Source organism: Streptomyces sp. NPDC015532 (genome assembly GCF_043078065.1).
Taxonomy (GTDB): domain Bacteria; phylum Actinomycetota; class Actinomycetes; order Streptomycetales; family Streptomycetaceae; genus Streptomyces.
In genome coordinates this window covers 342,665-398,648 of sequence record NZ_JBIBSY010000005.1, presented here as the reverse complement: position 1 = coordinate 398,648, position 55,984 = coordinate 342,665, and the positions used below count along the sequence as shown (strand labels likewise).

The 55,984-nt window shown below is 72.4% G+C and carries 50 protein-coding genes and 2 pseudogenes (1 of these 52 only partly in view); 27 read left to right on the top strand and 25 right to left on the bottom strand.

Features of this window, described 5'->3' with window-relative positions; all coding sequences use genetic code 11:
* Window positions 1–32: 32 nt before the first annotated feature.
* From ACF07B_RS19285 to ACF07B_RS19260, 6 genes are all read right to left on the bottom strand, one after another.
* Window positions 33–965, bottom strand: coding sequence for a hypothetical protein (locus ACF07B_RS19285; RefSeq protein ID WP_392179747.1), 933 nt, complete (start codon window positions 963–965; stop codon window positions 33–35).
* A gap of 426 nt (window positions 966–1,391) precedes the next feature.
* Entirely contained in the window at window positions 1,392–3,383 is a 1,992-nt protein-coding gene (locus ACF07B_RS19280; RefSeq protein ID WP_392179746.1) for a hypothetical protein, read from the bottom strand.
* Window positions 3,384–3,719: 336 nt separating this feature from the next.
* On the bottom strand, window positions 3,720–4,139 hold the full coding sequence (locus ACF07B_RS19275; protein WP_392179745.1) for a hypothetical protein: 420 nt from the start codon (window positions 4,137–4,139) through the stop codon (window positions 3,720–3,722).
* A gap of 133 nt (window positions 4,140–4,272) precedes the next feature.
* The gene (locus tag ACF07B_RS19270; RefSeq protein WP_392179887.1) at window positions 4,273–5,478 is read right to left on the bottom strand and encodes an acyltransferase; all 1,206 of its coding nucleotides are present in this window, start codon (window positions 5,476–5,478) and stop codon (window positions 4,273–4,275) included.
* A gap of 62 nt (window positions 5,479–5,540) precedes the next feature.
* A complete protein-coding gene (locus tag ACF07B_RS19265; protein ID WP_392179744.1) occupies window positions 5,541–7,715 on the bottom strand; it encodes a glycosyltransferase in 2,175 nt (724 codons plus the stop codon).
* A gap of 24 nt (window positions 7,716–7,739) precedes the next feature.
* Window positions 7,740–8,231 carry a hypothetical protein gene (locus ACF07B_RS19260; protein ID WP_392179743.1) on the bottom strand — a complete coding sequence of 164 codons (492 nt, stop codon included), beginning with the start codon at window positions 8,229–8,231 and terminating at the stop codon, window positions 7,740–7,742.
* A gap of 228 nt (window positions 8,232–8,459) precedes the next feature.
* On the opposite strand from ACF07B_RS19260, the gene ACF07B_RS19255 reads away from it, so the two are divergent.
* Window positions 8,460–9,473 (top strand): glycoside hydrolase family 26 protein, encoded by a 1,014-nt coding sequence (locus tag ACF07B_RS19255; protein WP_392179742.1) that lies wholly within the window; start codon window positions 8,460–8,462, stop codon window positions 9,471–9,473.
* A 109-nt stretch (window positions 9,474–9,582) separates the two neighbouring features.
* A complete protein-coding gene (locus ACF07B_RS19250; protein WP_392179741.1) occupies window positions 9,583–11,262 on the top strand; it encodes a PQQ-binding-like beta-propeller repeat protein in 1,680 nt (559 codons plus the stop codon).
* A gap of 67 nt (window positions 11,263–11,329) precedes the next feature.
* Here the strand turns inward: ACF07B_RS19250 and ACF07B_RS19245 are convergent, their stop codons facing one another.
* Entirely contained in the window at window positions 11,330–11,584 is a 255-nt protein-coding gene (locus tag ACF07B_RS19245) for a hypothetical protein (protein ID WP_392179740.1), read from the bottom strand.
* A 393-nt stretch (window positions 11,585–11,977) separates the two neighbouring features.
* On the opposite strand from ACF07B_RS19245, the gene ACF07B_RS19240 reads away from it, so the two are divergent.
* The gene (locus ACF07B_RS19240; RefSeq protein ID WP_392179739.1) at window positions 11,978–15,028 is read left to right on the top strand and encodes an FG-GAP-like repeat-containing protein; all 3,051 of its coding nucleotides are present in this window, start codon (window positions 11,978–11,980) and stop codon (window positions 15,026–15,028) included.
* Between the two features lie 347 nt (window positions 15,029–15,375).
* Entirely contained in the window at window positions 15,376–16,041 is a 666-nt protein-coding gene (locus ACF07B_RS19235; RefSeq protein WP_392179738.1) for a DUF4142 domain-containing protein, read from the top strand.
* 70 nt (window positions 16,042–16,111) lie between these two features.
* On the opposite strand, the gene ACF07B_RS19230 is transcribed toward ACF07B_RS19235, so the two are convergent.
* Window positions 16,112–16,747: a hypothetical protein gene (locus tag ACF07B_RS19230; RefSeq protein WP_392179737.1), complete on the bottom strand. Its 636-nt coding sequence runs from the start codon at window positions 16,745–16,747 to the stop codon at window positions 16,112–16,114.
* A 636-nt stretch (window positions 16,748–17,383) separates the two neighbouring features.
* Here ACF07B_RS19230 and ACF07B_RS19225 point away from each other — a divergent pair.
* The 3 genes from ACF07B_RS19225 (at window position 17,384) to ACF07B_RS19215 (ending at window position 19,265) form a co-directional block, all read left to right on the top strand.
* Window positions 17,384–17,728: a MerR family transcriptional regulator gene (locus tag ACF07B_RS19225; RefSeq protein WP_392179736.1), complete on the top strand. Its 345-nt coding sequence runs from the start codon at window positions 17,384–17,386 to the stop codon at window positions 17,726–17,728.
* Window positions 17,729–17,829: 101 nt separating this feature from the next.
* A complete protein-coding gene (locus ACF07B_RS19220; RefSeq protein WP_369486030.1) occupies window positions 17,830–18,177 on the top strand; it encodes a hypothetical protein in 348 nt (115 codons plus the stop codon).
* Between the two features lie 92 nt (window positions 18,178–18,269).
* Window positions 18,270–19,265 carry an NAD-dependent epimerase/dehydratase family protein gene (locus ACF07B_RS19215; protein WP_392179735.1) on the top strand — a complete coding sequence of 332 codons (996 nt, stop codon included), beginning with the start codon at window positions 18,270–18,272 and terminating at the stop codon, window positions 19,263–19,265.
* 44 nt (window positions 19,266–19,309) lie between these two features.
* Here the strand turns inward: ACF07B_RS19215 and ACF07B_RS19210 are convergent, their stop codons facing one another.
* Complete coding sequence (locus tag ACF07B_RS19210; RefSeq protein ID WP_384233618.1) at window positions 19,310–20,404, bottom strand: sensor histidine kinase; 1,095 nt, start codon at window positions 20,402–20,404, stop codon at window positions 19,310–19,312.
* Between the two features lie 14 nt (window positions 20,405–20,418).
* Window positions 20,419–21,168: a response regulator transcription factor gene (locus ACF07B_RS19205; protein WP_392179734.1), complete on the bottom strand. Its 750-nt coding sequence runs from the start codon at window positions 21,166–21,168 to the stop codon at window positions 20,419–20,421.
* A gap of 328 nt (window positions 21,169–21,496) precedes the next feature.
* Between ACF07B_RS19205 and ACF07B_RS19200 the strand changes: the two are divergent.
* The 3 genes and pseudogenes from ACF07B_RS19200 to ACF07B_RS19190 all read left to right on the top strand — a co-directional run.
* Window positions 21,497–22,222, top strand: a pseudogene (locus tag ACF07B_RS19200) (glycosyltransferase family 2 protein); the annotation flags it as partial.
* Between the two features lie 365 nt (window positions 22,223–22,587).
* Window positions 22,588–23,196 (top strand): annotated as a pseudogene (locus ACF07B_RS19195) (DUF2064 domain-containing protein); the annotation flags it as partial.
* 293 nt (window positions 23,197–23,489) lie between these two features.
* Window positions 23,490–24,437 (top strand): class I SAM-dependent methyltransferase, encoded by a 948-nt coding sequence (locus tag ACF07B_RS19190; RefSeq protein WP_392179733.1) that lies wholly within the window; start codon window positions 23,490–23,492, stop codon window positions 24,435–24,437.
* 550 nt (window positions 24,438–24,987) lie between these two features.
* Here the strand turns inward: ACF07B_RS19190 and ACF07B_RS19185 are convergent.
* Window positions 24,988–26,271 (bottom strand): molybdopterin-dependent oxidoreductase, encoded by a 1,284-nt coding sequence (locus ACF07B_RS19185; protein WP_392179732.1) that lies wholly within the window; start codon window positions 26,269–26,271, stop codon window positions 24,988–24,990.
* A gap of 293 nt (window positions 26,272–26,564) precedes the next feature.
* On the opposite strand from ACF07B_RS19185, the gene ACF07B_RS19180 reads away from it, so the two are divergent.
* On the top strand, window positions 26,565–28,094 hold the full coding sequence (locus ACF07B_RS19180; RefSeq protein ID WP_392179886.1) for a hypothetical protein: 1,530 nt from the start codon (window positions 26,565–26,567) through the stop codon (window positions 28,092–28,094).
* Here ACF07B_RS19180 and ACF07B_RS19175 read toward each other — a convergent pair.
* Complete coding sequence (locus ACF07B_RS19175; RefSeq protein WP_392179731.1) at window positions 28,066–29,319, bottom strand: threonine/serine exporter family protein; 1,254 nt, start codon at window positions 29,317–29,319, stop codon at window positions 28,066–28,068. The two genes, ACF07B_RS19180 and ACF07B_RS19175, sit on opposite strands and share 29 nt — an antisense overlap.
* Before the next feature lie 346 nt (window positions 29,320–29,665).
* Here ACF07B_RS19175 and ACF07B_RS19170 point away from each other — a divergent pair, with 346 nt between their 5' ends.
* From ACF07B_RS19170 to ACF07B_RS19160, 3 genes are read left to right on the top strand one after another with little or no spacing between them, the layout of a single operon-like run.
* Window positions 29,666–31,132 carry an APC family permease gene (locus ACF07B_RS19170; protein WP_392179730.1) on the top strand — a complete coding sequence of 489 codons (1,467 nt, stop codon included), beginning with the start codon at window positions 29,666–29,668 and terminating at the stop codon, window positions 31,130–31,132.
* A complete protein-coding gene (locus ACF07B_RS19165; RefSeq protein ID WP_369483574.1) occupies window positions 31,129–31,566 on the top strand; it encodes a hypothetical protein in 438 nt (145 codons plus the stop codon). Before ACF07B_RS19170 ends, ACF07B_RS19165 begins: the two co-directional genes overlap by 4 nt.
* Entirely contained in the window at window positions 31,563–32,927 is a 1,365-nt protein-coding gene (locus ACF07B_RS19160; RefSeq protein ID WP_392179729.1) for a dipeptidase, read from the top strand. The genes ACF07B_RS19165 and ACF07B_RS19160 overlap by 4 nt, the downstream gene beginning before the upstream one ends.
* A gap of 124 nt (window positions 32,928–33,051) precedes the next feature.
* Here ACF07B_RS19160 and ACF07B_RS19155 read toward each other — a convergent pair whose 3' ends face one another.
* Window positions 33,052–33,525, bottom strand: a complete 474-nt coding sequence (locus ACF07B_RS19155; protein ID WP_369483572.1) for a (2Fe-2S)-binding protein — start codon at window positions 33,523–33,525, stop codon at window positions 33,052–33,054.
* Between the two features lie 84 nt (window positions 33,526–33,609).
* A complete protein-coding gene (locus ACF07B_RS19150) occupies window positions 33,610–35,694 on the bottom strand; it encodes a molybdopterin cofactor-binding domain-containing protein (RefSeq protein ID WP_392179885.1) in 2,085 nt (694 codons plus the stop codon).
* 402 nt (window positions 35,695–36,096) lie between these two features.
* Between ACF07B_RS19150 and ACF07B_RS19145 the strand changes: the two genes are divergently transcribed.
* Complete coding sequence (locus tag ACF07B_RS19145) at window positions 36,097–36,492, top strand: helix-turn-helix transcriptional regulator (protein ID WP_362393523.1); 396 nt, start codon at window positions 36,097–36,099, stop codon at window positions 36,490–36,492.
* 126 nt (window positions 36,493–36,618) lie between these two features.
* On the opposite strand, the gene ACF07B_RS19140 is transcribed toward ACF07B_RS19145, so the two are convergent.
* On the bottom strand, window positions 36,619–37,116 hold the full coding sequence (locus ACF07B_RS19140; protein ID WP_392179728.1) for a molybdopterin-dependent oxidoreductase: 498 nt from the start codon (window positions 37,114–37,116) through the stop codon (window positions 36,619–36,621).
* 217 nt (window positions 37,117–37,333) lie between these two features.
* Here ACF07B_RS19140 and modA point away from each other — a divergent pair, with 217 nt between their 5' ends.
* The 3 genes from modA to ACF07B_RS19125 all read left to right on the top strand — a co-directional run bounded on the left by modA (window position 37,334) and on the right by ACF07B_RS19125 (window position 40,430).
* On the top strand, window positions 37,334–38,164 hold the full coding sequence (modA, locus tag ACF07B_RS19135) for a molybdate ABC transporter substrate-binding protein (RefSeq protein WP_392179727.1): 831 nt from the start codon (window positions 37,334–37,336) through the stop codon (window positions 38,162–38,164).
* Window positions 38,165–38,326: 162 nt separating this feature from the next.
* Window positions 38,327–39,208: an ABC transporter permease gene (locus ACF07B_RS19130; protein WP_392179726.1), complete on the top strand. Its 882-nt coding sequence runs from the start codon at window positions 38,327–38,329 to the stop codon at window positions 39,206–39,208.
* 139 nt (window positions 39,209–39,347) lie between these two features.
* The gene (locus ACF07B_RS19125; protein ID WP_392179725.1) at window positions 39,348–40,430 is read left to right on the top strand and encodes an ABC transporter ATP-binding protein; all 1,083 of its coding nucleotides are present in this window, start codon (window positions 39,348–39,350) and stop codon (window positions 40,428–40,430) included.
* Between the two features lie 9 nt (window positions 40,431–40,439).
* On the opposite strand, the gene ACF07B_RS19120 is transcribed toward ACF07B_RS19125, so the two are convergent.
* Window positions 40,440–41,372: an FkbM family methyltransferase gene (locus tag ACF07B_RS19120; protein WP_392179724.1), complete on the bottom strand. Its 933-nt coding sequence runs from the start codon at window positions 41,370–41,372 to the stop codon at window positions 40,440–40,442.
* 318 nt (window positions 41,373–41,690) lie between these two features.
* Here ACF07B_RS19120 and ACF07B_RS19115 point away from each other — a divergent pair, with 318 nt between their 5' ends.
* On the top strand, window positions 41,691–42,113 hold the full coding sequence (locus tag ACF07B_RS19115) for an ATP-binding protein (protein ID WP_369483566.1): 423 nt from the start codon (window positions 41,691–41,693) through the stop codon (window positions 42,111–42,113).
* 171 nt (window positions 42,114–42,284) lie between these two features.
* On the opposite strand, the gene ACF07B_RS19110 is transcribed toward ACF07B_RS19115, so the two are convergent.
* The gene (locus ACF07B_RS19110) at window positions 42,285–42,488 is read right to left on the bottom strand and encodes a cold-shock protein (protein ID WP_020871138.1); all 204 of its coding nucleotides are present in this window, start codon (window positions 42,486–42,488) and stop codon (window positions 42,285–42,287) included.
* 282 nt (window positions 42,489–42,770) lie between these two features.
* Window positions 42,771–43,085, bottom strand: a complete 315-nt coding sequence (locus tag ACF07B_RS19105) for a MerR family transcriptional regulator (protein ID WP_392179723.1) — start codon at window positions 43,083–43,085, stop codon at window positions 42,771–42,773.
* A gap of 199 nt (window positions 43,086–43,284) precedes the next feature.
* Here ACF07B_RS19105 and ACF07B_RS19100 point away from each other — a divergent pair, with 199 nt between their 5' ends.
* On the top strand, window positions 43,285–44,133 hold the full coding sequence (locus ACF07B_RS19100) for a hypothetical protein (RefSeq protein ID WP_392179722.1): 849 nt from the start codon (window positions 43,285–43,287) through the stop codon (window positions 44,131–44,133).
* 83 nt (window positions 44,134–44,216) lie between these two features.
* Here the strand turns inward: ACF07B_RS19100 and ACF07B_RS19095 are convergent, their stop codons facing one another.
* A complete protein-coding gene (locus ACF07B_RS19095; RefSeq protein WP_037614735.1) occupies window positions 44,217–44,438 on the bottom strand; it encodes a hypothetical protein in 222 nt (73 codons plus the stop codon).
* 387 nt (window positions 44,439–44,825) lie between these two features.
* Entirely contained in the window at window positions 44,826–44,966 is a 141-nt protein-coding gene (locus ACF07B_RS19090; RefSeq protein WP_392179721.1) for a hypothetical protein, read from the bottom strand.
* Window positions 44,967–45,159: 193 nt separating this feature from the next.
* On the opposite strand from ACF07B_RS19090, the gene ACF07B_RS19085 reads away from it, so the two are divergent.
* A complete protein-coding gene (locus ACF07B_RS19085) occupies window positions 45,160–45,720 on the top strand; it encodes a SigE family RNA polymerase sigma factor (RefSeq protein WP_392179720.1) in 561 nt (186 codons plus the stop codon).
* Window positions 45,710–46,321, top strand: coding sequence for a L,D-transpeptidase (locus ACF07B_RS19080; RefSeq protein WP_392179719.1), 612 nt, complete (start codon window positions 45,710–45,712; stop codon window positions 46,319–46,321). The genes ACF07B_RS19085 and ACF07B_RS19080 overlap by 11 nt, the downstream gene beginning before the upstream one ends.
* Window positions 46,322–46,377: 56 nt before the next feature.
* Here the strand turns inward: ACF07B_RS19080 and ACF07B_RS19075 are convergent, their stop codons facing one another.
* A complete protein-coding gene (locus ACF07B_RS19075) occupies window positions 46,378–47,721 on the bottom strand; it encodes a helix-turn-helix domain-containing protein (RefSeq protein WP_392179718.1) in 1,344 nt (447 codons plus the stop codon).
* Window positions 47,722–47,871: 150 nt separating this feature from the next.
* On the opposite strand from ACF07B_RS19075, the gene ACF07B_RS19070 reads away from it, so the two are divergent.
* Window positions 47,872–48,027, top strand: a complete 156-nt coding sequence (locus ACF07B_RS19070) for a hypothetical protein (protein WP_369483559.1) — start codon at window positions 47,872–47,874, stop codon at window positions 48,025–48,027.
* 89 nt (window positions 48,028–48,116) lie between these two features.
* Window positions 48,117–49,364: an amidohydrolase gene (locus ACF07B_RS19065; protein ID WP_392179717.1), complete on the top strand. Its 1,248-nt coding sequence runs from the start codon at window positions 48,117–48,119 to the stop codon at window positions 49,362–49,364.
* A 27-nt stretch (window positions 49,365–49,391) separates the two neighbouring features.
* Here ACF07B_RS19065 and ACF07B_RS19060 read toward each other — a convergent pair whose 3' ends face one another.
* The 3 genes from ACF07B_RS19060 to ACF07B_RS19050 form a co-directional block, all read right to left on the bottom strand.
* Window positions 49,392–50,657 carry a hypothetical protein gene (locus tag ACF07B_RS19060; protein ID WP_392179716.1) on the bottom strand — a complete coding sequence of 422 codons (1,266 nt, stop codon included), beginning with the start codon at window positions 50,655–50,657 and terminating at the stop codon, window positions 49,392–49,394.
* Window positions 50,658–50,778: 121 nt separating this feature from the next.
* Entirely contained in the window at window positions 50,779–51,912 is a 1,134-nt protein-coding gene (locus ACF07B_RS19055; protein WP_392179884.1) for a PP2C family protein-serine/threonine phosphatase, read from the bottom strand.
* Between the two features lie 89 nt (window positions 51,913–52,001).
* Complete coding sequence (locus tag ACF07B_RS19050) at window positions 52,002–52,640, bottom strand: NAD(P)H-binding protein (RefSeq protein WP_362393569.1); 639 nt, start codon at window positions 52,638–52,640, stop codon at window positions 52,002–52,004.
* Window positions 52,641–52,808: 168 nt separating this feature from the next.
* Here ACF07B_RS19050 and ACF07B_RS19045 point away from each other — a divergent pair, with 168 nt between their 5' ends.
* Window positions 52,809–53,243: a hypothetical protein gene (locus ACF07B_RS19045; protein WP_392179715.1), complete on the top strand. Its 435-nt coding sequence runs from the start codon at window positions 52,809–52,811 to the stop codon at window positions 53,241–53,243.
* An 85-nt stretch (window positions 53,244–53,328) separates the two neighbouring features.
* On the opposite strand, the gene ACF07B_RS19040 is transcribed toward ACF07B_RS19045, so the two are convergent.
* Entirely contained in the window at window positions 53,329–53,880 is a 552-nt protein-coding gene (locus tag ACF07B_RS19040) for an SH3 domain-containing protein (RefSeq protein WP_392179714.1), read from the bottom strand.
* Between the two features lie 307 nt (window positions 53,881–54,187).
* Between ACF07B_RS19040 and ACF07B_RS19035 the strand changes: the two genes are divergently transcribed.
* The gene (locus ACF07B_RS19035) at window positions 54,188–55,087 is read left to right on the top strand and encodes a hypothetical protein (RefSeq protein ID WP_369483553.1); all 900 of its coding nucleotides are present in this window, start codon (window positions 54,188–54,190) and stop codon (window positions 55,085–55,087) included.
* A gap of 59 nt (window positions 55,088–55,146) precedes the next feature.
* On the top strand, window positions 55,147–55,984 hold the beginning of the coding sequence (locus ACF07B_RS19030; RefSeq protein ID WP_392179713.1) for an FUSC family protein. Its footprint extends 1,097 nt past the window's final position; only the first 838 of its 1,935 coding nucleotides appear in the window; its start codon is at window positions 55,147–55,149; its stop codon lies beyond the right edge, outside the window.

Below are 55,984 nucleotides of genomic sequence, written 5' to 3'. Positions count from 1 at the left end.
CGGGGGCGGGACCGGGTGGAGCGGATGTGGCGTCAGCGGGTGGTCGTGGTGCGGATGTCGGTGACGTCGCCGAACACCGGCTCCAGTTCCACGACGAGGCTGGTCGTCACCGTCGGCGACTCCCCGCCGCCGAAGGTGTGGGTGACGGCGATCTCACCGCTGTCGCCGCCCTCGCTCACCGTCCACCGCACCGGGACGTTCTGGGCCCGCAGGACACCGTCCACGTTGTTCTTCTTCTCCCAGGCCGACAGCCGCTTGGCGAACGCGGGCGCCAGGTAGTGCGCCCGCAGCGCCTTGGCCAGTGCGCTGTCCGGGCCCGCGGCGTCGTCCTTCGCGTCGATGTACGCGCCGTAGAAGTCGGCGACCTGGGTCACCGAGTCACCGGTGCTGCCACTGACCGACCGCACCGCGGCGGACGTCCTCGCGGACGTCTTCACGGGGGCGATGTTCGTGGTGCGGATGTCGGAGATGCCGCCGACCGGCTCCTGCTTCACGACGAGCCTGGTCGTCGTCGTGGGCGACTCCCCGCCGCCGAAGGTCAGGGTGACGACGACCTCGAGGCCGTTGCCGCCCTCGCTCACCGTCCACCGCACCGGGACGTTCTGGGCCCGCAGGACACCGTCCACGTTGTTCTTCTTCTCCCAGGCCGACAGCCGCTTGGCGAACGCGGGCGTCAGGTAGTGCGCCCGCAGCGCCTTGGCCAGTGCGCTGTCCGGGCCCGCGGCGTCGTCCTTCGCGTCGATGTACGCGCCGTAGAAGTCGGCGACCTGGGTCACCACGTCACCGTTGAGGCCGCTGATCGACCGCGACGCGGCGGACGCCTTCGCGGATGCCTTGGCGGGGGCGGGGACGGCGGCCTGCGCCGTCGCCTGTGCCGCCGCACCGAGCCCGAGGGCCAGGACGAGGCCGGCGGCGACGGCCACGCGGCGGCCCGGACGACGGCGTGCAGAGGTGTTCCTGTTCATGGTGTGACTTCCTTCTCTGGTCCGGACGCGGGTGTTCTCCGCGTCGTGGGACGGCGGTTGGTGCGAGGCGCCGCACGCCACCCGGGCACAGAGGTGTCCCGGTGCACAGGCGCAGGGTGGTTGTCGCGTACCGCCGGCGGGGCGGTCGTGCCGCCTCGGCCGGTGCGACATCCACAGATTCCCGGACGCCGGGGACCCCGACAACAGCCCCCGCCACACCCGGGACAGTGGGACCGTCCCACCCCTGTCGACCTGCGAGAACAGCCAGACCTGGGATGCCGTCCTGGGATGCGGAGACGACTCGCACCGCGCCGTGCCGCGCCGCGCAGGCCGGCCATCGGATGCGCCTCCCGTCACCCGCTCCACGGCAGAGGCCCGGGTCATCGACCCGGGCCTCCGCCGCTGTCCGCAACCGAGCCCGGTCCGCTACAGGGCCGTCGCGGCCTGGGCCGCCTCCAGTTCGGACTCGGTCCGCTCCGCCTCTCCCTTCGCGGCCAGGGCATTGGTGGCGGAGTTGAAGCGCTCCATGGAGGTGGGACGGTCGGAGCCCAGGACGTACTCCTTCAGGGTGAGGCGGTCGAGGACCATCGGGTCGGTGTGCGGAGCGCGGACCGAGTCGAGGATCTCCGGGAGACGGGTGCACTCGCGGTCGAGGAGGTAGGCGCCGCCCGCAGTGGTGTAGGCGGCCCGGAACTCGTGGTCGGGCAGGTCGTGCGCGTTGGTGAGGACATACGGCTTCAGGCTGGCCACGAAGTCGGCGACCACCGAGGAGACGTCGCTGATGAGCATGTCCGCCTGGTTGAAGCACTCGTAGAGGTTGGGCAGTTGGCCGAGGATCACGTTGTGGCGAAGGGTGCCCTGGCTCTCCCAGAAGATCCGGTGCCACTCGGCGCGCAGTTCCTGCCACTCGGCCGCGCCGGCGCGGTCGGGAACCCGGGCCTCCCGCATCTGCTCGGCGGCGTCGCCGCGGAGCCGGCCCGCGAGTTCGTCGAGCCGGGTCCGGATCTCCTGGAGCCGGGGCCGTACGGCGAGGGCCGCGGTCGCCGCCTCCGCCGGGTCACGCCGCTCGTTGTCGGCACGCAGCAGTTCGCGGATCGTCCGGTCGGCGTCCGCCGCCAGGGCCGAGCGCTTGCCGGTGAGCGGGTGCGGTTTGTAGATGATCCGTACGTTCTCCGTCAGGAGCTTCTCGATGAGGGGAACGCCCATCGGGATCAGCGAGGTGTGGCAGTCGTCGTCGCTCCAGCCTTCCCAGGTGGGCGCGTAGAGGACGACGGGCAGAGGGCCGGGGACGTGCTCGGCGTGCAGACGGATCGGGGACAGCTGCGGGCGGCCAACCTCCACGATCGCGCTGTCACTGATCGCGTGCCGCACCCGCTGGTAGCGGTCCCGGCCCGCGCGGCCAGCCACCCAGATCTCGTCGTACACCTTGCTGACCCGGTTGCTGCTGGCCAGCTTGTCGCTGTCGCCGTGCCCGATGAAGACGTGCTTGGCCTCGGCCACGCGCAGCATGTGAACGTTCTTGCCCGCGTTGCCGGGATACAGCACGACCCGGACGCCGGACAGTTCGAGCTCGGCCAGGTCGTCGGCCTTCGGAACGCAGACGACGGGGATCCAGGTACGGCTCAGGTAGCGGAACGAGGCGGTCTCCCGAAGGATGATCACCGGCCGCAGGTCGAGCTGTTCGAGCGTCTCGATCCACATGTTGACCTGGTACATGAAGTCACGGGAGACGGCGGCGAAGCTGAAGTAGAGCGCCACCTCCGGGCGGTACTCCTCCAGTTGGCGGTTGACCTCGGCGAACACCTCGTCCCGTACGGGCATCCGGCGCGCCCTGCGGTACTGGCCCAGCACCGCGAGGACGGCCACCGCGGTCACCCCGACCGTGAGCGCGAAGCCCGCGTAGGCCGGTTCCCACGTGCCGGCGGCGAGCGCGGCGAGGAGCCCGATGTGGGCCGGCAGGTCCAGGTGCAGGAGCTTGCGCACGTGGCGTCTGAACAGGACGGCGGGCGGCTGCTGGGGGATCGGCAGCGCGCTCAGGTCGAGGTTGCGCACCATCAGGGGCAGGACCCGGCGCCGGCGGATGGCGTGGTGCACGGCGGTGTACAGCATCATCATCGCGAAGTGACCGCTGACGACCGCGAGGGCGGTGACCAGCCACCCGCCCGGCGCGCCCATCCGGCTGGCCAGCGCCAGCAGCATCACCGTGCGGACCGCGAACCGCATGGTGCGATCGAGATGCAGGGCCGCCAGCCGGCGTACGAAGCTCGGAGCGCGCGCGTGCAGGACCTCGTCCACCACGTACGTGAGCGTCGCCGCCGCCATGAAGCCCCACAAGGACGGCAGCAGGGCGAAAACCGGCAGTGCGACGAAACCGGCGCCGAGCAGGAGCACGAGGAGCAGGTCGATCACCCCGCGCACACGGAGGACTCCACACAACCGACGGATCATCATGGGCAGCGCCTTCTGTTCCGAGATGCTCGCCCGGACGGGCGATCTGTGTACGCCAGTTCGACGCGCATGCCAGTTCGACTCGGTAAGAAGATGAAGAGTTGTACACCTGATCTACGGAAGAAATTCATTTTCCATCGGGAATGTCCAGGACGGCTCCGCCCGGGGGCAGGACAGCCATGGCGCCGGGCGGTCGCGACGAAGAGGGCCCCCCGGACGTCGGTCCGGGGGGCCCTCTTCGTCGTCACGGGTTCGCGACGTGAGCTCGCGCTCCGCCCAGCGGCTCGAATCGGCCGCCGAGGGGTCCTACTTCTTCACGGGGTCCAGGCAGAGGACGAACTTGTCGGCGTCCCACTCCTGCGCGAGCGCGGCCTCGCCGACCTTGCACGCGTTGACGTCGAAGGTGTTCTCGACGACCTTCAGGACCTTGTAGTTGGCGTCCTTGTCGTCGCAGCCCTTGGTCTCCACGTCGGGGTTGTTCTCGGAGCCGGTGACCTTGACGCAGTCCCCGACCTCGGCGCGTACCGGGGAGTCGTCGAAGACGTAGCCGATACCGAGCTTCACCACCACCGCGATCACGATCAGGACGACCACGCCGAGAACCTTCTTCAGCTTGCTCTCCTTGGCGGGTGCGGCGGGCGCGGGCGCGCCCCCGGGTTCGGGCTGCCCCTGGGGCGGGGAGAACTGCGGGTCCTGCGGGGCGGCGGGGGGCGTCGGAGCGCTCATCTGCGGTCTTCCTGGATCTTGCAGGGATATCGAACGCGCGCACGCTACACGAGATGTAAGAACCAGATAAGGGCGGGGTGGCCCGGGGGCGCGCCGCGGTCGGCGGCCCCGGACTCCCGTACCCGCGACGCCTCTAGCGACTGCGGCGGCGGCCCTTGGAGCGGCGCGGATAGGGGAAGAACCGCGGGCGGCGCTTGGCGGCCACGTCCTCGATCCAGCCGAAGAGCAGGATCGCCAGGCAGATCAGCGGAACGGAGAGCACCAGCGGGGTCCACTGGCTCGACAGCAGCCACTGGGCGTGGTGGTAGAGGAAGCTGTTGCTCCACAGCGGGTCGATCAGCGGCTCGGTCAGCACCAGCGCGAAGGAGTGCCACAGATAGACGGTGACCGCGCGGGAGTTGAGGAGACTGATCACGCCGTTGAACCGCTCCAGCGGCTTGGGCCACCGTTCCCAGGACGGGCTCAGGTGGAGCAGCAGCAGCACCGCGCCGAACGACCAGATCGCCTGGGCGACCGGTACCGCCTCCAGATCGTGCCCGAACCGCGGGTTCTCCACCGGAGCCTGCATCAGCCACCAGTAGCCGAACATGAGCACCAGCGGGGCGAGGGACGGCACGATGTACTGCGGGATCCTGCGGAGCAGCCCCTCCTGGTGGGCCATGCCGAGCAGCCAGCAGGAGCCGAAGGTGGTGAAGTCGGTGACGGCTTCCATCAGCCGGCCGGACTGGTCGACCAGGCCGGAGTTGACGAAGACCGCCAGCGCCAGCGGCAGCAGCAGGGTGACCCAGGGCAGCTTCCGCATCGCCTTGAGCAGCAGCGGCGACAGCAGGACGTACCAGAGGTAGGCGCGCAGGTACCACAGCGGCACACAGATCTGTTCGGCCCAGGAACTCGGCAGATGCCCGCCGAAGGTGTGCAGCGAGGCCCCGAACGGCGGCTGGCTGAACGGCAGGATCCAGTAGGCCAGGTCGCCCCACCACCAGTTGACGTGGTGGGCGGAGTCGGGCCTCCAGCCTTCCAGGAGCATCAGCGGCACGACGACCGCGCCGAACAGCCACATCGGCGGCAGCAGACGGCGCAGCCTGCCGCGGATCACGCTCACCGCAGGCCGGTTGAGGGACCGCACCATCAGCGACCCCGCCAGCGCGAACATGACGCCCATGGAGGGAAAGACGATCGGCAGCCAGGTCCAGCCGAAGTTGTGGTAGATCACCACGCGGACCAGGGCGAGCGCCCGCAACAGGTCGAGGTAGCGGTCACGGCCGGGCTTGCGCGCGGGCGCCGGGGCGGCCTCCTCGGGCTGCGGGGCGAACTGCGCGGGAAGCACGACGGGGTCCATCACCCGCAGGGCGACGGTGTCGGAAGAGTTGCGGGCGCCATAGGCACCTCGTTCCGCGGTACTCATGAAGACATCGCCCCCGTCGTGTGCTCGAGCCCGACCTCACCGGTGCGCTTCAGCTTCTGCCAGCGCAGCCGCCCCCCGGTCAGCGCGGTGATGGTGGACTGCAGCAGCACCATGTACATGAGCACCCGGTAGACCACCTGCTGGGCCGGCAGCGTGATCAGATGCCACGCCTTCTCCTTGTCGAGGTGGAAGGACCACCAGGCGCAGACGGCCTGAAGGGTCATCACCGCGAACCAGGCGGCCAGGGTCCTGTACGCGTCGACGAAGACCACGCCGTAGACCATGCCGATGTCGATGGCGGGTGCGAGCAGCGGGGTGACCACCATGAACAGGGCGACGAACGGCAGGCCCACCCGGCCGAAGCGGCCGGCCGGGCCGCGCTCCAGCACCGCGTGCCGGTGCTTCCACATCGCCTGCATGGTGCCGTAGCTCCAGCGGTAGCGCTGCGACCACAGCTGCTTCATGCTGACGGGCGCCTCGGTCCAGGCCCGGGCGTTCTCGGCGTAGACGACCTTCCAGCCGGCCCGGTGCAGGGCCATGGTCACGTCGGTGTCCTCGGCGAGGGTGTCGTCGCTCATGCCGCCCGCCTCCTCCAGCGCCGAGCGGCGGAAGCCGCCCACGGCGCCGGGGATGGTCGGCATGCAGTTGAGCACGTCGTACATCCGGCGGTCGAGGTTGAAGCCCATCACGTACTCGATGTGCTGCCAGGCGCCGATCAGTGTGTCGCGGTTGCCGACCTTGGCGTTGCCGGCGACCGCGCCGACGCGCGGGTTGCCGAAGGGCTGCACCAGTTCCCCGACGGTGGCGGGTTCGAAGACGGTGTCGCCGTCCATCATGACGATCAGGTCGTACGAGGCGGCGGCCACACCGGTGTTGAGGGCGGTCGGCTTGCCGCTGTTCGGCTGCCGGATCAGCCGGACCATCGGCAGGCCGAGCTCCTCCACGATGGCGGCCGTGTCGTCGGTCGACCCGTCGTCGACCACGATCACTTCGATGGGATGGTCGCTTCTGGCCAGGGAGAGCAGGGTGTTGGTGATGCACTCCTGCTCGTTGTACGCGGGTACCACCACGGTGACCGGTTCGGTGACCGGTTCGCCCCAGGAGAAGCCCGGCTTGCGGATGCGCCGCACATGGATCGCCGAGAGCACCAGCATCAGCGCGAACCGCACCATGACCAGCACACCGACGACCGCGAGCAGGCCGACCAGCCACGGCAGCAGCCGCACCGAGAAGGTGGTGCACCACAGGAACGCCTTGCCGACCCAGAGGTTGTAGCTGGTGACCTCGGCGTTGGCGGAGCCGGTGCCGAGCGCCTCGCCCGTGGTCTTGAAGGTGTAGCCCTGGGCCTTGAGCTTGTCGATGATGATCGGCAGCGCGGCCAGCGTCTGCGCGCGGTTGCCGCCCGCGTCGTGCAGCAGGATCATCTGGCCCTGGCCGGGGAGGTCGGGCATGGCGGCCTTGACGATGGAGTCGACGCCGGGGCGCTTCCAGTCGTCGGTGTCCTTGTCGATGAAGGCGGTCAGGTAGCCCTCGGACCCGGCCTGCTTGGTCACCGGCCACGACCAGTCGTCCAGCGCGTCCACGGTGGAGGAGTAGGGCGGGCGGAACAGGCTGGAGTGGATGCCGGCGACACCGGCCAGCGCGAGCTGGGTCTCGCCCAGCTCCCAGGTGAGCCGGGTGCCCGAGTGCATCGCGAGGTCGGGGTGGGTGAAGGTGTGCAGACCGATCTCATGGCCCTCGGCCACGATCTGGCGGATCAGCGCCGGGTTGCGGGTGACCATCGAGCCGGTGACGAAGAAGTCGGCGCTGACGTTCTTCTCCTTCAGCACCTTGAGGATCTTCGGCGTCCACTGGGCGGACGGCCCGTCATCGAAGGAGAGGACGACGGTCCTGTCCGGGATGGTGTAGTTGACCGGCTTGTTCTTCTTGTCGCCGCGCGCGTCGACGACCGGGCCGCCCTCCAGAACGCTGGTCGGGACGGTGACCTTGTCCACCGAGGTGGCGATGCTCTCGTCGTGGAAGACCTCGTTGTTCGCCATGCCGCGAAGCACCATCAGCGCCAGCAGGGTCGCCAGTACGGTCACCGGCAGAAAGAAGCGCAGGGGAGGTGCGGCGAGCCGGCGCGGCCGCGCGATGGACTGCCGGGAGCGTTGACGGCGGGAGCGGGACATGGACTTCCTGGTGGTCGCGTCTGGCTATGGCACGGTGGCGGTGGCGGTGGTGGATGCCGCCGTGCCGGCCGTCGTCGTCGCGGTGACCGGCGACTCGGTGTCGGTCACGGAGCCCGACGTCGCGAACCCGGCCGCCGTCGTCGCGGTGGCCGACGGCTCGGTGACGGTCACGGGGCTCGACTCGGTCGTCCCGGCCGCCGCCGTCGCGGTGGCTGACGCGGTGAGATCGGATGCGGTCGCTGTGGCGGTGGCGCTCTGTCCGGGCCGGGCGGCGCCGGGAGCCGCGGGCAGCGGCGCGTTCAGGTACTGGCTCGGCGGTGTGGTGTCAGCGGTGGCGGGGACGGTGAGCGCGGGCGCGTGCGACTGGGTTCCGACCAGACCGGAGACCATCGCCACCACGCACCCGGCGCAGAGGATGCCCACCAGCCAGCCGAGACCGCGCAGACGGCGGCCACGCATGCCGGTCTGGTCCACAAAGACGGGAGCGGGCTCGACCTCCGTGGAGGTACTGGTCATCGACGGCCTCGAGCCTTCCTGCGTCGTGTTACACGTGTTACAACTGCCGGTCGGCGATGCCGAAAGCAGTGAGTAGCGCGAAAAAGTAATGAATGTGCAAGGAAGGGGAGATTATCCGACCACTCCCGATCGTGTACAAGATTACATATGAAGATTCAGTGAATGTCACGCGGGTCTCGTAGAGTTCCGGTGACGTCGCTTGCCCCCTGCCCGATCGGACCTTCCCGCATGGTCATAACCCGCCGCCGCAGCCGCCTGTCGGCAGCCGCGATCCTCATGGCCGCCGTCTCGTTGCTGGTGGCCGCGTGTGGTGGCGCGGGAAGCGGGGGCGGCGCCGAGGCGGGGGGAGCCGGTGCCTCGGGCGCGCACTTCCAGGTCCCGTCGTCCATGCTCAAGCCGTCCGGCCGCGCGCTGGGCGTCGTCGACGACAAGACGCCCTGGCAGTACGACATCGTCAGCGCCTTCGCCGAAGAGGCCGGGCGGACGCCTGACATCCGGGAGTACTACAGCTCCTGGGGCGGCGACTTCGACGCGGAGGGCAACGCGTTCCTGTGGAAGCACGGCCAGTTGCCCATGATGGCGCTGGTGCCCTCCGACACCTCGCTGGCACACATCGCCCAGGGCGAGGACGACGCCTACATCCGCCGGCTCGCGGACCAGATCGCCGCCTACGACGGCCCGCTGGCCCTCTCCTTCGCCGGTGAGATGAACGGTCCGTGGAACTCCTGGGGCCCCGGGCACGCCAAGCCCGCCGACTTCGTCGCGGCGTGGAAGCATGTGCACGACATGTTCGCCGAGCGGGGCGTCACCAACGTGATCTGGGTGTGGACCCCGCACGTGGTCGACTCGGGCACGACCGCGAAACTGCGCCCGTACTATCCAGGCGGCGCCTACGTCGACTGGGTCGGCCTCATCGGCTACTACGGGCCGATCGACGGCGCGGCCTTCTCCAGCCTCTTCGCCCCCACCCTGCGTCAGATCGCGGGCTTCTCCGACAAGCCGGTGCTGATCGCGGAGACCGGAGTGGCGCAGAGCGACCGCAAGGAGGCGCACATCCGTGACCTGTTCCGGGGCGCCGCGAAAGCCGGCGTCATCGGGCTCGTCTGGTACGACCAGCGCAAGGACTGGCCGGGCGGCAAGCAGCTGATGGACTGGCGGATCAGCACCTCGGTGGGCGCGCTGGCCGCGTTCCAGGTGGAGACGGCCCGGAACGGCTTCGGTCATTCGTTCAAGAACGGCTGATCCAGGGCGCGCGGGGGACACCGGGCGCAAGCCCGCGAGGGACGACGTTATTGATGGCGCATCACTGCGGCTGGCGCATGCGGATGCCCGACCAGGGGAGATCACGGAGATGACGACGGATTCGTCGCCGGGCCAGGGGGCGCCGCAGGAGGAGTCCGGCTGGGCCTTCCGGCCCCGCAAGTCGGTTGCCGGCCCGCAGCCGTACCCGGGAACGGCTGCCGACGCGGCCGACCACCCGCAGCCTCACGGGGAGCAGCGGCAGACGGAGCCGGCCGTCCCGTCGTGGGACGGCGGTCGGTCGTCGGCCGAGCCGTACCGCCGGTCGTCCGACACGCGATGGGACGGCACCATGCCGCTGGGGATCGCCGATCCCGGCGCCCACGAGGCCACGCGCGAGCCGGGTCACCGGACGTCCCCGCACGACTGGTACGGCAGCGAGTCGGCGGACCAGGAGTCCGGATTCCCGCCGGCGGCGACCGCCGTCCTCGACCGGACGGCCCTCCGCCACCCCGGGCCCGCCGCCGCGCAGCCCCGGCCTTCCGCGGGCACGGACGGCGAACGGCCCGGGAAGACCAGGCGGGTGGGCAGGATCCTGCTCACCCTCGCCGTCCTCGCCGCCGTCGGCGGGGCCGCCACCGTCATGCTCAAGCAGGAGGAGGCCGCCGCCGTCGCCTCGGAGAAGCTGACGCGGGTGTGGCAGATACCGGCGCCGGCCGCCGACGACGCCCTGATCGGCAGCTGGCTCACCGACAAGCTGCTGGTCCGGGCCAGCAGCCGAGGCGGCCTGCGGGCCTACGACCTCGCCGACGGCAAGCAGGTGTGGCGCGCCGCGTCCCCCGCCACCGCCGCCAAGCGCGGCACCGTCCCCTGCGGGATGTCGCCCACGCTCAGCGCCCAGGGCATCGGCACGGTCGCCTTCGGCAAGGACGGCAGCACCTGCACCTGGCTGGCCGGGATCAAGGCGTCCACCGGCAAGATCCTCTGGTCCCTGCCGCTGACCGGCAAGAAGCACCAGGTGGCAGCGCCCGCCGCGACCTATCTGCAGGGCGACGTCGCCACCGTCGTCGGCGTGAACTTCCTCGGCGGGGTGGACCTGCGGACCGGCAGCCGCGTCTGGGGCTACAAGGCCCGCGGTCACTACTGCAACGCCTACAACTGGGGCGCCGACGGCGTCGTGCTGGTGGACGACTTCTGCCTCGACAAGAAGAACCGGTTCACCCTCACCGCGTACAACGGCAAGACCGGGAAGGTGATCTGGCGGAAGTCCGAACGGGCCCACTCGGACGTGACGCACATCCTGTCCGGCTCACCGCTGATCGCCGCCGTGCACACGGCGCGCCAGGACGCCGTGCGGGTCTTCGGCACCAACGGGACCGGCCGCAAACTGGCTGTGGGCAACGACGAACTCACGACCGGCAACGAAACCGGCGCCGACCACTCCGCCCGGCTCTACGGCAAGGTCCTGGTCACCCCGGCCTCGGCCGCCGGCAGCGCGGTGATCGACGGCTTCGACACCACCACCGGTGCCAAACTCTGGACCCAGCGCTCCGCCGTGCTCGCCGTGCCCGCGTCCGGCGCGGACGACAAGGTGTACGCCATCACCACCTCCGGCGCCCCGCAGCTCATCACCATCGACCCGCGCACCGGTCGCACCACCCCGGTCGCGGGCCTGCCGGTGGGGACCGGCAAGTGGGGCTTCACCTCTGGCACGGTGTACGTCACCTCGGACGGCAGCGTGCTGGAGCTCAACGCCCTCGGGTCGAACGGCGGTGTGCGGCTCTACCAGTAGGGCCTCACGCGGGACGGCGGGATCCTTGGCGGGGGCGGCCGGCCGGTCTCGTCCGGGCGCCCCTCCGCTACCGCGCCGGGGCGAGGGACCCGGTCCGCCCGGCCGGGATCTTCGCCCGATCCGCCGCCGGCTTTCTGCCGAAGTAGACCCAGGCCAGGGTGGCGAGGACCGAGCCGTTGAGCAGGAGGAGCAGCCACAGCAGCTTCGGCAGGAAGCGGACGCGGTCCCGGGGAGTGCGGGCGCAGTCGATCAGACCCCACAGCCAGATGGCGGCCGCGAGGGCGATCAGCCCGAGGGACGTCAGGTCCATCATGTGCAGCATCCGTCTTCTCCTTACTCGGACTTGGGCTCGGACCCGGCTCGGACTTGGGATCGGACCCGGACCCGGACTCCGCGGAGCGGCCGTCACCTCCTCATCGGACGACCCCCTCCGATCGGTTCACGGAATTCCCGGCCGGTTCACGCGAGCTCCCACCCGGTTCGCGCAGACCCGGCCCTTTCGGTTCACGGGCGCGCTCGACGGACCCCGGTGCCACGGCAGACCACCGCACCGCTCCCCTGCCGCAATGGTCATGCGCAAGTAAAATGCTATGATCCCGCCACTCGCCTGGGGGGGGTGTCCGAACGTCCTGCCCGCACGTCTGTGACCTGCGGCGCGACGGCCCACGCACATGTCTCTCCACGCCTTCAGCCACCGTTCCCGGAGAGGTCCCGCATGGGCAGACGCGCGCTCGTACGATGCGCCACCGCCGCCGCTGTCTCCTTCACGCTCGCTCTCGGACTCGGCCCGCTGACGGCCGGCGTCGCGCAGGGCGAACCGGTCACCGGAGAGGTGGTCGTGCCGGCCACCACGTCCCTGGTTCCCCGGACGGGCCTGCTGAGCGCGGGGCCCTCGGGATTCCTCCGGTACGAGGAGGGGCGCGGCCAGTTGTGGACGACGTACGACGGTGTCGACACCGTCGTCGACGCCTCGGGCACGGACGCGTACGGCGTCACGAGTGCCGGCGCGGGTTCGGACGTCGTCGCCCGCTTCGACAGCTCCGCCCGGACCGTGACGCTGCGGAACATGACGTCCGGTCAGGTCGGTACGGTCGCGCTGCCCGACGGGCACTTCTACTTCAGCACCCTCGGGTCGACGGTCGTCACGACGACGGGAACCCCGGGCGACTCCCGGTGGCATCTGCTCGACGCCCGGGACGACGGCTCCGTCTCCGACCGCACGGTGGAAGGCGTGCCCTCCGGCGTCTACACGCAGTCCGCCGCCGGTCTGGGCGACGCGCACGGACAGGTCGTGCGGTACCGCAAGGGCGACGACGAGGTCACCGGGTGGCTCGACACCGAGCAGGCGCGCTTCACCGCCCTGCCGTACGAGGTGCTGCCGTGGTACGACATGGTCGCGCTCAGCCCCACCCACCTCGTGTGGTGCTACGACGGCATCCTGCACGTGGCCTCCCGCCAGAACCCGGCCGCCACCGTGCGGACCGTGCCCGTCGGCGACATCTCGCAGGTGCTGGGCCTGGTCGGCGACACCGTGATCGTGGCCCGGTACGACTCCTCCCTGGGCAGAGCCGACACCGGCCGCGCGGTCTCACGGGTCGAGGCCGTCCCGCTCGACGGCTCCGCGCCGCGGACGCTGATGGCCAGGACGTCGGTGCGGGCGATGGCGACTCCGGACGGCGGGCTCCTCGTACCGGGCGGCCCCGACACGGACCACTGGGGCGTCTCGCTCGTCGAGGCCGCCGCGGGTGGCGGGGTCACCGTGCGCCGGATCGCGGACGCCTACCCCCGCAAGGCCGCCCACACGGTCTCTCAGCTGACCCTCGCCCAGGGACGGCTGACCACCTTGGAACAGGACCCCGTGGGCGACTGGACGTATCTCCACACCCGTGAGACGGGGGTGTCCGGCTCCCCCACGGCGGGAACGCGCACCACCCGTGGCCGGATCACCATGGAGAACTACGCGCAGGGCCGCCCTCGTCTCCTCGACACCGGTGACGGCCGGACGGTCCTCGCCGGCTACGGCACGGACACCGCCCAGCAGCCCCAGCTCCTCGGCGCCGGCCAGTCACTGCCCGGCACCCGGATCGACAGCTCCCGCGGCTATCAGACCGCGACCGCCGCGAACGGCCGCTTCGCCGCTCTGACCAGGCCGTACGACAGCAACGGGGTGGCGGAGACCCGGATCGTCGACGTCGACTCCGGACGCACGGTGTTCACGACGACGGAGAGCGTGCGGGCGATCTGGGGCACCACCGTGTGGGTGATGTCCGGCAACGACAGTGTGGTCCCCTACGACCTGCTGACCGGCGAGCAGGGCGAACCGGTGTGGTTCGGGCGCGGCTGCCTGCTGAACGACTTCCAGGCGGTCGGCCGGTGGCTGCTGTGGAACTGCGTGCTCGACTCGGAGGGCCAGGGCGTCTACGACACCGTCACCAAGCGGAATCTGACGCTGGTGTCGGGCGGCGGCTGGGAGCAGGCGCAGCTCGGCGACGGCTTCGTCGCGACGGTCGCCGCCGGACAGCTCAAGGTGATCGACGTGCGCGGCGGGACACCCGTGGCGCACACCGCCGGGGCGTTCGAGGGCAACGCGTGGGACGTCGACCCGTACACCGGGGTGATCGCCCAGCTCCGCTCCGACAACAGCATCCGTCTGACCTCCAGTGACGTCCCCGTCTCGGCGCTCGTCCAGCGCGACGCCACCGTCGCCGCCTCGGTCGACGTCAAGGGCGGTGCCGCGCAGTGGAGCCCGAAGTGGTGGCTGAACAAGCCCGCGGCCTCCTGGAAGCTGGAGATCGGCGACAAGGCCGGTACGGCCGTGCGCACGCTCTCCGGCGGTCCGGCCCGCGGTGTGGTGAACCCGGCCTGGAACGGCAAGGACGGCTCCGGCCGGCTGGTGCCCAACGGCGCCGCCACCTGGAAGCTGACCGTCACCCCCGCGGACGGGCAGGGCGCGGCGCTGACGAGGACGGGTTCGGTCAAGGTCACCGGAGCCGCCGCGGTCCGCCGTGACTTCGTCGGGTCGGACGGCTTCGGCGAGCTGGTGACGCTCAACAGCTCGGGCGGGCTGACGTACCAGTACGGGACGGGCAAGGGGACGTTCACCGGCAAGGTGTCGGGCTCCGGGTGGCCGACCACGGTGAAGGCGGTGCCGTTCGGCGACCTGAGCGGTGACCGCTGCAACGACGTGCTCGTGCGGTTCAGCAGCGGCTCGCTGCGCGCCTACCGGCCCGCGTGCGGGGCGGCGGTGACGCCGTCCACCGCGTACACCTCGCTGGGCACGGGCTGGAACCAGTACGACGTGCTGACCTCGCCCGGGGACGTCAGCGGCGACGGCCGGGCCGACCTGGTCGCCCGCCAGTCCTCGACCGGCGACGTCTACCTCTACAAGGCGACCGGCACGGGCACGTTCTCCGCCCGGGTGAAGGTCGCGTCCAAGTGGACGGGGTACAAGAAGGTCGTGGGCGCCGGTGACCTCAACGGCGACGGTCACGGTGACCTGCTGGCCCAGGACAAGTCGAACGAGCTGTGGCGCTACGACGGCACGGCGGGCGGCACGTTCAAGGCCCGCGTGAAGGTCTTCAACGACTGGGGTTCGTCGTACAACGTGGTCGTGGGCGTCGGCGACGTCACCGGCGACGGCAGAGCCGACCTCGTCTCCCGCGACAGCGCCGGCACCGTGTGGCGCAACGACGGCAACGGCAAGGGTTCCTTCGGCGGCCGGACGAAGACCGCCACCGGCTGGCAGGGGTACAAGGGCCTGTTCTGACCGGCCCTCGCCATCGCCCCTCGGGCCCGGACGGCCTGTGCCGTCCGGGCCCGTTCGCCGTTCACGGACCCGCCCGCACGCGGGCCGGAGAGGGGCGCGCCCGGTCCTGGGCGCGGCCCGGTGTCCGTACGGTCCAGGCGTCCCTTGGGCCGTTCGGCCCTATCGGCCCCGGGCGGCGGAGTGATCTTCTGGCACGGCGGCCGGGTGCCCCGCCCTGCGACTCCCGTTCCCCCCGTACAGGAAGGGCCGGAGCACCCGGTACGCGCCAACGAACGGCTCCGGCCGGTACGGACCGCACCGGCCGAGTGAAGGTTGCCGAAGAACAGCCGGTCCTCAGGGAGGCTCAGTTGCGGCGCAGCTTCGTCACGATCTTCATGGTGCTGGCGATCGGCGGCACGATCGGCTCACTCGCGTACCCGGTGTTCTACTCGTACCCCCACCGTTTCGACGCGGTGAAGGCCGCCATCGCCGACCCCGGCCCCGTGGTGAGCACGCCCTGGGGACCGCTGAGCACCGCCGACCGCGACCTCGTGGTGCAGGTGGAACTGGACGGCCTGTGGGAGATATCCGCGGGCCGGCAGGCGATCGACAGGGCCCCCACGAAGGCCGTCGAGGAGGCGGGCGAGCAGCTGGTGGCCGGCCACACCGAGCTCGACAAGCGGGTGCGCACCGTGGCCGGTGACCTCGCCATCGTCCTGCCGACCCGGCCGACCGCCGAGCAGCAGGGCCGGCTCGCGCAGCTGACGGCGGCTCAGGGCGGCGCTTACCGGCAGAAGTTCGCGAACCTGCTGCGCGAGGAGCACGGCAGGCTCTTCCAGCAGCTCGCGCAGGTGCGCAGCAGCACCCGCAACACGCTGGTACGGGAGCTGGCCACGGTCGCCGACCGGACCGAGCTCGGCCACATCTCGGCGCTGGAGAGGACCGGATACGTCGACTTCGACGCCGTCGCGCACGAGGCGACGGCGTCTCCGACCGCCCTCCCGACCGTGCTTCCGGCGCCCTCGTCGCCATGAGCACCGGCGCCGTGAGCACATCGGCCCCGCACGGGCGGGCCGGGATCCGGGGGCGAGGAGGGCGGGCGGTTCAGCGCCCGAACGAGCAGTTTCCCCATGCGGTGGCCAGGGCGTCGGGAATCGCCGGGATGTCGCCGCAGCCGCGCGGACCCGCGGGGAGGCCGTCGCTCGCGACGAAGACCCAGCCGCCGCCCGAGTCGCGGAAGTACTTGATGGCGCCTCCCTCGTCCTGCATGCCCACGAGTTCCGCCTGCGTGGCACCCGCGAACGGCTGGAAACGGGTGGCGGCGTAGCGGACGGTTCCGCACTGACCGTAGAAGAACGTGTGCGGCTCCGGCTCGATGTGCTGGAAGTGGGTGACGTCGTGCCGGTACATCCGGGTGACCTCGGCCTTCACCGCGTCACCGGCGGCCAGGTTGCGGCACCCCGCGACGGCGGTGGCCGCGTGGCCAGCCGGGGTGGCGGAGGCCCGCTCCGGGGAGGCGGTGGCCGATCCGCGCGACGGCGTGCCCGTGCCGGCGGGACTCGACGAGGGTGAGACGGCCGGGTCCGGGGTGTCCCTCCGGACGGCCGCCGCGGCCGAGGAGGCCGCGGAGGAAGCGGGGGTGTCCGCGGCGGAGCTCGCGCCCGCCGAGTCCTGGCACCCCGTCAGCAGCATGATCCCGCCCGCCAGCGCCAGCGCCGGCGTACGTCTGAGACCCGACATGTCCCGTCCTCGTTCTCGACGACCTCGCCCGGCCGGCCGGCACCGGCCGTCCCGGTCCGCCCGACCGGCGAAGTCATGGTCACGGCCTGCGTGACCACGGCATACGGCCGTCGCTCGCCCGGCCGCGGATTCTGCCCCACAGGACAGCACGGGACCGCCCGGCAGTTGCGGGCAGAAGGACGCGGGATGGTCTCGATTCCGTATACGGGCCGCTCATCGCGGCGATCGCCGCGCGCCGCGCAAAAACTGACACCCGCGCCTCGCTAAACCTGTCTTTGTCACAGTAGACATCGAGCTGTGGCGTGATTAGGGTTTGTTGTACAGACGGCGTCGGTCCGGAGGAGAACACTCCCGGTCCGGCGAGTGACCGACACGAGCCAAGGACGGAGGAAGCAGACGCCATCAGGATCGCGCGGCCCCGGGGCAGCACGGCCGGTGCCGCAAAAACCCGGAATGGACGGTGGTTTCCGGTCACGCCATACACGATCCCCGCTCATCCGCCCCTCAGACGGGCCCGGTAGCGGAAACAGAAGGTCGGCTCCGCAGCGGAGCCGGCGGATGGTGTTCAATTTCCTTCGGGGCCCTGGTGCCGTACGGCAGCGGGGCCCCTCGACGCGTGTGCCATGACGAGGTGAAATGACAGCGGACACTCCACTCAGTGGTCGTCTCGACGACGACGACTATCCCGCATACACGATGGGCAGGGCCGCCGAGATGCTCGGTGCGACGCCCGGATTCCTCCGGGCCATCGGTGAGGCCCGCCTGATCACTCCGCTTCGCTCGGAGGGCGGCCACCGCCGCTACTCCCGCTATCAGCTGAGGATCGCCGCCCGCGCGCGGGAACTCGTCGACCGGGGGACCCCGATCGAGGCCGCTTGTCGCATCGTCATCCTCGAGGACCAGCTAGAGGAAGCTCAGCGCATCAACGCCGAGTACCGGCGCGCCGCCCGGGCGGCACCGGAGGGATCCAGCGCCGGCTGAACGCGTCCCGGCGACGGCCTCCCGGAGCGTCCGGACCGGTCGTCGCCCCCGAACTCCCCGACGCGCCCCGCGCCGGTACGACGTACAGGAAGCGGCCGACCATGATGTACGACCAGACACGCGCCCAACAGCCTCCGGAGGGACGGCCCGGCTCCGCCGGACGTCGTACGGCGGGACCGGAACCGCTGCTCGGGGCGGAGGAGCGGGCCGACCTCACCCAGCGGCTGCACCACGCGCTCAACACCTTCGCGCACAACCCGCTGGAGGCCCTGGAAGAGGCCGAGACCGCTTTCGACGAGGCCGCCGCCCAGCTCATGAGCGCCCTCACGGAACGGCGGCGCGACCTCCACGCGGCCTGGCACGAGCAGAACCCCGAGACCCAGGGCGAGGAACTGCGTCACGCGCTGCGGCAGTACCGCGAGATCACCCAGCGGCTGCTGCGCATGTGAGCACGCGCGACACCGCCCCGGGTCTTACGGTGCGGTGACGTGACGGGCGTGGTGCTGTCACCGGACACGGCGGCGGTCCTAGCGTGCGTTCCATGCGTGTACTGGTCACCGGCGGAGCCGGATTCATCGGAGGTCGGGTCGTCGCGACCCTGCGGGCGCGAGGACACGAGGCGGTCGTGTTCGACCTGCGGGACGGCCTCGACGTCCGGGACGCCGAGGCCGTCGCGGGGGCGCTGAAGGGTGTGGACGCGGTGTGCCACCAGGCCGCGATGGTGGGTCTCGGCGCCGGGTTCGCCGACGCGGTCGCCTACGTGTCGCGCAACGACCTCGGCACCGCCGTGCTGCTCACCGGGATGGCGGACGCCGGGGTACGGCGGCTCGTGCTCGCCGGGTCGATGGTCGTGTACGGGGAGGGGCGGTACGCGTGCGAGCGGCACGGGGTGGTCCGGCCGGGACCGCGGACCGTCGCCGATCTGGACGCGGGCCGCTTCGAGCCGCTCTGCCCGCGCTGCGGTGCGCAGTTGACGCCCGGCCTGGTGGGGGAGGACGCGCCGGCCGACCCGCGCAATGTGTACGCGACGACCAAGCTGGCCCAGGAACACCTCGCGGCGGCGTGGGCCCGCTCCACGGGCGGCACCGCGGTGTCGCTGCGCTATCACAACGTCTACGGACCCGGGATGCCCCGCGACACCCCGTACGCGGGCGTCGCCTCCTTCTTCCGTTCCGCGCTCGCCCGCGGTGAGGCCCCACGCGTCTTCGAGGACGGCGGACAGCGGCGGGACTTCGTCCATGTGCGGGACGTGGCCGCGGCCAACATGGCGGCCCTGGAGGCGGGTTCACCGAGCGGCTCGCTCGCCGTCTACAACACCGGCAGCGGCGAGCCTCGTACGGTCGGCGAGATGGCGCGGGCGCTGTCGGACGCGTACGGGGGCCCCGAGCCGGTCGTGACCGGGGAGTACCGGCTGGGGGACGTACGGCACATCACCGCGGACTCGGCCCGGCTGCGGGCCGAGCTGGGCTGGAAGGCCGAGATCGGATTCACCGAGGGGATGCGGGAGTTCGCGACGGCGCCGTTGCGCGGGGAGTAGGGCTTTCGCCGGCCGGAACCCCGGCCGGGAGGCCGGGGCGGCTGTCACAGCCCCGCCATCGGGAGGGTGACCTCGAAACGGCAGCCGCCGGGGACGTTGTGGACGGCGGCCATGCCCCGGTGCGCCTCCACGATGCCGCGGACGATGGCGAGCCCGAGGCCGGCTCCGGCGGGTGGTGTACGGGCGTGGGTCCCGCGCCAGCCGGTGTCGAAGACCCGTGGGATGTCCTCCTCCGGGATGCCTCCGCAGCCGTCGGTGACGGACAGGACCACGCCCGCGGCCGAGCGTTCGGCGGCGACCGCGACCGTGCCGTCGGCGGGCGTACGGCGGATCGCGTTGACGAGGAGGTTGCCGAGCACCCGGCTCATCTCCTTGCCGTCCACCTCGACCGGCACCTGCTCGATACGGTTCCCGACCAGCCGCACCCCGTACTCGCGTGCCAGCGGGTCCGCTCCGGCGAGGGCGTCGCCGACGAGGTCGTACACGGAGACACGGGAGGGGGACAGGGCGAGGGCGCCCGCGTGGATCCGGGAGAGTTCGAAGAGGTCTCCGACCATGCCGTTGAGGCGTTCCACCTCCGTACGCATCTGGCGCAGATAGCGGTCCGGATCCGCCGCCACACCGTCCTCCAGGGCCTCCGACATCGCGCGCAGTCCGGCGAGCGGGGTGCGCAGGTCGTGCGAGATCCAGGCGACGAGTTCGCGGCGCGAGGTCTCCAGCGCCCTTTCGCGGTCGCGGGACTCGGCCAGCTTGCGGCTGGTGTCCGCCAGTTCACGGCTGAGCGCGGAGAGTTCGGCGGTCGTCGGGCCCTCGGGGGCCGCGAAGTCGCCGCCGTCGCCGAAGGAGCGGGCGGCGAGGGTCAGCGCCCTGCTGCGGGCCACGACCCAGCGGCCCAGCAGGAGCGCGGTGGCCAGCGAGACGACGGCCGCCATGGTGATGACCGTCGTGACCACGCTCAGGTCGTGCGGGGACAGGAACATCGCCCACGCCACCGCCAGCGTTCCCGCCAGCATGGCGCAGACGGCGACGGCGGCGACCACAGCGAAGGACGCGGTGAGCGAACGGCGCCGCAGGAGCCGGAGCGCGCCCGCGCCGAGCAGGCCCGCGGCGGCGGCGCCCAGGAAGGCGAACAGGGCCATGACCAGTATGTCGTTCACGAACCGGTCTCCTTCTCGGTCGCGGGACGTTCTCGTCCGGCCCCGCCCGGCCCGGCCACCGTTTCCGCCACCGCCACCGTCTCCGTCTCGTCGAAGCGGTAGCCCACGCCCCACACCGTCTGGATCAGGCGGGGCCGCGCGGGATCGTCCTCGACCTTGCCGCGCAGTCTGCGGACGTGGACGGTGACCGTCGACAGGTCACCGAAGTCCCAGCCCCACACCTCGCGCATCAGGTCCTCGCGGGCGTACGCCCGGCCGGGGTGCTTCAGGAAGAAGGCCAGGAGATCGAACTCGCGCAGGGTGAGCGCGAGTTCGGTGCCGTTCTTGGTGGCGCGGCGGGCCGACGGATCGACGGTGAGACCGGCGGCGTGCAGCGGGCGCGCGGCGGGCACCGGCCGGGTCCTGCGCAGCACCGACTCGACCCGCAGGACCAGTTCCCGCGGGCTGAACGGCTTGGTCACGTAGTCGTCGGCGCCGACCTCCAGGCCGAGGATCCGGTCGTCCTCGTCACCGCGCGCGGTGAGCATGATGACCGGCACGGGCCCCTGCGCACGCAGCCGGCGGCACACCTCCAGGCCGTCGATGCCCGGCAGCATCAGGTCGAGCACCACCAGGTCGGGCCGGTGCGCGGCGGCACGGGCCAGTGCCACGGCTCCGTCCGCCGCCCGGTCCACGAGATACCCGGCGCGTTCGAGGTACCCGGAGACGACCTCGGCCACGGTCGGGTCGTCGTCCACGACGAGCACACGCGTGGCCGCCGCGGAGGCCGGAAGGGACTCCGGCGCGGACGCGGGCAGGGGCTGCGTGGCGCGTTCCGGAGAGGGAAGCGCTCCTGGGCCCGGGTGCGGGTCCAAAGCCGCCCCGGAACGCGGGTTCGACGCCGTCCCCGGGTCGGGGGCCGGAGCCGTCCCCGGGCCCCCGGTCACGCTCGGGGCAGGTCCGGCACCTGGGGATTCGTGCGCTCGATGCATGGATCCAGCGTCGCACCCGGCCGGGTCCGGCGTGGCTCGTCGGCGCCGACGTCCGAGTTTCGTAAGGACATGAAGTCCGGTATATCCCTTTCGCGTTCGTAAGGTGAAGGCCGTGACGACCTTTCCCGTACCGGACCCGGACGTCGACGTGGTCCTTCCCTGTCTGAACGAGGCCGGCGCCCTGCCCTGGGTGCTCTCCCGGATCCCGCCCGGCTGGCGCGCGCTGGTCGTGGACAACGGCTCCACGGACGGCTCCGCCGAACTGGCCCGCGCGCTGGGCGCCACCGTCGTGCGCGAGGAGCGCCGCGGGTTCGGTGCCGCCTGCCACGCCGGGCTGACCGCCGCGACCGCCGACATCGTCTGCTTCTGCGACTGCGACGGTTCCCTCGACCCGGCCCTGCTCCTGCCGTTCGTCGCCGAGGTGCGGGCCGCCGAGTCCGACCTCGTGCTCGGCCGGCGCCGGCCCCAGGAGCGCGGCGCCTGGCCCGTGCACGCCCGTGCGGGCAACATCGCGCTGGCCCGGATGCTCCGGCGCCGCACCGGTCTGCGCCTGCACGACCTCGGTCCGCTGCGCGCGGCCCGCCGCGAGGCGCTGCTCGGACTCGGGCTCACCGACCGGCGCAGCGGCTACCCGCTCCAGATGGTCGTCCGCGCCGCCGACGCCGGCTGGCGCGTCGCCGAGCACGACGTGCCGTATCTGGCGCGCACCGGCGTCTCCAAGGTCACCGGCACCTGGCTCGGCACCTGGCAGGCGGTACGGGACATGCGCCGCGTCCTGGCCGAACCGCCCACGCCCACCCGGGCGCACGACCGGCCCCCGTCCTCCGACGGAACCCCGACCGCGGGGCAGGCCCAGACCCGGCCCGGGGCGTACTCCGAGGCCCGGCCCAGGGCCGGGACCGAGGCCCGGACCGAAGCGCCGCCCGAGGCGCGGACCGCGGCCCGGACCGGAGCGCGGCCGGAGGCCCGACCCAAGACGCGAACCGAGGCGCCGCCCGAGGCCCGGACCGGAGCGCGGCCGGAGGCCTGGACCGAGGACCGGACCGAGGCGCCGCCTGAGGCCTGGGCCGAGGCCCGGACCGAAGCCCAGGCCGAGGCGCGGACCGGAGCCCGGACCGGCGTTTCGGGCGGCGTCCAGGTCACGGGGCCGCCTTCGGCGTCCGCTTCCGCACCGTCCCGAGGAGGAACCGTCCAGTGAGCGTCACCCTGCTCGTCATCGCCAAGGAACCGCGTCCCGGACGGGTGAAGACCCGGCTCACCCCGCCCTTCACCCCCGGGGAAGCGGCGGCGCTGGCCGAGGCGGCCCTCGTGGACACCCTGCGAGCGGTGGCGGCGACGCCCGCGCGGCGCCGGGTCCTCGTGCTCGACGGAGAGCCCGGCCCCTGGCTTCCGGCCGGCTTCGACGTCGTACGACAGTGCGCGGGCGGTCTGGACGAGCGGCTGGCCGCGGCGTTCGCCGGCTGCGACGGGCCCGCGCTGCTCATCGGCATGGACACGCCCCAGGTGACGCCCGCCCTCCTCACGGTGGACTTCGCGGACTGCGACGCGTACTTCGGACCGGCCGACGACGGAGGCTTCTGGGCGCTGGGTCTCGCCGAACCCTCCCCCGAGCTCCTTCGGGGCGTACCGATGTCGACGAGCGCGACAGGTGCCGCGCAGCGGTCACGTCTCGTCGGGGCCCGGCTGCGGGTGCGGGATCTGCCCCGTCTGCGGGACGTCGACACGGCCGCGGACGCGACGGCGGTCGCTGCGGCAGCGCCCTCGGGAGCCTTCGCGGCGGAGCTGGGCAGGCTCAGGACGGCGGCCGTTCCCGTCCCGGGGCAGGTTCCCGGACGAACGGCGGCCCCGACCCCGGACCGGGCCTCCGGGCCGGCGACCGGGCGGAATCAGGGGTTCCTCGCCGGACTCAAGGCCGTGCGGGCCGCCGGCGCCGGAACGGGCACCGGCGGCCGGGACACCGGCCCCGTCTCCGGGCGGCGGGGTGCCGGACGATGAGCGGCGCGGGAAGAACGGCCTCGCGGGGTGCCGGCGCCGCCCGGACCGCCGTCCCTCTCCCGGGTAACGGCAGCGGCAGCGGGACGGGGGCCCGGACGAGCGTGCGGACCGAGACGGGGACCGCCGCGGGAACGGGAACCAGGACCGGGAACGGAAACGCGAACGGAAGCGGCGGGGGGCCCGGAACGGGGGCCCTGTCCGGGCGGGCCGCGCGCTCCTGGGCCGCCGACCCCTACGCGGAGGCGCTGGGCGCCGGCCGGGGGCCGCTGTTCCTGCGGCGGACGGACGGCTGGCTCCTTCCCCTGGAGGTGGAGCGCTGGTGCGCCCGCGCCGACGCGGTGGACCTCCAGGTGCTCGCGTACTGCGAGGGCTCCGTGCTCGACGTGGGATGCGGTCCCGGACGTCTGGTCGCGGAACTCGCGGCCCGTGGAAGGACCTCGCTCGGCATCGACGTCAGCGAGGCCGCCGTGGCCCGCACGGCACGGCTCGGCGGCCGGGCGCTGCACCGGTCGGTCTTCGAGCCGTTGCCCTCGGAGGGCCGCTGGGGCACCGTCCTCCTCGTCGACGGCAACATCGGCATCGGCGGCGACCCGGCCGCCCTCCTGCGCCGTACGGCCGAACTCCTCGCCCCGGGCGGACTGTTGATCGCCGAGACCGTGGCGGGCGCGGACATCGACGAGCGCGTCGACGTTCGCATCGTCCGCGCCGCACACCCCGACGACACCGATGACACCGATGACACCGGCAGCACGGACAGCAGTGCGGCCGGGGGCGGGAACGCGGGCGAGGCCGGCGACCGGGCCGCCTTCCCGTGGGCCCGGCTCGGCACCCCGGCCCTGCTCCGGCACGCGGCGCGTGCCGGATGGCGCGCCGACGCTCAGTGGGCGGCGGGCGGACGCTCCTTCGTGGCCCTACGCAACGGGCCGCGGCCAGAGGCCCGGAGGGACCGCAGGACGAGCAGCAGCGCGGACCCGGCGAACAGCGCCGCCGTGATCAGCAGCCAGCGGGCCGCGAACCCGTCGGCCGGCAGGGCGGTCGCCGACCGGTAGCGGTCGGCGACCTGCCCGCTGATCAGCGGGAACCACACCAGCAGCAGGAGACCGGAGAGAGCCGCCGGAACACGGACGTACATCGTCAGGTCCCGGTGGCCCCTCGCGTCCAGCGTCGTCGAGACGACCCGGTCCGCGACGGCGTACAGCGGTACGAGCACCAGGTCGTGCAGCACCGCCGCGCCCACGAACCAGAGGGCCACCCGGGACCAGTCGGCCGCGAAAAGCCGCACCCCCGCGTAGCCCGCCAACGCGAACGAGCAGGCGAACAGCAGCAGTTGGAAGGGGCTGCCGATCAGCTCACGGCGGGGACGCCGGCGCACCGACGCGAGTAGCGCCTCGAACCGCCGGCGCGCCGCGAGTCGCCGCGGCGCGGACCGTCGCGGTTCGTCGCCTCCCAGTTCGTCGCCGATCGCTTCAGGGCCTCGCGGTTCGTGGCCTCGCGGTTCCGGGCCGCGTGATTCAGGGTCGCGTGATTCAGGGCCTCGCGGATCAGGGCCTCGCGGATCAGGGTCGCGTGGATCAGGGTCGCGTGGATCAGGGCTTCGCATCACAGGTCTCCGAACGTCATCCGGGCCACCCACTTGGTGTTCAGCACTCCGGGCGCGGCCGGAACGATGACGCGTGCCGGGTAGCCGTGATCGGGGGTCAGGTCCTCGCCGTTGACGAACAGCGCGAGCAGGGAACGCGCGTCGCGCACCTGGTTGTCCCGCAGCGCGGCCACCCGGAACGCCCCGTGCCGCTGGAGCGACTCCACGAGCACATCGGGGGCCGCGCCCGCCTCGTATCCGACGAGCGCCGCCAGGTCCCGCAGCCGCACCCCCCGCCACCACTGGTCGGACGTCGACCAGCCCTCCACGCAGGCGATGGGCAACGCGGCACTGTGCAGGGGGAGCAGCCGGAGGTCGGCGCGGCTCAGCCGGACCGTCCGGCCCTTGCCCGTGACGACCAGGCGCCAGGCGTCCTCGCTGGTCTCCGCGACGGTGATACCGCGGGACGCGGCGGTCTTGTTGATCTGGAAGCCGCCCGGTCCCGAGCCCGGTTCGGCGCCGCCGTGCGGGGCCAGCAGCGCCGTGTCGCGCAGCGGCCCGTCGAAGCCGTGGCCCGCCGAAGTGGCCGTCAGAAGCAGGGCTCCGCCTCCGACGAAACCGAGGGCCCCACGCCGCGAGACCGTGGGCGGCAACGGGTCGGGTGACACCAACTCGTCCTCCGGAAAAGCCGGTTCACCCGCTCCGGGCGAGGAGTCCGGTGGCTCGGGCCGCGGACCGGGAGTGCGGAGACCGCGCAGGTTGCGCATGGCCGCCGGCACCCGCAGGACGGCGTGCGCGACGAACGCCGCGATGAACACCCAGGCCCCGTAGAAGTGCAGGGTGTAGAAGGAGCCGGGGAAGACGTAGTCGAGCTGGATGTTGAGCACGCCGGTGGTGAACTCGAAGAGCGCGCCGCCGACCAGCAACAGCAGCGAGAGCCGTTCCAGGGCGTGGGCGAGCGAGCGGGCCGGGGGCAGCGCGAACAGTCTCGGCACGACCGACCACAGCTTCGCCAGCAGGACGGGGATCAGCGCGATGCCGAGCGTGACGTGGACGCCCTGGGTGAGCCGGTACAGCCAGACCGGGCCGGTCGGCCAGGAGAAGAGGTAGAACCCGAGGATCCCCTTGCCGGGTGTCTTGTCGTTCACCGGCGAGAGGTTCGGGTTGTAGGCCGCGTACGACAGGAGTCCGGTCACGAACAGCACCGTGATCCCGACGAGCAGCACCACGCCCAGCACGGAGGTGAACCAGGGGCCGCGCAGCGGGCTGCGCCAGAACGCGGGGGACGAGGGAGACCGTGGCATGTCCCGACCGTAGGCCTGGGGCACCCTCCGAACGGGTTCTCAAACCATGACGAAACTCTGACGTCCACCTCAGTGGCCCCTGTCGCCGGGGCCTACCGGCCTAGCGTGCGAGGGTGAACCGCGACCTGCCCCGCGACGTCCCCCGCGATCCGTCCCGCGCCCGCCCCGAAGATCCTTCCCGGGTTCTCACGGCGGCCCCTCCCCGGGCGGTTCCCCGGCGCCTGGCACCGGTCCTGTCCCGGGCCCGGGACAGGACCCGGGAGCGGGCCCGGGACGCCAGGCTCTCCCGGACGCTGCTGAGCGACCGGCCGCGGGCCGTCCGCGGCGACCTGGCCGCCGCTCTGGCCGCCGCCCTGCTCGTGCTGACGGCGGCCGTCGTCGGTTACGTCATCGAGCACCGCGACGGCACGCTGTTCGTCAGCGCCGCGCCGTTGTACGGGCACTGGGGACCGCATGCCGGGCCCGGCACCGCGGCCGCGGTCGCCCTGGCCGTCGCGGTCGTGGCGTACGGTCCTCTCCTCGCCGCCCGGCTGCCCTGGCGGAAGCTGCTCGCGGCCGTGTGGGGCACGACGACGGTGTGGACGTTCTCCCTGGCGCTGGTCGACGGCTGGGAGCGGGGCGTGGCCCGGCGCCTCACCACGCGGTACGAGTACCTCCAGGTCATCTCCCCGGTCGACCGCTTCCACGACATCCCGGCAGCCCTGCGGGACTTCACCCACCACATCCTGTTGCACTCCCCCGGCCACTGGCCCGCGCACATCGCCGGGCATCCGCCGGCCGCCACCCTCACCTTCGTCCTCCTCGACCGCGTCGGACTGGGCGGCGGCGCCTGGGCGGGCGTCTGGTGCATCACCGTCGGCGCGACGGCCGGGGTCGCGGTGCTCGTCACCGTGCGCGCCCTGGCCGGGGAGGCGCTCGCGCGCCGCGCCGCGCCCTTCCTCGCCCTCGCCCCGGCGGCCGTGTGGATGGGCACATCGGCGGACGGGTACTTCGCGGCCGTCGCGGCCTGGGCCCTCGCCCTGCTGGCCCTCGCGGTCACGGGACGCCGGCCGCGGACGACCGGCCTCGCCTCCGGTCTCCTCCTCGGCCTCACCGCGTATCTCTCGTACGGTCTGACCCTGATCGCCGTGATCGCCGGCGCCGTTCTGCTGCTCGGGCGCCGGTCCCGGCTCCGCCCGCTGCCGTACGTCCTGGCCGGACTCACCGTCGTACCGCTGGTGTTCACGCTGCTCGGCTTCAACTGGTGGGAGGCCTATCGCCTGTTGGTCACCCGCTACTACGAAGGGGCGGGCGGCGTCCGGCCGTACGGCTACTGGGTCTGGGCGAATCTCGCCTGCACGGTGCTCATCACGGGACCGGCGACCGTGGCGGGACTGCGCAGGGCCGGGGCGGCAACCCTGCGTATCGGGACCGGCCTCGTCCCCCGGGGTCGCACCGCGCGGGAACACCGCCCCGGCGCCGCGCGGGAACACCGCCCGGACACGGCGCGGGAGCACCTCCCCGGAACGGCGCCGGGCGCGGAGCCGGTGTCCGGCGTGGCCGGCGTCTCCGGTGTGGCCGGCGTCCCCGGTGTGGCCGACACGGGCGTTCGCTCCGCCCCCGGCACCGCCACGCGGCTCGCCGTCCTCGTCATCGGGGCGCTGCTGGCCCTTCTCGTCGCCGATCTCTCCGGGATGAGCAAGGCCGAGACCGAACGCATCTGGCTGCCGTTCGCGATGTGGATGCTCCCGGCGGGCGCGTTCCTCCCCCGGCCCCGTGCCTGGCTCGTCGCCCAGGCCATGTCGGCCCTGCTCCTCAACCACCTTCTGCTGACGGGCTGGTGACCGCCGGCTGGGCGAGGACCGCTCCGAGGACCAGGCCGACGGCGATGGCGGTGACGATCGTGACGAGTTTCAGCAGGTCGCGGAAGCCCTCGATGACATAGCCGCCGGCCAGGGTGGTCAGCCCCCGCATGCCGAGGGAACCGACGGTGAGGGTGAAGAAGCCGGGCAGGAGCAGCACGAGCCGGGGCGGCCGGTCGGGGCGCAGGGCGAGCCGGGTCGCGGCGGCGGCCAGGACGGCCGCCGCGACGAACGTTCCGCCCGTCTCGCCGATCGCCTTGGTGGCCAGGGACTGCACGGCCACGGTGAGGTACACCAGCAGGAGCAGGGGCGGCAGCAGCCGGAAGGGAATGGCGAAGGCCAGCAGGGTGCCGACCGTGAAGACGATCCAGCTCAAGAAGAGGGCCCAGCGCGGCAGATCGGACGCGGCGGCGATGTCGAAGAGGGCGCGGGTGGAGGTGCCGGTGAGGTACAGGCCCAGCAGGACACCGACGTAGAGCTGCACGAGGAGGAAGCCGGAGTAGACGAGCCGGATCGCGCCAGTGGTGATGTAGCCGGCGGCGAGTTCGGCCGCGGCGGCGCTCAGATAGTCGCCGGGGACGAAGAAGAAGAGCGCGGGCAGCATCAGCAGCACGGGGCCGCCGTGCGAGGTGTCGCGGGCGAACACCTCGACGGTGATCACGGAGACGACGGTCGAGACGACCAGCGGGAGCACGGTGGCGTACCGGGGGATCCGGTCCGCGGTGATGGCCAGCACGGCGGCGACGGTGCCGAGGACGGCGGTGGCGCCGATCTCGTACCACGTGGCCTGCATCAGCGGCGCGAAGCCCAGCGTGAACAGGACGACGCCGAGCAGTTTGAGCCACCACGGATAGGGCGGCCCGGACGTCTCGATCGCGGCCAGCCGGCGGTCCGCCTCGGCCACCCCGATCCGCCCCGCCCGCACGTCCTGGACGAGCGGTTTCAGCGCGACGACCTGGTCGAGCCGGAAGACCTCGGGGACTCCGCGCAGGGTCACCGTGCGGGAGGCGCCGGGGGTGGCGACGGTGAGCGCGGCGCCGTCCGGCACGAGAAGGACGGAGGCCTCGGCGCCCAGCGCGCGGGCGGTGTGCCGGACGGTGCGCTCGATGAGGGCGGCGCCCTCGCCGCTGGACCGCAGCAGCAGCCCGGTCAGCCGGGCCAGGAACGAGGCGACCTCGTCCGGAGCCGCCCGCGTGTCCGGTCCCATCGGCCACCTCCCCTCGGCACCCGGCCCGCCGCCCGCCGGGATGCGCGCGCGGACCCGCCACCAGCCTGCGGACCACCCGCCCCACCCGTCGAGCGAGGCGGCCCGAACGAGTGAAGAGGCCTCACCGGCGGGAACCGGGGCCCACCCCGGCCGCGGGCAGGAGAGCGCCGTCGCCGGAGGAACCTCTGCCGCCCCCGGACAGATCACCCGCCGCGCGATACCGGTCACCCGGACGCATCACCATCGCGCACCATCACTCCCCCGGACGGATCACCCGCCGCGCGATGCCGGTCACTCGCACGGAGGCTGGCCTCATCGCTTCTACACGGGAACAGGGAGGCGTCCGATGAGCTCGATGGACATGCCCGCGGACGCGCCACGGGAGACCGCGCGGACCGCCCGGGTCGCGGCACCGGCGGCGCCGAGACTCACCTGGCTGACGCTGGCGCTCATGACGACCGCCTCGGTCGCGAGTCTGCGGGCCGCCCCCACGATGGCGGTGTACGGCCTGGCCTGCGTGTTCCTCTACCTGGTCCCGGCGATCGTGTTCCTGCTGCCGACCGCCCTGGTCTCGGCGGAGCTGGCCTCGGGCTGGAACGGCGGTGTCTACCGCTGGGTGAGCGAGGGACTGTCCAAGCCGCTCGGATTCCTCGCGGTGTGGTGCCAGTTCGCGATGACGATCTTCTACTACCCGAGCCTGCTGGCCTTCGTGGCGAGCACCATCGCGTACATCATCGACCCGGCCCTGGCCTCCAGCGGCCTCTACACCGCGATCGTCATCGTGGTCCTGTACTGGACCGGCGTCTGGGTCTCCTCGCGCGGCACCAAGGCCCTGGCCGGACTGTCCAGTTGGGGTCTGGTCATCGGCACCCTGGTACCCGGCACGATCCTCGTCGTGCTCGGCATGGTCTTCCTGGCCCAGGGCAACCCCTCGGCGGCGCCCATGACGGCCAACCATCTGCTGCCGGCCTGGACGGGCCTCGCCAGCCTCGTCCTGATCGTCAACAACTTCCTCTCGTACTCCGGCATGGAGATGAACGCCGTCCATGTGTCGTCCCTGAAGAACCCGGCGAAGGAGTACCCGAAGTCGATGTTCCTGGCGATGGGCCTGGTGCTGCTCATCTTCATCCTGCCCGCGCTGGCCATCAGCTGGGTGGTGCCCGCCGACCAGACGAGCCTCACCGCCGGTGTCATGCAGGCGTTCGACGCGTTCTTCGCGTACTTCGACATCGGCTGGATGACCCCGATCGCGGCGGTGATGCTGATCTCCGCGTCGCTGGCCGGCATGCTGACCTGGCTCGCCGGACCCTCGAAGGGTCTTCTGGAGATCTCCCGCAGCGAGGGCTATCTGCCCCCTTTCCTCCAGCAGTTGAACCGGTTCGGCATCCAGCAGAACATCCTGGTGACCCAGGGCGTCGTGACCACGGTGATCGCGCTGGGCTACGCGTTCATCCCGAACGTGTCCAACGTGTACTGGATCTTCTCGACGATCACCACGCAGGTGTACCTCATCGTCTATCTGCTGATGTTCGTCGCGGCGGTCCGGCTGCGGAAGAACCAGCCCGACCACCCGCGCGGCTACCGCGTCCCGGCCCTCACCCTGGTGTGTGTCGTCGGATTCCTGGCCTCGGCCTCGGCCATGGTCATCGGTTTCGTGCCGCCCTCGCAGTTCGGCAGCAACAGCGTCCTGCTGTACGTCATCATCATCGGCTCCGGTCTCGGCGTCCTCGGTCTGCTGATCCCCTGGGCGTTCCTTAAGTTCCGCAAGCCCGGCTGGCAGTCGGAGGCCGCTCGCGAGGAGGCGGGGGCATGAGTCCCACCCGGTTCGCGTCCGAGCACAAATGGATCTACTACGGCGCGATCATCGTGCTGCTCGGTCTCGTGGTGGCCGGGCTCGTGCGCTACTCGGCCATCACGACGAACAACAAGGCCACGACCAAGGCCAACGAACTCGCCGACGCGGCCGTGGAAGCCGGCCTTCCCCGGCCCGACACCGAGCTGATCGCCAGCGTGCTGGGCACCGACGGCGGCCTGGTCTGCGACGATCCGGCCAGCGCCCTCAAGTCGGCGCTGTGGAAGATCAACGTGTCCAACGGCGCCGCGTTCGTCGGACAGCGGCCCGTCATCGGTGACGGCAAGTCGCTCCGGGCGGAGGCCACGATCATCGAGATCTACTGCCCGGAGAAGCTGGACAAGATCCAGGACAGGCTCGACGACCTGAAGACCGACGACACGGTGAGGCGGTGACCGTGTCCGAACTCGCCGAGAAGATCACCGGGTTGATGGGGCGGGCCAGGGCGGACCTGGCCGAGCTGGTCGCGATCCCGTCGGTCGCCGACCCGCGCCAGTACCCTCCCGAGGAATGCCACCGGGCCGCGCGGTGGGTGGCGGACGCCTTCACCGAGGCGGGGCTCCACGACGTCCATCTCGCCGAGACGCCCGACGGGAGCCACGCCGTCATCGGCCACCGCCCGCCGCCCCCCGGCGCCCCCACCGTCCTGCTGTACTGCCACTACGACGTGCAGCCACCGCTGGACGACGACGCCTGGACCACACCGCCCTTCGCCCTCACCGAACGCGACGGCCGCTGGTACGGGCGCGGCACCGCGGACTGCAAGGGCAACATCGTGATGCACCTGACCGCCCTGCGCGCACTCGGCGACGACATCCCGGTCGGCCTGAAGTTCGTCGCCGAGGGATCGGAGGAGCAGGGCACGGGCGGTCTGGAGAGCTACGTGGCCCAGCATCCGGAGCAGTTCCTCGCCGACGCGCTGCTGGTGTGCGACACCGGCAACGCGGAGGTCGGCACGGGTACCGCCACCGTCACCCTGCGCGGCCTCGCCAACATCGTCGTCACCGTCGACACCCTGGCCGGGGAGGTGCACTCGGGCATGTTCGGCGGGCCCGCCCCGGACGCGCTCGCCGCGCTGATCCAGATGCTCTCCACCCTGCGCGACCCGGCCACCGGCGCCACACGCGTCGACGGACTCGACTGCGAGGGCGAGTGGGAGGGTGCCGGGTACGACGAGGAGCAGTTCCGCGCCGACGCCGGCGTGCTGGACGGCGTCCGTCTCACCGGGACCGGCACGGTCGCCGACCGGCTGTGGGCCCGCCCCGCCGTCACCGTCCTCGGCATCGACTGCCCTCCGGTGGTCGGCTCCGCCGCCGCCGTACCGCCCACCGCACGGGCCCGGGTGAGCCTGCGGATCCCGCCCGGCACGAACCCGGCGGTGGCCCGCGCGGCCCTCACCCGGCATCTCACCGAGGCCGCGCCCTGGGGCGTCCGGGTCGGCGTCGAGGACGAGAGCGCCGGTGCCCCCTTCAGGGCGGCCACCGACGGTCCCGCCTACACGGCGCTCGGCCGCGCCATGAACGAGGTCTACGGCAGGCCCATGGCCTTCCTCGGCCAGGGCGGCTCCATCCCGCTGTGCAACGTCCTCGCCGAGACCTATCCCCGCGCCGAGATCATCCTCATGGGCGTGGAGGAACCCAAGTGCCTCATCCACGCGCCCAACGAGAGCGTCGACCCGTCCGAGATCGAGCACATGGCCCAGGTCGAGGCGCTCTTCCTCCACGCATACGCGGCCACGGGGAGCCGCGGCCGCTGACTCCCGGCACGGTGGCCGCCCGCGGGATCAGGCTGCCCCCGCGCTGCCACTCCCGGTGGGATCACGGCCGTCCCCGCACGGTCGCGATCCCGCCCTCGTTCCGGACGGGACGTGTTCCCCCCGCCTACGCGGAGGGACCTCGGCCACCGTGCGCGGAAGCCTTCTTGATCGCCTCACGGATGCGGGAGTACGTACCGCAGCGGCACACGTTCTCGATACGGTCGATCTCGGCGTCCGTGGGGTGCGCCGTCTTCTCCAGCAGGGCCGCGGCGGCCATGATCTGGCCGGGCTGGCAGAAACCGCACTGGGAGACGTCGCAGTCGAGCCAGGCCTGCTGCACGGGGTGCAGGCGGTCGCCGTCGGCGAGGCCCTCGATGGTGGTGACCTCGCGGTCCGCGCAGTCCGCGACCGGGACGACACAGGGCTGGATCTCCGCACCGTCGAGATGACTGGTGCAGGCCCGGCAGACCCCGACACCGCAGCCGTACTTGGGCCCGGTCACGTCCAGCAGGTCCCGCAGCACCCACAGCAGCGGCATGTCCGCCGGTGCCTCGACGGTGACCTGTCTCCCGTTGAGGACGAAGGAGTAGGACGGCATCAGCACTCTCTCCGGAGCGGCATCGGTACGCGCACCTCTAACGGGTCTCGGAAGCAGGTCGGGAAGAGGCCTCGGGACGAGGTCTCAGAAATCGATCGGGAAACGGCGGGGACGGGTCCCCGTCGCACGGGCGTAGGCGTTGGCCACCGCTCCGGCCGCCGCGGGGACACCGAGTTCGCCGGCCCCTCCGGGCTCCCCTCCGGAGGGCATGATGTGCGCCTCTAAACGCAGCGGGGCATTCCGCTGACGAGCCCAGCGGAAGTCGGTGAAGCTGCCCTCGCGGACGGCGCCCGCGTCGAGGTGCAGGCCGGCCGTGAGCACGGTGGAGATGCCGTCGACCGCGGTCCCCATGAGCTGAGCCTCGAGTCCGCGCGGGTTGACGGCCGTTCCGACGTCGGCGGCCATCACGACCTTGGTGACCCGCGGGTTCTTCGGGTCGCGGCAGTCGATCTCGACGAGACAGGCCACGCAGGAGCCGTACTCCTCGTGCACGGCCATGCCCTGAGCCTGTCCGGCCGGCATGCTCCGGCCCCAGTGTCCGGCCTCCGCCGCCCGGTCGAGCACGGCCCTGACCGCCTTGCCGCGCAGCGTCGTACGCCGGAAGGCGACCGGGTCCTGTCCAAGAGCCCGCGCGATGTCGTCGACGACGATCTCCTCCGCGGTCCGCATGGTCCCGGAGTCCACGGAACGCCAGGCGCCCAGCGGCATGGCCAGCCCCACCGATCCCGAATCCCCGGAGACACGGCCGAAGTTGTAGAGCCCGCTGTCGCTGGGCAGCGGGCCGGCGGCCCGGGCGCCCGTGGTGGTGACACCGCCCTGCGCGGTCGCGCCCGGCTTCTCGTACGACTCGCTCACCGACGCCGTCATGTGCGTGAACTCCACCACCCGGCCGCCCGCGTGGCTGGCCCGGATGCGGTGGTGACTGGCCGGGCGCATCCGGCCGTGCCGCATGTCGTCTGCGCGACTCCACATCAGCTTCACCGGACGGCCGGCCGCCTTGGAGACGAGGGCCGCCTCGACGGCCGCGTCATACGTGAGCCGCCGCCCGAACGAGCCGCCGCCGCGCAGGACATGGACCCGGACCTTCGACGCGGGGAGCCCGGTCACCGAGGCGATCGTGTCGCGCGCGTCCATCGGCGTCTGGGAGGAGAACCAGATCTCGGCACTGTGCTCCCGTACGTCCGCGACCGCGGTCAGCACCTCCATCGGGGCGTGCCCGACGAAGGCGAACTCGAACTCGCCGCCCACCTGCCGGGTGCCGAGCAGCGGGGTGCCCAGCGGCGGGACGGCGGCCCGCAGCCGGGCCCGTACGTCCGCGTCGGACAGCGCGGCGAGCGGGCCCGGTGACCAGGTGATCCGCAGGGCTTCCCGGGCCTTGAAGGCGTGGTGGAAGGTGTCCGCCACGACGGCGACACCGCCCTCGATCCTGACGACCGCGTGGACGCCGGGCAGCGCGCGGGCCGCCCGGTCGTCGAGCGAACGGACCTTCCCGCCGAGCGTCGGCGGCCGGGCCACCACGCTCGGCTTCGCCCCGGCCACCGTCAGGTCGCCGGTGTACTTCGCCCTGCCGGTGACGATGTCCCGCGCGTCGATCCGGGACGTCGGCCGCCCGATCACCCGGTGCCGGGAGGCCGGCTTGGGGTCGGTGGACACGGCGGGCCGGTGGATCCGGGCGGCTGCCTCGGTCAGCGATCCGAACGTGGCCGTACGGCCGTCGGGCGCCACGACCATGGTGTCCCGCGTGCGCAGCGCCTTCGGGGGTATGTGCCAGCGCCGGGAGGCGGCGGTCACCAGCTTGGCGCGTGCGGTGGCGGCCAGCGCGCGGGCGGGCCCGTACAGCGAACCGACCGAGTTCGAGCCGCCGGTGAACTGGTTGCCGCTCCTCCGGGCCTCGGCGAGCGGGATCTCGACGTCGGCGAGCCGGGCGTCCAGTTCCTCGGCGATCATCATGGCGACCGCGGTGGTGATGCCCTGGCCGACCTCGACCCGCGGCAGCCGGACGACGACCTTGTTGGCCGCGGTGACCTCCAGGACCAGCATCTCGTCGTCGGTGCCGGTCACCAGGACGCCGGAAGGTCCCGCGGTGGGCTCGGCGCCCTCCGCCGGGGAGGTGTCGCAGCCGAGCGGCGCGGCGACGATCAAGGTGGACGCGGCCAGGGTGTGGACGATGAACCTGCGGCGGGACAGCTGACGGGCCAACAGAGGCTCCTCTCCGAGCCGTCCGGGAGCGTACGACCAGTAGGAGGGACGGACCGGCCGAAGGGTTCCCGCTGAACGTGCCCGCCGTCCCTCGCGTTCCCGTACCGACCGAACGGCGGTCCGGGGAGGACCGGTTCGACGCGGACATCTGCGCGCACGCGGAGAAGGGGGTTCGGGTGCGGGTGCACGACACCGACGTCACCGAACGCCGCGTCGACGCCCTGGCCGAGTGGACCAGCGACGGCCCCAACGGCGTTTCAGGAGCGGGTCCTCCTGCCGGGCGGGCGCGCCCTTCGCCCTGTTGGGGACGGCCGGCGCCGCTCCCGGCGCCCGGCTTGCAGGTGCGAGGACCACCTGCCTATCGTCGCGGCCATGCAGTCCTACACCATCGGCCAGGCCGCCCGGCTCCTCGGCGTGAGCCCCGACACCGCCCGTCGCTGGGCGGACGCCGGGCGGGTGGCCACCCACCGGGACGACAGCGGACGGCGCCTCATCGAGGGCCGTGACCTCGCCGCGTTCTCGGTGGAACTGGCCGGAGCCGGTGGCGAGGAGGGCGTCACCTCCTACACGTCCGTCCGCAACGCCTTCCCCGGCATCGTCACCGCCGTCAAGCTCGGCGATGTCGCGGCCCAGGTGGAGATCCAGGCGGGACCCCACCGGCTGGTCTCCCTGCTGACCCGGGAGGCCGTCGAGGAACTGGGCCTGGAGGTCGGCGTGGAGGCCACGGCCAGGGTCAAGTCGACCAACGTGCACATCGACCGCGCCTGACCGGACGCCACGCGGCGCGCACGTAACGCCGAACGCCGAGCGCCGAACGCCGAACGCCGAACGCCGAGCGCGTAACGCCGGGCACCGGGCACCGGGCACCGGGCACCGAGAACCTGGCACCGACGGTCAGCCGGGGACGCCGGCCCGCCAGGACGGATACCGGCCTTCCACCCGGATGCTCTTGATGCCACTGATGTGCCGGGCCCCGCACCGGTCCTGCGGCAGGACCAGTTGCGGTCCCGCCCGGTCCAGCGGGATGCCGTCGACGCCCGCCGCGAGCAGCACCGGAGCGTCCGCGAAGTCGGGGTCGATCTCGGCCCAGGTGAGCAGTGCGCGGTGGCCGTCCGCGCCCGCCACCGCGATGAGGAAGCGCAGCCGGTCCTTGCGACGGGACGGATCGAAGCGGGGGCCGGCGTCGCGCAGCACGTCGTGCAGCAGCGGGCCCTCGAAACCGTGATGCCGCACCCCGCTGGTGGCGCACTCGAAGGCGACCCGCACCCGGTGCTGGGGCCAGGCCGACAGGTCGGGAACGGTCAGCAGAGCGGGCCGGGCGAGGTCACCGGTCAGAGCGAGTTCGGCGAGCGGGGGAGCCGGCGGCGTCGGCTGTGTCAGGGGCTGGCTCACTGGACAGCACCTCCCGGTGGACGGTACCCCGCGGGCGACCCGGGGCAAACGCACATGCGTACATCCGAAGCCCCTGGGCACAGCTCATGCGATGCGACAGGAGACTTACGACTCGCATATGCGGAAGTATGATCAGCCCATGGCAGAACGTGAGCCCAGGACCCGGGATCACGACGGAGGCTTCAGCGAGCCTCAGAGTCTTCGAGGGAGTAGATCCGTGACGACCCGACCCGCGCGCCGGACCCGCCGCACCGCGCGGACCCTGCAGGTGGCCGGCGGCGGCGCCGCCGCGCTGCTGGCCCTGAGCGCCTGCTCCTCCTCCGACTCCTCCGAATCGCCGGACAAGGCGTCGGCCTCGTCGAAGCTCTCCGGCACGGTCACCGTGTTCGCCGCGGCCTCCCTGAAGGAGAGCTTCACGGCCCTCGGCGAGCAGTTCGAGAAGGCCCACCCGGGCACCAAGGTCACCTTCAGCTTCGGCGGCAGCGACAGCCTCGCCGCGAGCATCACGGGCGGCGCCCCGGCGGACGTCTTCGCCGCGGCCAGCCCGAAGACGATGGCCATCGTGAGCGACAAGGGCGACACGGCGGCCGCCCCCGCCACCTTCGTGCGCAACCAGCTGGAGATCGCCACCCTCCCCGGCAACCCGGACAAGGTCTCCTCCCTGAAGGACCTCACCAAGCCCGGCCTCAAGGTCGTCCTGTGCGACAAGACCGTGCCGTGCGGCGCCGCCGCGCAGAAGGCGCTGGAGGCGAGCAAGCTGAAGCTCACCCCCGTGTCCTACGAACAGGACGTCAAGAGTGCCCTGACCAAGGTGGAGCTGAAGGAGGCCGACGCGGCGGTCGTGTACAAGACCGACGTGAAGGCCGCGGGTGACAAGGTGGAGGGCGTGGAGTTCCCCGAGTCCGCCGAGGCCGTCAACGACTACCCGATCGCCCTGCTCAAGGACGCGCACAACGCGGCGGCGGGCAAGGCGTTCATCGACCTGGTGCGGTCCGCGGAGGGCCAGAAGGTGCTGACGGAGGCCGGCTTCCTCCAGCCCACGTCCTGACCCCGGCCGTCTCCGACCGGCCGTGTCCCGGCGCGCGCCGTCCCTGCCCGTCCGTCTCGGGCGCGCGCCCCGGCCGTCCGCCGCACGGCGCCCGCCGCGCGGCACCTCTCCCGTGCGGCGCGCCCCTTGAAACGGACGCGCCGGACCCCGTCTCCTGAAGCCATGAGTGATCCCGTGACCTCGTCCGACCCCTCCGGCGCCCCGGCCGCCACCCTCACCGGCGGGCCGCGGCGCGGGCGCGGCCGGACACCGGCCCGGACGCCGGGCGGGGCACCGCTGCCCCTGCTGCTGCCCGCCCTCGTCGGGCTCGCGTTCCTGCTCCTCCCGCTGGTCGCGCTGCTCGTACGGGCGCCCTGGCGCAGCATGCCGGAACAGCTGTCCAAGCCCGAGGTGTGGCAGGCCCTCCAGCTCTCCCTGTTCTCGGCCACGGCGGCCACCGCGGTGTGCCTGGTGCTCGGGGTGCCGCTCGCCTGGCTGCTGGCGCGCACGGAGTTCCCCGGCCGGGGACTCGTCCGGGCCCTGGTCACCCTGCCCCTCGTCCTGCCTCCGGTGGTCGGCGGTGTCGCGCTGCTGCTGGCCCTCGGCCGCAACGGCGTCGTCGGGAAACTGCTCGACTCCTGGTTCGGGATCACGCTGCCGTTCACGACGGCCGGGGTGGTCGTGGCCGAGGCCTTCGTGGCGATGCCCTTCCTGGTGATCAGCGTGGAAGGCACCCTGCGGGCGGCCGACCCGCGCTACGAGGAGGCCGCCATGACCCTCGGCGCCTCCCCCTTCACCGCCTTCCGCCGGGTCACCCTGCCCCTCATCGCGCCGGGCATCGCCGCCGGCTCGGTGCTGGCCTGGGCCCGCGCCCTCGGCGAGTTCGGCGCGACGATCACCTTCGCGGGCAATTTCCCGGGCCGTACCCAGACCATGCCGCTGGCCGTCTACCTGGCCCTTCAGAGCGACCCCGACGCGGCGATCGCCCTGAGTCTGGTCCTGCTCCTGGTGTCGATCGCGGTTCTCGCCGGACTGCGGGACTGCTGGATGACGGCCGCCTCATGACGGACACAGGCGCCGGTACGGGCACGGACAGAAGGACGGGAACGGGCACAGGGATGGGCACGGACACAGGTACGGGCACGTACGGACACAGGTACGGGTACGACGGACGCCGTGCGGACGAGGGTGAGGTGATCGCGTCATGACCGGGGCGAACCCGAAGGCGGCGTCCGCGCGGTCCGGCAAGGGCCTCGACGCCCGTCTCGTCGTCCGGCGCGGCGCGTTCCACCTCGACATCGAACTGTCCGCCGCCCCCGGTGACGTCGTCGCGCTGCTCGGTCCGAACGGCGCGGGCAAGACGACCGCGCTGCGCGCGCTGGCCGGGCTCACCCCGCTGTCCGAGGGCGGCCGGCTGCTGCTGGACGGCGCGCGGCTGGACCGTACGCCGCCGGAGTCCCGCCCGGTCGGCGTCGTCTTCCAGGACTACCTGCTCTTCCCGCATCTGTCCGCGCTCGACAACGTCGCCTTCGGACCGCGCTGCCAGGGCGTGCCCAAGGCGGAGGCCCGGATCCAGGCCGCCGCGTGGCTGGACCGCATGGGCCTCGCCGACTTCGCGGGGACCAGGCCCCGCCGGCTCTCCGGCGGACAGGCGCAGCGGGTCGCCGTCGCCCGCGCCCTCGCCACCCGCCCCCGGCTGCTGCTGCTCGACGAACCGCTCGCCGCGCTCGACGCCCGGACGCGACTGGAGGTGCGGGCTCAGCTCCGCCACCATCTCGCCGACTTCGAGGCCGTCGCCGTCCTCGTGACACACGATCCGCTGGACGCGATGGTGCTGGCCGACCGGCTCGTGGTCGTCGAGGACGGCCGGGTGGTCCAGGAGGGCGGGCCGTCGGACATCGCCCGCAGACCGCGCACCGACTACATCGCCCAGCTGGTCGGGCTCAACCTCTACCGGGGCGAGGCCGGGGGACACACCGTACGGCTGGAGGCGGGCCCGGCGATCACCACGACCGAGCGGCTCGACGGCCCCGTGTTCGTGGCGTTCCCGCCGGGTGCCGTGACCCTCCACCGCGAGCGCCCCACCGGGTCCAGCGCCCGCAACCTGTGGCAGTGCCGCGTCACGGGTCTGGAGACGCACGGCGACCAGATCCGCGTGGCCGTCACCGGCGAACTCCCGCTCGCCGCCGACCTGACGACGGTCGCCGCGGCGGAACTGGGCCTGCACCCGGGCACCCCCGTCTGGGCCACGGTGAAGGCGGCCCAGACGCACGCCTATCCGGCTTAGGGGGATGGGCTACCGGCCGGCCGGGACTGCCGTCGCGCGGACCATCACGCAGTCGAACTCCACCACCCGGCCGGTCGCCTCCTCCCGTGACACCGGGTACATGCCGGTGATCTCGAAGCCGCGCTCCTCGTACACGGCGATGGCCTCGCCCATGCGGGGACTGCCCTCGTACAGCCGCAGTGTCGCGACCTCCGACTGCATGGCGACGAAGTCCTCGGCCCGTTCCCCGGCGCCCGCGAACACCTCCAGGTCGTAGCCCTGGGTGTCCATCTTCAGATAGGGGCGGGGGTCGTCGATCCCGGCGAGGGCCGTGTCCATCATCCCGTCGAGACGGCGGACTTCGATGTCCTCGGTCCGGGTCTTGGCGAAGCGCTTGTAGCGGTCCTTGCCGTAATCGCTGGGCGGAAGAAGGGAGTTCATGGTGTTCCAGCCCACATGGATGGACTGGGTGGTGTCCTCACGGCCGAGACCGATCCGGTGCACCTGCCAGTCGGGGTCCCCCTCGGCCGCCTGCCTGAGCTTTCCGAAGGCCTCCGCGGTCGGCTCGAACGAGACGATGCGGCCGGTGTAGCCGAGGCGGCGCAACTGGCGTCCGTACTGACCGGAGTTGGCTCCCACGTCGAAGACGCAGTTCACCTCGTACCTGTCCAGCAGCGCGGTGACGTGCTGCCCGCAGAGATAGGACGCGGCCGAGAGCTGGAACTTGCGTTCGTCGGCCGCCGCCTCCTTCTCGTCGAGCAGGAGCCGGGCGCCGGTGCCACCGAGCGGCACCTGCTTCCAGGCCGCCGTCCGCCCCCGCAGCACCAGATCGGCGCCCTTGCCCAGGGCCACGCGTCTGCGCACTCCGCGCCGGTAGAGCACCGCGGCTCCCGATCCGAGATCCAGCACCTGCACCCCTACGCGGGGAAGCAGACCGAGCAGCTTTCTGTGAAGGGTCGCCATGAACCACACCCTGTCAGACATCCCCGCGTGTCCACCGGGAGTTGGTTGAACGAGGTTCTGGTCGGTCGCACGGTGGCGCCCGGCTTCGCCACGACGACTTCCACCTGCTGAACTCCGGTCACCGAGAGGGCTGTTGAGCGTTCTTTGACGTCCCGTGGCGGCTTTGTGACGCGGGACGTTGGTTGCGGGCCGTCCGGGTGGGGCATCACCCGGGGGCAGGACCGGCCGCGCACCGTTTCGCGCGGGGTCCCGGTCGACGGGGACGGAGCCGTCGGCCGGGTGCTGGTTGTCCTGGGAGGGGGAAGAGAGGTGTCAGTCATGCGTGCGCACCAGCGCACCGTCCGGCCGACCGCCCGCGTGGAGTACACACTGCCGCGTACGGCCGTCTCGGCGGGCAGGGCCCGCAAGCTGACGACGGCGTTTCTGACCCGGCCACGGCCACGGCTCGCGTCGCCGACCGCGGACCAGGTGGACGACGCCACACTCATCGCCTCGGAACTCGTCGCCAACGCCGTGCGGTACGGCCGCAGCGGCTGCCGGCTGCGGCTGCAACTGGGACACGGACGGGTGACCGTAGAGGTCCACGACGACAGCCCCGGACGGCCGCGGATCGGCGCGCTGGACACGGAATCGGAAAGCGGCCGGGGCCTGGCGATGGTCCAGCAGCTCGCGCACAGCCTGGAGATCGTCAGTACGGGCTTCGGCGGCAAGACCGTCCGCGCGGTCCTGGCGGTGCGGTAGCGGCGCGTGCCCGGCGAACCGTTCTCAGCGACCACATCGGCGATCCAGGTTTGACACCGCCGAAAAGGGGAACGGCCACCGAAAATTCATCGTATTTTCGATGGCCGCAAAAAAACGGACGGCCGGTGCCCGCACCCTGAGGTGCGAACGCCGGCCGTCCGGTGTCCCAGACTAGGCGGGGACGATGTTCTCCGCCTGCGGGCCCTTCTGGCCCTGCGTGACGTCGAAGGTAACCTTCTGGCCTTCCTGGAGCTCACGGAAGCCAGAGGTGGCGATGTTCGAGTAGTGAGCGAAGACGTCGGCGCCGCCGCCATCCTGCTCGATGAAGCCGAAGCCCTTTTCCGCGTTGAACCACTTCACGGTGCCAGTAGCCATGTCAAATCTCCTTCGGGGCAAAGCTCGAAGGTCCACACTGTGTGGACCTGCGTCGCCGCAATGATTGCCCCAACCGGAATGCACCGGTAAAACCTTTGGGAACCACAACTGCAACTGAAATCGACAGTAGCACGTCGACCGTCTCGAAGCGGGCGCACTATCTCACCCCGGCGTGGGGAATATCGAAACCTCGCGAGCTCGTGCACTAAATTCTGTACCGGCCGGAACAGATATGCCGGGGCCTGTCGGGAAAACGCCACCAGAGGGCCCCTGCCGTCCCGTTCACACGCCCTGGGGTGTCGAGCCGCGCAGTTCCTCGTTGATCCGCAGAGCCTCGTCGAGGCTGTCCTCCAGCGTGACGATTCTGCAGGCGGCCTCGACGGGCGTGCCCTGGTCGACGAGGTCACGGGCGCGGGCGGCGATCCTGAGCTGGTTGCGGGAGTACCGCCGGTGGCCGCCCTCGGAACGGAGGGGTGCGATCAGCCCGGCCTCCCCGACGGCCCGCAGGAACGCGGGTGTGGCGCCCATCAGCTCGGCCGCCCGTCCCATCGTGTAGGCGGGGTAGTCGTCGTCTTCGAACCGGTCGGTGGGGCTCATGGTGCTTCCCTGGTGCGCGTGCATCACCATCCACTCTGGCAGATCCCCGCCGGTGGCGGCCCGGGCACCCGGCACCGGCACGGTGACATCCGCGCGCCGCTCTCACCCGGACGGCCCGGTGCGCTGGTGGGGGGCCGTGGCCGGTGGTGGCGTGGAAGGACACAGCCCGTCCTCGGGACCGTCCTCGGGAGGCCCTCGCATGATCCGTCCGTCCTGTCTCCTCGCCTCCGCACTGACCGCGGGGATGCTGCTCTCGACGGCCGCCTGCTCGAACGGCGGAGGTGACGGCGGCGGCTCCGGCCCTACGCACGCCCCCGCGTCCGCCGCCTCCACGGTCCCGGCCTCTCCCGTCGCCGAGGAGCCCGGCGCCGCGTCGGCCTCGCCCTCCCCTTCCGTGCGTACGCTCACCGAGGCCGAGGCGCAGTCGGCGCTGATCACCAACTCGGACCTGGGCTCGCAGTGGGACGAGGTGAAGAGTGTGGCGGCCTGGCACGACGCGCTGCTCAAGAGCAAGGTCGACGCGTCGGCCTTCGTCACCGACAAGGGGAACGCCGCGCAGTGCCAGAAGCTGCTGGACGGCCTGTACAAGGAGGACCTGCTGGGCAAGCCGCAGGGGGCCGGTGCCGTCACCGGCTTCGACGACAACGACAACGACGCCCAGATGCGCTACGAGGTCGCCTCGTACGGGAAGAGTGCCCTGGACACCCAGCTGAAGTGGCTGAAGACGCTGCCGGACGTCTGTGACGAGTTCACGGCGGTCAACGGCAAGGGCGACCGGCAGACGGTGCAGGTCGTCTCGACCCATCTGCCCGATGTGGGGGACGCCCGACAGGGCTTCCAGGTGACGATGAGCGGTCAGCTGGAGGGCGACCCGGACACGCTGACGCTCGATTTCGCGGCGGTGCGGGTGGGCGACAGCGCCCTGTCCCTCACCAACGGCGGGCTCTCGGGCACCGAGCACCAGTCCACCGAGCAGGCGGTGGAGGCGGGTGCGAGCCGCCTGAAGGACGTACTGGCGGGGAAGTCTCCCGCGCCGACCCAGGGCTGAGACACGACAGGCTCCCGGGCACACCGCGGCCCGGGCAACCTGTTGGGGGGCTGCCGCGGGCCGGAGGTGTCAGAGGGTGCGGTTCAGAGCCGGTCCATTCGGGTGTAGGGGCTCAGGACGCGGACCTGGCGAGCGCCGAAGTCGACGAGCATCGCGATGCCCTCTTCGACGCCGACGATCGTGCCCAGGCCGTACTGGTCGTGGGAGACGCGGTCTCCGAGGCTGAACTCCTTGGCCACGGGGACGACGGGTGCAGCGAAGGGGCTGGTGGGCAGGTGGCGCCGGGGCGCGGAGGATTTACTCATCGTGATTCCAGTATGGGCCCTATTCCGGCGGGCGGTAGGGCTTGATGGTCTCGATCCCGCTCCGACTCGGCCTCCCCGGGGACTACGGGCCACGGCGTGCGGGCATCCCCTCGCGCGTTCCCCGCCCGGTCGCCCGCGCGTTCCGCGAGGTCATCCGCGGGGGCTCCGGCTCCACGATCTTCCCGGTGCGCGGACCGGTCCGCCGGGCGAGCCTGTCGCGGACCGGACAACCCCCGGCAGCGCGTCCCGGGCGGCCCGGCCCCGGCGCCGCGGGCCGTCGGCACAGCGGAGACGAAAGGGGCGTGCGCCCGGCGCGCGCGCCGGGCAGGCCCGCTTCACAAGCGACGCGATTCCGGCCGGCCGCGGGAGGCCGCCCGGCCTCCCGGGTCAGCCCGCCAGGAGTTCGCGCCGCGTCGAGGTACCCGGGCCGCCGTCCAGCCTGATCAGCCGGTCGGCCAGGCGCAGGGAGCCGGCGCGCTGCGGGACCAGGTCGGACCACTGCCGGTCGGCGGCGGGCAGCCCGCGCACGGTGACGTCGCCCCTGGCGCCGCCCCGCACGACGACCCGTCCGGCGGCGCGACGATCCGGCCGTCCCTGCGTCCCACGGTCATGGTGATCCCCCCGCGGTGTGTTTCGATGGGCGACGTACGGGACCTGTACGCACGGCCGGGACGGCCGAGTCGCGTACGGACGGCCAGAGTTCGGACATTCGGGCGGGGGCATGACCGAGGAAGAGTTCGACGCGTTCTACGCGACCGCCTTCCCTCGACTGACCGGTCAGCTCTACGCGTTCACGGGGGATCACGGCGAGGCGCAGGACGTCGTCCAGGAGGCGTTCGTCCGCGCCTGGGACAGACGGGGCGAGTTCCTCGCCGACGGTGCTCCCGAGGCGTGGATACGGACCGTGGCGACGCGGCTCGCGGTGAGCCGCTGGCGCCGGGCCCGCCGCTGGCTGGAGCTCATGCGGCGCACACCGCCGGCCGACCACACACCGGGTCCGGGCCCCGAACGCACCACCCTCGTGGCCGCGCTGCGAACGCTGCCCGAAGCCCAGCGGATGGCGATCGTTCTGCACCATCTGTGCGACTTGAGTGTCGAGCAGGTAGCCTCCGAAACCGGTGCCCCCGTCGGCACGGTCAAGGCACGGCTGTCGCGTGGCCGGACGGCGCTGGCGCGGGTGCTCTCGGAGGATTCGGCGGAAGACCTGGCCGGCTCCGCACGTCCCCTCGGGTTCGCGGGCGCGTCCGGCAAGGGGGAGAGGGAGGACGGCCGTGCCCGATGAACTAGCCTCCGCTCTGCGTGAGTTGGCGAACGAGGCGGCGAGGCCTCCGGTGCTGACCGGTGCGGAGATCCGCGACCGGGCGACGGGCCGCCGCCGTCGCCGCCGTACGGCTCTGGCCGCGGCCGGCGTCTCCCTCGCGGGCACGCTCGCGCTGGTCGTGGTGGGCCCGGACGGCGGGACACGGCACGAGCCCGCTCCGGCCGCGAGCGCGCCGGTGGCATCACCGGACGCCACGATCGATCTGGACGAGCGGGTGATCACGGTCGCCGGCCACCGGCTGACGGTCCACGGCGGCACTCTGACCGGGGACACCCCGACGGTCCGGATGACGGTCACGGCGAAGGAAGCCCACCTGAGGGTCTCCGGCGAGACGGTCGGCCTCGGAAGCGGCTACTTCTTCCGGGCCACCTGGGCGCTCAGGCTCACCGGGCCCGACGGCAGAACGGACTACGTGGGCTCCCTGTCCAACGACGAGGGCATCTACGACCCTGACCACGGCTGGATCGGCCTGGACATGGCCGATGCCAAGCTGCTGTACGACCGGCTCGAACGGGGCGCGGTGGTCGAGATCCGCCCGTCGGCCAGCGCCTCGGCCTCCTAGGCGGGCAGCCCGCAGCCCACAGCCCGCACCGGAACGCCCCGCACCCGCGCGGGTCTTCAGAGGGGCGGCTGGGCCGGAGCGGGGCCGAGGGTCGTCGTGCCCGGGGCGGTGCGGTGGCCGAGGCCCGTGCGGTAGGCGTCCAGAGCCGCTTCCACGCGGCCGGTGCGCCGCAGCAGGTCGCCCAGCAGCCGGCACAGGTCCGCCAGGTCACCCGCCGCGCCCGCCCGCTCCAGCAGGCTCATCGCCCGCACATAGTGCTCCTCCGCCGCCTCGGTGTCGCGGGTGTCCTCCGCGATGATCCCGAGCAGGCGGTGCGCGGCGGCGGCGTGGATGGCGCCCCGCTCGGAACTCAGGTCACCGAGCACCTGCCGCAGCAGCCCGTCCGCCTCGTCGGACTTGCCGCGCCGGTGCAGCACGTCGGCCAGTTCCACCGCGACCTGGCTCGTGTACAGCGCGGCCCGCTTCGCTGAGAGCATGGCCTGCGCCTCGCGCAACTCATCCTCCGCACGCTCCAGTTCACCGTTCTGCGCGTACAGATAACCGCGCATCCAGTGGCAGTTGGCGAGCTCGGTGCGGATCTGGAGCTGCCGGTAGAGCTCGGCGGCCTTGGCGAGGGAGACGTCGGCCTCGGCGATCCGCCCCTCGGCGATCATCGTCCGCGCCACCGACCGGTGCATCCGCGCCACCAGCGCCGGGTCCTGGACCTGCGGCGCGAGGGCGAGCGCGAACTCGGCGGCCTGGGCGGCACGGGCGTGCGCACCCATGTCCATGTAGGGCCCTATGACTCCCGTGTACAGGAGAAGCAGCGCCTCGGGATCGTGCAGGCCCGTCCGGTTGAGCTCGTCGATGGTGGACTCGAACAGGTAGCAGGCGTAACGGAGTTCACCGGCGAGATAGTGGGAGACGGCCCGGCCGCGTACGGCGGGCACCCGCTGCGGCAGCGGCGCGTCCCCCATCCGCTGCTCCGACTCCTCGAAGCGCCGCTGCGCCGTCTCCAGGTCCCCGGTGTCCAGCGCGCATTCGCCGAGTCCGAGGAGCGCCGCCGCCTGCTCGGCGACCAGTCCGTGGGCCTCCGCCTCCGCGAGCAGAACCGCGTAGACCTCGGCGGCGACCTCGGCCTCTCCGGTGGAGAGCGTGCGCTGCGCGTCCGTCAGCCGCAGCCGCAGGCCGGTGGCGAGATGGGCGGGCCGCCCGGTCAGCAGCTCCTCGTACGCGATCCCGAGACGGTCGGCTATGTGCCGCAGCGCGGGCTCGGAGGCCCGCACCCGGCCGGCCTCCAGCGTGGAGATGTACGCGGGCGTGTACACGGGCTCCGCGAGCTGTCTCTGCGTCAGGCCTCGTTCTGTGCGCAGCTGTTGCACCCTGCGCCCGATGATCTCAGGGTCGTCCCGCTCCGCCATGGGCTAAGCATGCCATCAAGGCGAGTTGAACCGGTCCGGCTTTTGACTACCGTCCGACCTCGGAGCCCTCTTGCGACGGAAGGCCGGGAACCTCTACGTTAAGCGCCGGATTAAGCATGCTTAATACGCCGCTGTTGTTGCGAGGTCACCGTGCTCCGACGTATTTCCGCGCGCTACTCCAGAGGGTTCCTGGCCGCCGTCATCGCGGTCGCCGCGCTGGTCACGGCGGCGAACGTCGGTCCGGCGAGAGCGGCCGAAGCGGCCCCCGCCGCACACACCACCGCGCACACGGCCGGTCACCGGTAACTCCCCGCGGGCGGTGACGCGTTCTCCCCGGGTCGTACGACAGCGGCGAATCCCCCGCGGCGGGAAAACATGGCGCCTACAGTGAACCGGTGACCTCTACCGCCGCTCGTACCGCGCTGGACCTCACCGCCGACCTCCCGGTCCCCTCCCTGGAGGACTTCTACCGGGATCTGCACCGGCATCCCGAACTGTCGCTGCGCGAACACCGTACGGCCGCCGCCCTCGCGGAACGGCTGCGGAAGGCCGGATACGACACGACCGAGGGCGTGGGCGGTACGGGCGTCGTCGGCGTGCTGCGGAACGGGGACGGCCCCACGGTCCTGCTGCGCGCCGACATGGACGCGCTGCCCGTGGCCGAGGAGACCGGGCTGCCGTACGCCTCGGAGACCGACGGGGTCATGCACGCCTGCGGCCACGATCTGCACGTCACCTGGCTCGCCGGCGCGGCCCGGGCGCTGGCCGCCGGGCGGGACACCTGGTCCGGCACGCTGGTGCTGGTCGGACAGCCCGCCGAGGAGACCGGCGAGGGCGCGGCCCGCATGGTCGCGGACGGCCTGCACGAACGGTTCCCGCGGGCCGACGTCCTGCTCGGCCAGCACGTGGCGCCCGGCCCCGCCGGGCTGTACGCGCACTCTCCGGGCCTGATCATGTCCGCCGCGACCGACATCGACATCGTCGTGCACGGGCGGGGCGGGCACGGTTCGCGGCCCGAGGCGACCGTCGATCCGGTGGTGACGGCCGCGTACATCGTGACGCGGCTCCAGACGGTCGTCAGCCGGGAGATCGCGGCCCGGGACTCCGCCGTGCTGACGGTGGGACGGATCGAGGCCGGCACCCGGCACAACATCATCCCGTCCGAGGCCCGGATCTCCCTGAACCTGCGCACGCAGTCGCAGGACGTGCGGGAACGGATGATCGCCGCCGTGCGGCGCGTCGCGGCGGGCGAGTGCGCGGCGGCCGGCTGCCCGGCCGAGCCCACGGTCACCGTCGGCAACGACTTCCCGGTGACCGTCAACGACGCCGAGACCGACCGCCGGATCGCCGCGGTGCACGGCGAGGTCTTCGGCGCCGGGACGATCCTCGACCCCGGTCCGGCCATGGGCAGCGAGGACTTCCCGCGGCTCGCGGCCGGCCGTATCCCCTACTCCTACTGGTTCGTGACCAGCACCCCGGCCGACGTCTGGAACGCCGCCCCGGGCGGCGACGACCTCATGACCCGGCTCGCGGCCGTGCCCAGCAATCACAGTCCGCACTTCGCCCCCGACCTGTCCACGGTCGCGCCGGGCGTACGGACCCTGGTGTCGGGGGCACTGGCCTCGCTGTCGGCCGGGAACTGAACACTCCCGGCCCGTGTTCGTGTTCGCTCAGGTCTGCGTCTGCAACTGACGGAGCTGGCGCCGGACATGGTCCAGCGCGCCCTCCCGGCGTCCGGGCACCCGTTGCCTCAACCGGGCGAGTTCCGGACCGAGTTCACGGGCCCGCGCCGGATCGTCGATGCGGCCCCACTGGTGGTGCGCGCGGTCCACGGCCGACTCCACCTCCGGGGCACCCGGCGCCTGTCCCGCGTCCAGCCGGTTCGCCGCGAGGGCCAGCCAGCCACGGCAGCTGCGCTCGGCGTCCCCCGCGAACATCGCCAGGTCGGCCCGTACCTCCATCCAGTGCAGCACCGGCTCGGACCCGAACCCGTGGGTCCGCAGCGCCTGCCGCTCCCACCGCGCCGCCAGCGCGAGGGCGTCGTCGTGGCGCCCGTCGCGGACCGCCGCGGTGATCTCGTCGTGGGGATCGGGGGAGGCCGGACCGCCTCGCTGGTCCGCCTGGCCGGGAAGCGCCACGGACGGCGCGAGCGGCACGGACCGCGCCGACGGCACGGACGGCACGGACGGTGGGCCCGGCACGGACGGTGGGGCCGGCGGGGGCGCGGGCGTGTGCGGCGGAGCCGTGACCGTCGTGAACTCCGGTGCCGGAGGCCAGGGTTGCCCGGCCCACGCCGGCCCGGGCGCGAGCACGAGGTCCGCCTCTCCCCGCCGGGCGTTCTCCTCACCCGAGGTCCTCGTCAGAGCCTGCTCGTGAAGCTGGGCGAGGGGAGGCCGGTGACCGCTGCGCAGCAGGGTGGCGACGGCTCTCATGTACGCCGGCTGCGCCACCGTCCGGCGGGACGGCGGCGGGGCGACGCGGCCGTACAGCTCGGTCGCCGGGCCCGCCGTGAGCGGGCGTCGGGCGAGGAACTCCCAGGTGTCCGCGTCCGCGTGCAGGTCGACGAAGACGGTCGTCGAACCCGGTGGACGCAGCCGGAGTTCGTCGGCGACCCAGTGCCAGGGAAAAGCCGTGTAGCGGACCGTCGCCGGGGTGGTGCGGGCCAGCGCGAGGTGCGGAAGCCGCTGGCGGCGGTCCAGTTGGAGCTGTCCCGTCACGAACATGGTCAGCGGTCCGGGCGCGGTCGCCGCCGCCCGCAGCCGGGTCAGGACGGCCTGCGGCTCCAGCGGGTCGGCCAGTTCGACGACGTTGGCCGTGTCGGTGCCCGACAGCACCGGCGGGGCGACGGCCGCGAGCACGGGGAGCACGGAGGCCGCGTCCACCAGGCACCCCCTGCCCACCGGCGAGGCCGCGAGCAGCAGCACGGTTCCGGGCACAGGTTGCCTCCCCCATCGATCGGACACATCAGCACCGTAACGGCTGCGCATGCAAAGAGGGGAGGAACAGGACGAACGCCCCACCTGGCCGAAAGCCCCGAAGTCCCCGTCCGCCACCGGGCTACGCCCCTCGTCCGCCGCCCGCCCGACGCCGTACGGCGAAGATCGTCGTGTCGTCGGCGAGCCTGCCGCCGCAGTGGGCCAGGGTGCCGTCGCGCACGAACCGGACGAGCCGCTGCGGGTCGGCGATGCGCGGGTCGCGTGCCAGCGCCTTCGTGAGGGTGTCACGGAGCGGGAAGAAGTCACCCGCCGTGTCACGGGCCTCGGTCACCCCGTCGGTGACCAGGAGCAGTGTCTCGCCGGGAGCGAGCGGGACCCGGAGCACCGGTGGCGGCGCGGGCGCCAGTTCGCCCATGCCGAGCGGGAGTCCGTCCCCGGCCGGCAGGCTCCGCACCCCGTCGGAGGTGACCACGAGCGGCGGTTCGTGGCCGAAGTTGACGACCTCCACGGTCACCGGGGCGTCCTCGGGGAAGGCGACCAGGACACCGGTCGCGAAACGGTCGCTGTCGGAGCGGCCGAGCGCCACGCGGTAGCGGTTGTGCCGCAGCATCCTGACCTCCAGCCGTCCGGCGACCGTGCCGAGCAACGGCTCGTGGTACCCCGCCTCGCGGAAGGTGCTGAGCAGCGCGGCCGCCGCCTCGACCGCCGCGAGTCCCTTGCCCTGGACGTCTCCGAGCAGCAGGCGGGTGCCGTGCCGGCCGGGCTGGATGTCGTAGAAGTCGCCGCCGACCCGGGCCTCGCTGTCGGCGGTGAGGTAGACGGCCGCGTGGTCGAGGCCGCCCCAGCCCGGGGGCATCGGGCGCAGCACGGTACGCCGGGTCGTCTCGGCGACGTCCCGCATGTGCAGCATCCGCCGTTCGGCGCGCAGCCGCACGGAACAGGCGAGGGCCGCGAGGCCGCTGCCGACCAGGACCAGGATGAAATCGGGCAGGCCGTTCTGGTACTGGTGCGGCCACGACGTGTCCACGGCGCCGTAGACGAGCAGCGACAGCGCGGCGAACGCCACGGTGCCCACCACTCCGCAGATCGCCGCGGCGATGACCGGCACGAGCACGAGCCAGGAGATGATCCGGAACCGGCCGGAGGTGTTGCCGTCGAGCAGCGCGATGCCGATGAGCAGCAGCAGCGGGGGCAGCCAGGCGACGCTGCGCCCCTGTACCCGCAGCGGCCTCGACCGCTGGAAGGTGTCCGGCATCCCGGCGCGCGGCCGCAGGGCGTCCCGTATCCGGTCGTGGACGGATCTCCGGTCGGCCACCGCGCCCTACCGCCCTCCGTTGCGTTGTCTCAGTAGGCGACGGACATACGGCCGTGCGGGTGGACGGGCATCTCCAGCTGGTCGACGAAGGCCATCGCGTAGTCCTCGGCGCTGATCCTGCTCTGGCCGCCCGCGTCGGTGAGCATGCGGTCGCCGCCGATCCTGAACTCGCCCGTGCGCTCGCCGGGGCCGATCTCGGCGGCGGGTGAGATGTAGGTCCAGTCGAGATCGTCGACGTCGGTCCGCAGATAGGTGAGGGCGTCACGGTGGGCGAGAGCCTCGGGACGGTAGGCCTCGGGGAAGTCCGGCTGGTCGCACGCGGCCTCCCCGGGGGCGACCTCCAGGGTGCCCGCCCCGCCGACGATCACGAGCCGGTGCACCCCGGCCTCACGGACGCCCTCCACCAGGGAGTGGTTGAGGGCGAGGAAGGGTTCGCGGGGATCCGAGCCGTCCCGGGGCGGCACGCATGCCGACCCCACCGCGTCCGCGCCGGCCACCAGCTCGGCGACCTTCGCCGAGTCCGCGGCGTCGGCCGCCGCCGCGGTGACCCCGGGAACCGGGGACTGGCCGGACCGGCTGACCGCGACGACCTGGTGTCCGCGCGCCGACGCCTCTGTGGCGATGCGGCTGCCGACCATGCCGGTGGCACCGAAGAGTACGAGCTTCATGAACCTCAGCGAAGCACGCGACCATGATCACCGCATTTCGGCGGAGCGGCGCGGAGGGCTGTCGTGGGGGCGCCACGGGGGTGCCGTGGGGGCGCGGGGCCCCGACTTGCCAGGGGCTGCGGCGAGGTGTGACCTGGAAGGCGGGGGCGAGCAGAGAGGAGTCCTTCCATGGCTCAAGCCGCACCCGTGTCAGGGACACCAGGTACATCCGGATCGACCGACGTCTTCGGGGCACAGGCCCACACGATCGCGAAGTGGGCCGTGCCCGTCGCCGGCGGACTCGTCTACGGCTACTGGGCCGCCGCCATCAACCGGGACGCCGGTGCCATCACGGGCTGGAACGTGCTGTTCGGCTTCGTGTGCGCCATCGCGTTCGCGGCGGCCTACATGGGCGCCCGGACCGTGGCACCGCTGATGCGGCGCGAGACGCACGCGCTGGTGTGGGCCGTGTTCGCGGGCTGCGCGTTCGGTTTCCTGTACAGCCAGACCGACGCGACCGTTCTGCGGTCCGTGTTCATGTCACTGCCGGTGGCGGTGGGCGTGTACGCGGTGGCCTTCTACCGCTATTACACCCACGAGGACGCGGCGGGAAAGGCGACCTGACGTCTGGCGCGCCGTCGCGACGGCGCACACCGCACATGAGGCCCCGGCGATGCCGGGGCCTCATGCGTCTCCCTCACTCACCCGCTCACCTGCCACCTGGGACCCAGTCCCAGGAGTTCGAGGAGGAGCCGGACACGGTCCAGCTCCACGCGCTGGAGACGGTGAAGCTCCAGGAGCCGGAGGCGGTCACGCTCCAGCCGGGGTCGTCGCCCGGGTCGCGGTTGTCGTCCCAGTGCGCGTTGTGCCAGGTCCCGTCCTTCTGGTCGGGGCACGGGTCGGAGCAACTCGGCACCGACCGGCCGTCGGTGGAGACGAACGCGGCGCTGGCCCAGGCATGGGCGCCGACGAGCCAGTACCAGACGGTGGTGCCGAGCACGCTCTGCCCGTTCACCGCGCACTCGACGCGGTCCTGGCTGCCCGGTGAGAGCGCGCCGACGACCGGCGAGTTCGTGCTGGGCTGAAGCCGCACGTTCAGTTCTCCACGGGAGATGACGGTGCCCCGGACGGGGCTTCCGGAGCCGTCGCCGGTGTGCGCCGACCCGGTCGCCGCCATGGAGGGACCGGCGGCCAGGACCGTCAGTACACCGCTGCTGAGCAGGGCCGCGGCAAGAGTCCGCGGGGTTGAGGTGGTGCGCATATCGGCCTCCTTTTCCCCAGATCCAGGAAACACCCGTTCGGGTGAGGGCTCCACCCGAGCGGCCAAAGCCCTTGGGGCCATGGGGATGCACGGGGGTGAGCGGCGGTGCCGGGGGTGGCCGGCGGGACCCGGACGGCGATCCCGACGGGACACGGACCGGGGCCGCCGGAATCGGGCGGCCCGCCGACGGGGGGGCGGGGTCCGGCTCTGCCGGTCGGGTGCGGCGGCTCCCCGTACGGCTTGTCATATGCGCCCATTTGCAGTCCGCCCGGTCGCGTACGGGGTCCGGGAGGCCTTGTCTGAGGACGTGTCCCCTCGTGTCCGGAGCGCCCTGTCGGCCGTGCTGATCGCGCTCGCCTGCCTCCTCGCGCCGCTCGGCGCGCTGTCGGCGTGGGCGACGTACGGCCTCGGCGACTCCGAGCGGTACGAGGCCACGATGGCGCCGCTCGCCGGCGACGACGACGTCCGGGAAGCCATCGCGGCCGGTGTCACCGAGGACATCCTGCGCGCGGTCCACGTACGGCCGAGACTCCAGGGGCCGGTGAACCACTTCGTGCGGGACGCCGTGCGCTCGTTCACCGAGACCGACGCGTACCGCACGGCGTGGGAGGCCGCCAACATGGCCGCGCACGACGCCGTGATGCGGGCGCTGCGCGAGGACCGCGAGGGTGCCGTGACCGTCGATCTCGCTCCCGTCACCGAGCGGGTCAAGCGCCGGCTCGCCGACGACCACATGCCGTTGGCCGGCCGGATCCCGGTCGCGCACACCGAGATCACCGTGCTCGAGGCTGAGGACCTGGCCCGGCTCCGGAAGGGGTTCCACGTGCTCGAAGTCGCCGGATTCTGGCTCCCGTCGGCGTCGGTCGTCTTCGCGGTGACGGGCATCGTCATCGCCGTGCGCCGCCGCCGGGCGGTCCTCGCGACGGGCCTCGGCACCGCTCTGGGCGCCGCGCTGCTCGGTGTCGCGATCACCGTCGGCCGCAGGCTCACCCTCGACGACCTGCCGCCCGACGTGTCCCGCACGGCCGCGGGCGCGGTGTACGACGCTCTCACCGAGACCCTCCGGTTCGTCAGCTGGCTGCTGCTGGCCGTGGGCCTGACGGTGGCTCTGACCGCCGCCCTCACCGGCGTCTACGCCCGTCGGCGGCGGCCTGCCGAGACACCCCGCCCGATTCCCGCGGAGCAGTCGACGCACGTGGGCGCCTGACCCGGGGCCCGGCGGGACCGCACCCGGGGCCGTCCCGGGGAAACCTCCATACTTGGGGCATGTCCCGCGAGTTCCCCATCGGCCTCACCCCTCCCGACTGGCTGGTCAGGAACCTCCAACCGCAGCGGGTCCCCGTCAACCGGGCCGCCGTCGCCCGCGCCGCCGCGGCCCTGTCGCTCCCCCTCGCGATCGGCCTCGCCTGCGGACAGCCCGCGTACGGCGCCCTGGCCTCCATGGGAGCGCTGTCCGGAGTCATCGGCGACACCGCGGACGCGTACCGCATGCGGATCCTCAACATCGCCGTCCCGCAACTCTTCGGCGCGATCGGCGTCACGATCGGCGCCGCGGTCTTCGGGTACGGCTGGACCGCCGTCGTGACGGTGACCCTGATCGCCCTGGTCTCCGGGATGATCTCGTCGATCGGCGCCGTCGCCTCCGTCACCGGACTGCTGCTGCTCCTCAACTGCGTGATCGGCGCCGGACTTCCGCTGCCCGGCGCCTGGTGGCTCGCACCGCTGCTGATGGCCGGCGGCGGCCTCCTCGTCCTCGCGCTGACCCTGCTCGCCTGGCCGCTGCGCTCGGGCGTGCCGGAGCGGTCCTCCGTCGCGAGCACCTACCGCACGGTCGCGGACCTGCTCGCCGCCGGAGGCACCGACGACTACGAGCGCCTCCGCATCGTCGTCACCCGGTCCCTGAACGAGTCGTACGACCTCGTCCTCGCCCGGCGGGCCTTCCACCACGGCCGCAGCCCCGACCTCGTCCGGCTGCTCGCCCAGCTCAACGCCGTCACGCCGGTCGTCGAGGCCGCCCCCGCCGCCCACCAGCGGGGCGAACCACTGCCCGCCGAGATCCCCGCCGCCGTACGCCTGCTCGCCGACACCGTCGAGTCCGGTGGCG

What these genes read in the sequence shown, in the direction of transcription:
- ACF07B_RS19215 (WP_392179735.1), top strand. Translation starts at nt 18,270, where the DNA reads ATGCGTGTACTGGTCACCGGCGGAGCCGGATTCATCGGAGGTCGGGTC.
- ACF07B_RS19230 (WP_392179737.1), bottom strand. Translation starts at nt 16,747, where the DNA reads ATGTCGGGTCTCAGACGTACGCCGGCGCTGGCGCTGGCGGGCGGGATC.
- ACF07B_RS19165 (WP_369483574.1), top strand. Translation starts at nt 31,129, where the DNA reads ATGAGTCCCACCCGGTTCGCGTCCGAGCACAAATGGATCTACTACGGC.
- ACF07B_RS19265 (WP_392179744.1), bottom strand. Translation starts at nt 7,715, where the DNA reads ATGTCCCGCTCCCGCCGTCAACGCTCCCGGCAGTCCATCGCGCGGCCG.
- ACF07B_RS19210 (WP_384233618.1), bottom strand. Translation starts at nt 20,404, where the DNA reads ATGGCCCTGTTCGCCTTCCTGGGCGCCGCCGCCGCGGGCCTGCTCGGC.
- ACF07B_RS19185 (WP_392179732.1), bottom strand. Translation starts at nt 26,271, where the DNA reads ATGCCACGGTCTCCCTCGTCCCCCGCGTTCTGGCGCAGCCCGCTGCGC.
- ACF07B_RS19270 (WP_392179887.1), bottom strand. Translation starts at nt 5,478, where the DNA reads ATGGACCCCGTCGTGCTTCCCGCGCAGTTCGCCCCGCAGCCCGAGGAG.
- ACF07B_RS19055 (WP_392179884.1), bottom strand. Translation starts at nt 51,912, where the DNA reads ATGCCGGACACCTTCCAGCGGTCGAGGCCGCTGCGGGTACAGGGGCGC.
- ACF07B_RS19110 (WP_020871138.1), bottom strand. Translation starts at nt 42,488, where the DNA reads ATGGCTACTGGCACCGTGAAGTGGTTCAACGCGGAAAAGGGCTTCGGC.
- ACF07B_RS19275 (WP_392179745.1), bottom strand. Translation starts at nt 4,139, where the DNA reads ATGAGCGCTCCGACGCCCCCCGCCGCCCCGCAGGACCCGCAGTTCTCC.
- ACF07B_RS19145 (WP_362393523.1), top strand. Translation starts at nt 36,097, where the DNA reads ATGCAGTCCTACACCATCGGCCAGGCCGCCCGGCTCCTCGGCGTGAGC.
- ACF07B_RS19115 (WP_369483566.1), top strand. Translation starts at nt 41,691, where the DNA reads ATGCGTGCGCACCAGCGCACCGTCCGGCCGACCGCCCGCGTGGAGTAC.
- ACF07B_RS19125 (WP_392179725.1), top strand. Translation starts at nt 39,348, where the DNA reads ATGACCGGGGCGAACCCGAAGGCGGCGTCCGCGCGGTCCGGCAAGGGC.
- ACF07B_RS19095 (WP_037614735.1), bottom strand. Translation starts at nt 44,438, where the DNA reads ATGAGTAAATCCTCCGCGCCCCGGCGCCACCTGCCCACCAGCCCCTTC.
- ACF07B_RS19220 (WP_369486030.1), top strand. Translation starts at nt 17,830, where the DNA reads ATGATGTACGACCAGACACGCGCCCAACAGCCTCCGGAGGGACGGCCC.
- ACF07B_RS19085 (WP_392179720.1), top strand. Translation starts at nt 45,160, where the DNA reads ATGACCGAGGAAGAGTTCGACGCGTTCTACGCGACCGCCTTCCCTCGA.
- ACF07B_RS19100 (WP_392179722.1), top strand. Translation starts at nt 43,285, where the DNA reads ATGATCCGTCCGTCCTGTCTCCTCGCCTCCGCACTGACCGCGGGGATG.
- ACF07B_RS19170 (WP_392179730.1), top strand. Translation starts at nt 29,666, where the DNA reads ATGAGCTCGATGGACATGCCCGCGGACGCGCCACGGGAGACCGCGCGG.
- ACF07B_RS19130 (WP_392179726.1), top strand. Translation starts at nt 38,327, where the DNA reads ATGAGTGATCCCGTGACCTCGTCCGACCCCTCCGGCGCCCCGGCCGCC.
- ACF07B_RS19255 (WP_392179742.1), top strand. Translation starts at nt 8,460, where the DNA reads ATGGTCATAACCCGCCGCCGCAGCCGCCTGTCGGCAGCCGCGATCCTC.
- ACF07B_RS19240 (WP_392179739.1), top strand. Translation starts at nt 11,978, where the DNA reads ATGGGCAGACGCGCGCTCGTACGATGCGCCACCGCCGCCGCTGTCTCC.
- ACF07B_RS19050 (WP_362393569.1), bottom strand. Translation starts at nt 52,640, where the DNA reads ATGAAGCTCGTACTCTTCGGTGCCACCGGCATGGTCGGCAGCCGCATC.
- ACF07B_RS19225 (WP_392179736.1), top strand. Translation starts at nt 17,384, where the DNA reads ATGACAGCGGACACTCCACTCAGTGGTCGTCTCGACGACGACGACTAT.
- ACF07B_RS19075 (WP_392179718.1), bottom strand. Translation starts at nt 47,721, where the DNA reads ATGGCGGAGCGGGACGACCCTGAGATCATCGGGCGCAGGGTGCAACAG.
- ACF07B_RS19285 (WP_392179747.1), bottom strand. Translation starts at nt 965, where the DNA reads ATGAACAGGAACACCTCTGCACGCCGTCGTCCGGGCCGCCGCGTGGCC.
- ACF07B_RS19175 (WP_392179731.1), bottom strand. Translation starts at nt 29,319, where the DNA reads ATGGGACCGGACACGCGGGCGGCTCCGGACGAGGTCGCCTCGTTCCTG.
- ACF07B_RS19260 (WP_392179743.1), bottom strand. Translation starts at nt 8,231, where the DNA reads ATGACCAGTACCTCCACGGAGGTCGAGCCCGCTCCCGTCTTTGTGGAC.
- ACF07B_RS19250 (WP_392179741.1), top strand. Translation starts at nt 9,583, where the DNA reads ATGACGACGGATTCGTCGCCGGGCCAGGGGGCGCCGCAGGAGGAGTCC.
- ACF07B_RS19105 (WP_392179723.1), bottom strand. Translation starts at nt 43,085, where the DNA reads ATGAGCCCCACCGACCGGTTCGAAGACGACGACTACCCCGCCTACACG.
- ACF07B_RS19040 (WP_392179714.1), bottom strand. Translation starts at nt 53,880, where the DNA reads ATGCGCACCACCTCAACCCCGCGGACTCTTGCCGCGGCCCTGCTCAGC.
- ACF07B_RS19245 (WP_392179740.1), bottom strand. Translation starts at nt 11,584, where the DNA reads ATGCTGCACATGATGGACCTGACGTCCCTCGGGCTGATCGCCCTCGCG.
- ACF07B_RS19120 (WP_392179724.1), bottom strand. Translation starts at nt 41,372, where the DNA reads ATGGCGACCCTTCACAGAAAGCTGCTCGGTCTGCTTCCCCGCGTAGGG.
- ACF07B_RS19155 (WP_369483572.1), bottom strand. Translation starts at nt 33,525, where the DNA reads ATGCCGTCCTACTCCTTCGTCCTCAACGGGAGACAGGTCACCGTCGAG.
- ACF07B_RS19045 (WP_392179715.1), top strand. Translation starts at nt 52,809, where the DNA reads ATGGCTCAAGCCGCACCCGTGTCAGGGACACCAGGTACATCCGGATCG.